Source organism: Vibrio sp. YT-17 (genome assembly GCF_033337375.1).
GTDB lineage: Bacteria > Pseudomonadota > Gammaproteobacteria > Enterobacterales > Vibrionaceae > Vibrio > Vibrio alginolyticus.
Map to the genome: position 1 here is coordinate 34368 of NZ_JAWOQP010000020.1, position 57671 is coordinate 92038.

Annotated in this window: 57 protein-coding genes (1 of these 57 only partly in view); 40 read left to right on the forward strand and 17 right to left on the reverse strand. The window is 45.0% G+C overall.

What is annotated here, in order from left to right:
* From R7F67_RS17855 to R7F67_RS17915, 13 genes are all read left to right on the forward strand, one after another.
* The coding region (locus R7F67_RS17855; protein WP_318057298.1) for a chemotaxis protein CheW at positions 1-948 on the forward strand (948 nt) is incomplete at its 5' end.
* A gap of 35 nt (positions 949-983) precedes the next feature.
* Complete coding sequence (locus tag R7F67_RS17860) at positions 984-1478, forward strand: chemotaxis protein CheW (RefSeq protein ID WP_005380507.1); 495 nt, start codon at positions 984-986, stop codon at positions 1476-1478.
* Positions 1479-1491: 13 nt separating this feature from the next.
* Complete coding sequence (locus tag R7F67_RS17865; protein ID WP_025767176.1) at positions 1492-1986, forward strand: DUF2802 domain-containing protein; 495 nt, start codon at positions 1492-1494, stop codon at positions 1984-1986.
* A 289-nt stretch (positions 1987-2275) separates the two neighbouring features.
* Positions 2276-2893: a cytochrome c biogenesis heme-transporting ATPase CcmA gene (gene ccmA / locus R7F67_RS17870; RefSeq protein WP_005380511.1), complete on the forward strand. Its 618-nt coding sequence runs from the start codon at positions 2276-2278 to the stop codon at positions 2891-2893.
* Position 2894: 1 nt separating this feature from the next.
* The gene (ccmB, locus tag R7F67_RS17875) at positions 2895-3563 is read left to right on the forward strand and encodes a heme exporter protein CcmB (protein ID WP_005380512.1); all 669 of its coding nucleotides are present in this window, start codon (positions 2895-2897) and stop codon (positions 3561-3563) included.
* A gap of 109 nt (positions 3564-3672) precedes the next feature.
* On the forward strand, positions 3673-4416 hold the full coding sequence (locus R7F67_RS17880; protein ID WP_005380513.1) for a heme ABC transporter permease: 744 nt from the start codon (positions 3673-3675) through the stop codon (positions 4414-4416).
* Positions 4417-4427: 11 nt separating this feature from the next.
* Positions 4428-4634, forward strand: coding sequence for a heme exporter protein CcmD (gene ccmD, locus R7F67_RS17885; RefSeq protein ID WP_318057299.1), 207 nt, complete (start codon positions 4428-4430; stop codon positions 4632-4634).
* A complete protein-coding gene (gene ccmE, locus R7F67_RS17890) occupies positions 4631-5116 on the forward strand; it encodes a cytochrome c maturation protein CcmE (protein WP_005380516.1) in 486 nt (161 codons plus the stop codon). Before ccmD ends, ccmE begins: the two co-directional genes overlap by 4 nt.
* Positions 5113-7089: a heme lyase CcmF/NrfE family subunit gene (locus tag R7F67_RS17895; protein ID WP_021034009.1), complete on the forward strand. Its 1977-nt coding sequence runs from the start codon at positions 5113-5115 to the stop codon at positions 7087-7089. The genes ccmE and R7F67_RS17895 overlap by 4 nt, the downstream gene beginning before the upstream one ends.
* 1 nt (position 7090) lies before the next feature.
* Positions 7091-7645 (forward strand): DsbE family thiol:disulfide interchange protein, encoded by a 555-nt coding sequence (locus R7F67_RS17900; protein ID WP_258475843.1) that lies wholly within the window; start codon positions 7091-7093, stop codon positions 7643-7645.
* Positions 7642-8127 carry a cytochrome c-type biogenesis protein gene (locus R7F67_RS17905; protein ID WP_005380519.1) on the forward strand — a complete coding sequence of 162 codons (486 nt, stop codon included), beginning with the start codon at positions 7642-7644 and terminating at the stop codon, positions 8125-8127. The genes R7F67_RS17900 and R7F67_RS17905 overlap by 4 nt, the downstream gene beginning before the upstream one ends.
* The gene (gene ccmI, locus R7F67_RS17910; RefSeq protein ID WP_258475841.1) at positions 8127-9341 is read left to right on the forward strand and encodes a c-type cytochrome biogenesis protein CcmI; all 1215 of its coding nucleotides are present in this window, start codon (positions 8127-8129) and stop codon (positions 9339-9341) included. The genes R7F67_RS17905 and ccmI overlap by 1 nt, the downstream gene beginning before the upstream one ends.
* Positions 9342-9557: 216 nt before the next feature.
* The gene (locus R7F67_RS17915) at positions 9558-10331 is read left to right on the forward strand and encodes a VacJ family lipoprotein (protein ID WP_005380523.1); all 774 of its coding nucleotides are present in this window, start codon (positions 9558-9560) and stop codon (positions 10329-10331) included.
* 74 nt (positions 10332-10405) lie between these two features.
* On the opposite strand, the gene R7F67_RS17920 is transcribed toward R7F67_RS17915, so the two are convergent.
* The 4 genes from R7F67_RS17920 to R7F67_RS17935 all read right to left on the reverse strand — a co-directional run bounded on the left by R7F67_RS17920 (position 10406) and on the right by R7F67_RS17935 (position 14906).
* A complete protein-coding gene (locus tag R7F67_RS17920) occupies positions 10406-11722 on the reverse strand; it encodes an outer membrane protein transport protein (RefSeq protein ID WP_318057300.1) in 1317 nt (438 codons plus the stop codon).
* Positions 11723-12031: 309 nt separating this feature from the next.
* Positions 12032-13309 carry an outer membrane protein transport protein gene (locus R7F67_RS17925; RefSeq protein ID WP_149192451.1) on the reverse strand — a complete coding sequence of 426 codons (1278 nt, stop codon included), beginning with the start codon at positions 13307-13309 and terminating at the stop codon, positions 12032-12034.
* A 297-nt stretch (positions 13310-13606) separates the two neighbouring features.
* Complete coding sequence (locus R7F67_RS17930; protein ID WP_005380527.1) at positions 13607-14338, reverse strand: DUF3379 domain-containing protein; 732 nt, start codon at positions 14336-14338, stop codon at positions 13607-13609.
* On the reverse strand, positions 14331-14906 hold the full coding sequence (locus R7F67_RS17935; protein WP_042522516.1) for a sigma-70 family RNA polymerase sigma factor: 576 nt from the start codon (positions 14904-14906) through the stop codon (positions 14331-14333). Before R7F67_RS17935 ends, R7F67_RS17930 begins: the two co-directional genes overlap by 8 nt.
* A 720-nt stretch (positions 14907-15626) precedes the next feature.
* On the opposite strand from R7F67_RS17935, the gene fadI reads away from it, so the two are divergent.
* Both fadI and fadJ read left to right on the forward strand, forming a co-directional pair.
* Complete coding sequence (gene fadI, locus R7F67_RS17940; RefSeq protein WP_005384447.1) at positions 15627-16934, forward strand: acetyl-CoA C-acyltransferase FadI; 1308 nt, start codon at positions 15627-15629, stop codon at positions 16932-16934.
* Positions 16934-19045 carry a fatty acid oxidation complex subunit alpha FadJ gene (gene fadJ / locus R7F67_RS17945; RefSeq protein ID WP_065274742.1) on the forward strand — a complete coding sequence of 704 codons (2112 nt, stop codon included), beginning with the start codon at positions 16934-16936 and terminating at the stop codon, positions 19043-19045. Before fadI ends, fadJ begins: the two co-directional genes overlap by 1 nt.
* A gap of 62 nt (positions 19046-19107) precedes the next feature.
* On the opposite strand, the gene R7F67_RS17950 is transcribed toward fadJ, so the two are convergent.
* Positions 19108-19362 carry a CG2 omega domain protein gene (locus R7F67_RS17950; RefSeq protein WP_065274741.1) on the reverse strand — a complete coding sequence of 85 codons (255 nt, stop codon included), beginning with the start codon at positions 19360-19362 and terminating at the stop codon, positions 19108-19110.
* A 166-nt stretch (positions 19363-19528) separates the two neighbouring features.
* Positions 19529-22306 (reverse strand): insulinase family protein, encoded by a 2778-nt coding sequence (locus R7F67_RS17955; RefSeq protein WP_053306685.1) that lies wholly within the window; start codon positions 22304-22306, stop codon positions 19529-19531.
* Between the two features lie 374 nt (positions 22307-22680).
* Between R7F67_RS17955 and sixA the strand changes: the two genes are divergently transcribed.
* Positions 22681-23145, forward strand: a complete 465-nt coding sequence (sixA, locus tag R7F67_RS17960; protein WP_005380537.1) for a phosphohistidine phosphatase SixA — start codon at positions 22681-22683, stop codon at positions 23143-23145.
* A 96-nt stretch (positions 23146-23241) separates the two neighbouring features.
* On the opposite strand, the gene smrB is transcribed toward sixA, so the two are convergent.
* The gene (smrB, locus tag R7F67_RS17965; RefSeq protein WP_005380539.1) at positions 23242-23772 is read right to left on the reverse strand and encodes an endonuclease SmrB; all 531 of its coding nucleotides are present in this window, start codon (positions 23770-23772) and stop codon (positions 23242-23244) included.
* A gap of 62 nt (positions 23773-23834) precedes the next feature.
* On the opposite strand from smrB, the gene prmB reads away from it, so the two are divergent.
* Positions 23835-24767, forward strand: a complete 933-nt coding sequence (gene prmB / locus R7F67_RS17970; RefSeq protein ID WP_005380541.1) for a 50S ribosomal protein L3 N(5)-glutamine methyltransferase — start codon at positions 23835-23837, stop codon at positions 24765-24767.
* Between the two features lie 179 nt (positions 24768-24946).
* Positions 24947-26032 carry a chorismate synthase gene (aroC, locus tag R7F67_RS17975; protein ID WP_033907375.1) on the forward strand — a complete coding sequence of 362 codons (1086 nt, stop codon included), beginning with the start codon at positions 24947-24949 and terminating at the stop codon, positions 26030-26032.
* Positions 26033-26255: 223 nt separating this feature from the next.
* Here the strand turns inward: aroC and R7F67_RS17980 are convergent, their stop codons facing one another.
* A complete protein-coding gene (locus R7F67_RS17980) occupies positions 26256-26879 on the reverse strand; it encodes a trimeric intracellular cation channel family protein (protein ID WP_005380544.1) in 624 nt (207 codons plus the stop codon).
* 332 nt (positions 26880-27211) lie between these two features.
* On the opposite strand from R7F67_RS17980, the gene R7F67_RS17985 reads away from it, so the two are divergent.
* From R7F67_RS17985 to R7F67_RS17995, 3 genes are all read left to right on the forward strand, one after another.
* Complete coding sequence (locus R7F67_RS17985) at positions 27212-27742, forward strand: elongation factor P hydroxylase (protein WP_005380546.1); 531 nt, start codon at positions 27212-27214, stop codon at positions 27740-27742.
* A gap of 25 nt (positions 27743-27767) precedes the next feature.
* Positions 27768-28031 (forward strand): YfcL family protein, encoded by a 264-nt coding sequence (locus tag R7F67_RS17990; RefSeq protein WP_033907374.1) that lies wholly within the window; start codon positions 27768-27770, stop codon positions 28029-28031.
* 146 nt (positions 28032-28177) lie between these two features.
* On the forward strand, positions 28178-28702 hold the full coding sequence (locus tag R7F67_RS17995) for an NADPH-dependent FMN reductase (RefSeq protein WP_005380552.1): 525 nt from the start codon (positions 28178-28180) through the stop codon (positions 28700-28702).
* 76 nt (positions 28703-28778) lie between these two features.
* Here R7F67_RS17995 and mnmC read toward each other — a convergent pair whose 3' ends face one another.
* Positions 28779-30797: a bifunctional tRNA (5-methylaminomethyl-2-thiouridine)(34)-methyltransferase MnmD/FAD-dependent 5-carboxymethylaminomethyl-2-thiouridine(34) oxidoreductase MnmC gene (mnmC, locus tag R7F67_RS18000; protein WP_213904884.1), complete on the reverse strand. Its 2019-nt coding sequence runs from the start codon at positions 30795-30797 to the stop codon at positions 28779-28781.
* 128 nt (positions 30798-30925) lie between these two features.
* Here mnmC and fabB point away from each other — a divergent pair, with 128 nt between their 5' ends.
* The 10 genes from fabB to purF all read left to right on the forward strand — a co-directional run bounded on the left by fabB (position 30926) and on the right by purF (position 45196).
* Positions 30926-32137 carry a beta-ketoacyl-ACP synthase I gene (gene fabB, locus R7F67_RS18005; RefSeq protein WP_005380557.1) on the forward strand — a complete coding sequence of 404 codons (1212 nt, stop codon included), beginning with the start codon at positions 30926-30928 and terminating at the stop codon, positions 32135-32137.
* 340 nt (positions 32138-32477) lie between these two features.
* A complete protein-coding gene (locus R7F67_RS18010) occupies positions 32478-33611 on the forward strand; it encodes a 4-phosphoerythronate dehydrogenase (protein WP_258475835.1) in 1134 nt (377 codons plus the stop codon).
* Positions 33608-34621, forward strand: coding sequence for an aspartate-semialdehyde dehydrogenase (locus tag R7F67_RS18015; RefSeq protein ID WP_005380562.1), 1014 nt, complete (start codon positions 33608-33610; stop codon positions 34619-34621). Before R7F67_RS18010 ends, R7F67_RS18015 begins: the two co-directional genes overlap by 4 nt.
* 197 nt (positions 34622-34818) lie before the next feature.
* Positions 34819-39114 carry a FimV/HubP family polar landmark protein gene (locus R7F67_RS18020; protein WP_318057301.1) on the forward strand — a complete coding sequence of 1432 codons (4296 nt, stop codon included), beginning with the start codon at positions 34819-34821 and terminating at the stop codon, positions 39112-39114.
* A 142-nt stretch (positions 39115-39256) separates the two neighbouring features.
* A complete protein-coding gene (gene truA, locus R7F67_RS18025) occupies positions 39257-40051 on the forward strand; it encodes a tRNA pseudouridine(38-40) synthase TruA (protein WP_033907367.1) in 795 nt (264 codons plus the stop codon).
* Positions 40052-40248: 197 nt separating this feature from the next.
* The gene (accD, locus tag R7F67_RS18030; RefSeq protein WP_005380583.1) at positions 40249-41175 is read left to right on the forward strand and encodes an acetyl-CoA carboxylase, carboxyltransferase subunit beta; all 927 of its coding nucleotides are present in this window, start codon (positions 40249-40251) and stop codon (positions 41173-41175) included.
* Between the two features lie 46 nt (positions 41176-41221).
* Positions 41222-42484 carry a bifunctional tetrahydrofolate synthase/dihydrofolate synthase gene (gene folC / locus R7F67_RS18035; protein ID WP_318057302.1) on the forward strand — a complete coding sequence of 421 codons (1263 nt, stop codon included), beginning with the start codon at positions 41222-41224 and terminating at the stop codon, positions 42482-42484.
* Positions 42485-42498: 14 nt separating this feature from the next.
* Positions 42499-43092 carry an SPOR domain-containing protein gene (locus R7F67_RS18040; RefSeq protein ID WP_005380588.1) on the forward strand — a complete coding sequence of 198 codons (594 nt, stop codon included), beginning with the start codon at positions 42499-42501 and terminating at the stop codon, positions 43090-43092.
* 61 nt (positions 43093-43153) lie between these two features.
* The gene (locus R7F67_RS18045) at positions 43154-43645 is read left to right on the forward strand and encodes a CvpA family protein (protein WP_005380590.1); all 492 of its coding nucleotides are present in this window, start codon (positions 43154-43156) and stop codon (positions 43643-43645) included.
* Between the two features lie 36 nt (positions 43646-43681).
* Positions 43682-45196, forward strand: a complete 1515-nt coding sequence (gene purF, locus R7F67_RS18050) for an amidophosphoribosyltransferase (RefSeq protein ID WP_005380592.1) — start codon at positions 43682-43684, stop codon at positions 45194-45196.
* Positions 45197-45262: 66 nt separating this feature from the next.
* Here the strand turns inward: purF and R7F67_RS18055 are convergent, their stop codons facing one another.
* Positions 45263-46138 carry a LysR family transcriptional regulator gene (locus R7F67_RS18055; RefSeq protein ID WP_005384959.1) on the reverse strand — a complete coding sequence of 292 codons (876 nt, stop codon included), beginning with the start codon at positions 46136-46138 and terminating at the stop codon, positions 45263-45265.
* Between the two features lie 289 nt (positions 46139-46427).
* Here R7F67_RS18055 and R7F67_RS18060 point away from each other — a divergent pair, with 289 nt between their 5' ends.
* From R7F67_RS18060 to recR, 7 genes are all read left to right on the forward strand, one after another.
* On the forward strand, positions 46428-47534 hold the full coding sequence (locus R7F67_RS18060) for a response regulator (RefSeq protein ID WP_005380606.1): 1107 nt from the start codon (positions 46428-46430) through the stop codon (positions 47532-47534).
* Between the two features lie 223 nt (positions 47535-47757).
* Complete coding sequence (locus tag R7F67_RS18065) at positions 47758-47889, forward strand: hypothetical protein (protein ID WP_005380608.1); 132 nt, start codon at positions 47758-47760, stop codon at positions 47887-47889.
* A 33-nt stretch (positions 47890-47922) separates the two neighbouring features.
* Positions 47923-48309: a YbaN family protein gene (locus tag R7F67_RS18070; RefSeq protein ID WP_373920817.1), complete on the forward strand. Its 387-nt coding sequence runs from the start codon at positions 47923-47925 to the stop codon at positions 48307-48309.
* A 162-nt stretch (positions 48310-48471) separates the two neighbouring features.
* Positions 48472-49017: an adenine phosphoribosyltransferase gene (gene apt, locus R7F67_RS18075; RefSeq protein WP_005380615.1), complete on the forward strand. Its 546-nt coding sequence runs from the start codon at positions 48472-48474 to the stop codon at positions 49015-49017.
* Positions 49018-49025: 8 nt separating this feature from the next.
* Positions 49026-51131: a DNA polymerase III subunit gamma/tau gene (gene dnaX / locus R7F67_RS18080; RefSeq protein WP_053304167.1), complete on the forward strand. Its 2106-nt coding sequence runs from the start codon at positions 49026-49028 to the stop codon at positions 51129-51131.
* An 82-nt stretch (positions 51132-51213) separates the two neighbouring features.
* Positions 51214-51543, forward strand: coding sequence for a YbaB/EbfC family nucleoid-associated protein (locus R7F67_RS18085; protein ID WP_005380618.1), 330 nt, complete (start codon positions 51214-51216; stop codon positions 51541-51543).
* Positions 51544-51573: 30 nt separating this feature from the next.
* A complete protein-coding gene (gene recR, locus R7F67_RS18090) occupies positions 51574-52173 on the forward strand; it encodes a recombination mediator RecR (RefSeq protein WP_005380619.1) in 600 nt (199 codons plus the stop codon).
* 51 nt (positions 52174-52224) lie between these two features.
* On the opposite strand, the gene aqpZ is transcribed toward recR, so the two are convergent.
* The 3 genes from aqpZ to R7F67_RS18105 form a co-directional block, all read right to left on the reverse strand.
* A complete protein-coding gene (gene aqpZ / locus R7F67_RS18095; protein ID WP_053306681.1) occupies positions 52225-52923 on the reverse strand; it encodes an aquaporin Z in 699 nt (232 codons plus the stop codon).
* Between the two features lie 229 nt (positions 52924-53152).
* Positions 53153-53401: a YkgJ family cysteine cluster protein gene (locus R7F67_RS18100; RefSeq protein ID WP_017820793.1), complete on the reverse strand. Its 249-nt coding sequence runs from the start codon at positions 53399-53401 to the stop codon at positions 53153-53155.
* A 138-nt stretch (positions 53402-53539) separates the two neighbouring features.
* Entirely contained in the window at positions 53540-53788 is a 249-nt protein-coding gene (locus tag R7F67_RS18105) for a GlsB/YeaQ/YmgE family stress response membrane protein (RefSeq protein WP_005380625.1), read from the reverse strand.
* A 188-nt stretch (positions 53789-53976) separates the two neighbouring features.
* On the opposite strand from R7F67_RS18105, the gene R7F67_RS18110 reads away from it, so the two are divergent.
* Positions 53977-54417: a YcgN family cysteine cluster protein gene (locus R7F67_RS18110; RefSeq protein ID WP_005384948.1), complete on the forward strand. Its 441-nt coding sequence runs from the start codon at positions 53977-53979 to the stop codon at positions 54415-54417.
* A gap of 191 nt (positions 54418-54608) precedes the next feature.
* The gene (locus R7F67_RS18115) at positions 54609-56288 is read left to right on the forward strand and encodes a mechanosensitive ion channel family protein (protein ID WP_005380681.1); all 1680 of its coding nucleotides are present in this window, start codon (positions 54609-54611) and stop codon (positions 56286-56288) included.
* Positions 56289-56357: 69 nt separating this feature from the next.
* Here the strand turns inward: R7F67_RS18115 and R7F67_RS18120 are convergent, their stop codons facing one another.
* The 4 genes from R7F67_RS18120 to R7F67_RS18135 all read right to left on the reverse strand — a co-directional run.
* Positions 56358-56642: a putative quinol monooxygenase gene (locus R7F67_RS18120; protein ID WP_005380684.1), complete on the reverse strand. Its 285-nt coding sequence runs from the start codon at positions 56640-56642 to the stop codon at positions 56358-56360.
* Positions 56643-56659: 17 nt separating this feature from the next.
* Positions 56660-57055: a VOC family protein gene (locus R7F67_RS18125; RefSeq protein WP_005380685.1), complete on the reverse strand. Its 396-nt coding sequence runs from the start codon at positions 57053-57055 to the stop codon at positions 56660-56662.
* 140 nt (positions 57056-57195) lie between these two features.
* Positions 57196-57495 carry a ribbon-helix-helix domain-containing protein gene (locus R7F67_RS18130; protein WP_005380686.1) on the reverse strand — a complete coding sequence of 100 codons (300 nt, stop codon included), beginning with the start codon at positions 57493-57495 and terminating at the stop codon, positions 57196-57198.
* 136 nt (positions 57496-57631) lie between these two features.
* Positions 57632-57671, reverse strand: partial view of an alkaline phosphatase gene (locus R7F67_RS18135; RefSeq protein ID WP_017635817.1) — the 3' portion only. 1538 nt of this gene lie beyond the right edge of the window; 40 of the gene's 1578 nt are visible here — the last part of the coding sequence; its start codon lies beyond the right edge, outside the window — the gene reads right to left on this strand; the stop codon is at positions 57632-57634.

Sequence of the window (57671 nt, forward strand, 5' to 3'; positions counted from 1 at the left end):
CCAGAGCCAGAGCCAGAGCCAGAGCCAGAGCCAGAGCCAGAGCCAGAGCCAGAGCCAGAGCCAGAGCCAGAGCCAGAGCCAGAATTGCAGCTACAATACTCGGAGCCAGAAACGTACCAGTTTCAAGAAACATATCCGCCAGAGTTGGAAGCTCCAAACCTGGAAGATGTTCAAAGGCTATTAAGTCAGCTTGAAGCAAGCAACCCAGTGGCTGAGTTGGATATTGATAGTATTCTTGAACAAAATACGATTGATATTGCAGCAGAGATAAAAGCGGCTGAGCCTGAGGTACAAACCTTTAGTGAGGTGCCTGAGCTTCAGGGTGTTGAGGAAATACAGGACTGGGTGATTGATGAGCCAGTTTTTGAGGAAGCTCAACCAGAGGTGGATGAACCTCACGCAGTGATCGAACAAAGTATCAATATAGAATCGAACGTCGATACTGAACTCGAAACACAAGCAGATTCCGATATACCAACGGCCTGGGAGAGTACGAAGCGAAGTGAGGACTTCCAAGTTCTTTACTTTGATGTGAATGGTGTCACGTTTGCTGTACCTCTTGATGAGTTAGGTGGTATTCATCGCATTAGCGAGCTTAACCATTTGATAGGAAAACCCGCCTGGTATTTGGGGCTACAAACAAATCGCGAGCAACAGTTTGATGTCGTCGATACCGCGAAATGGGTGATGGCAGATAAGCTTCGTGATGATAGCTATAAAGATAACTACCAATATGTCGTCATGCTTGGTGAGAGCATGTGGGGGTTGGCCAGTAACCAATTAATGGGGACTGAAACGCTTAATATCGGCAAGGTTCGCTGGCGTGAGCAGGCGGGTAAACGCCCTTGGCTAGCGGGCATGGTAAAAGAAAAAATGTGTGCCTTAATTCATGTCCAGGCGCTCATTGACATGCTAAACGCCGGTTTAGATGTCAAATCACTGAATTAGATTTAAGTCGGGAACGACATTAACGAGGATTAACTATGTCTCAAGCTTTTGAAGTAGAAGTGAAGAAAGATGCATCGAATGACGAAGTTCTTCAGTGGGTGACGTTCCAGCTAGAAGAAGAAACGTACGGCATCAACGTAATGCAAGTTCGTGAAGTACTTCGTTATACTGAAATTGCCCCTGTTCCAGGTGCACCAGATTATGTACTTGGTATCATCAACCTACGCGGTAATGTAGTTACTGTTATCGATACACGTTCACGTTTTGGCCTGATGGAAGGCGAAGTCACCGACAACACTCGTATTATTGTGATCGAGTCTGAGCGTCAAGTGATTGGTATCTTAGTAGATAGCGTGGCAGAAGTCGTTTATCTGCGTTCTTCTGAAATTGATACGACGCCTTCAGTTGGTACCGACGAGAGTGCGAAGTTCATCCAGGGTGTGAGCAACCGTGACGGCAAGCTTCTTATCCTTGTGGATTTGAACAAGCTGCTAACAGATGACGAGTGGGACGAGATGGCTCACCTTTAATGGCTGAATGATGATGGCTGAAGAGACTCTTTTATCTGCCCCATTCCTTGCGGGTGGCGTTGCTTTTATCGTGTTGGTATTGGTTGTTTTGCAACTGCGGATTCGCTCGGGGTTACAAAAGCAGTTAGATCAACAACGAGCTCAATCTCGACACGCAGATAAAGAAGTGCAAAAGTTGAGTAAGCAGTTACTCGAAGTGCGCTCGGTTGTTGTTGGTCTTGGACAAAAAGTGACCGAGCAACAAGACATTATTCAGCACTTAAACGAGAGAATTCGCGAACTCGAACACGCTGATACTGATGGTCGCTTGTACAGTCGCGCTTCTAAAATGGTACAGCTTGGCGCTGATATCAACGAGCTGATTGAAGAGTGCGAACTACCAAAAGCCGAAGCTGAGTTGATGCTTTCACTGCAGAAGAAACTGGCGGGGAAAGAGAAGATTCCACCATTAAGTGGTCAGCCATCAGATGACTCAGAATATCCAACGCGTGGACGTCGTCGACGCTAAAGGTTATCAAGCGAAAAAAAGAGGCGTTATTACGCCTCTTTTTTTGTTTTTAGCCTCTAATGCTCTTCTTAAATACAACCCTAGACAACCTTCAGTCGATCTTGCTCTTAGTTCTGGCCTCTCAAATTCAAAATGAGCGCTTATAACTACTTATAGTTAATTTTATTAAAGTGTGATGATTAATTAACAAAAATACATGAACTTACATGTAACCTAGCCCTCTTATCCTGTTTTGTCATAACTAAGCTGTGCTAATATAGCGGCTCGTTCATTTTTTAGTTGAAGCTCTATGTTAGAAGTGTCTAACCTGACAGCAATCCGTGATGAAAGGGTTCTGTTTGAAAACCTGCAGTTTGAAATTAAGCCTGGTGAATTGGTCCAGATCGAAGGGCGTAATGGTACTGGTAAAACTACATTGCTACGGATTGTGACAGGGTTAGGTGATAGAGAAGAAGGTGTCATTAAATGGAAAGGCGAAGAGGTTGAAAAATCTCGTGATGTTTTCCATCAAGATCTGCTTTTCTTAGGACATCAAACAGGAGTGAAACGAGAGCTTACCGCATTAGAAAACTTACGTTTTTATCAATCTATTCAAAATAATCGCTCTTCAGACGAAGAAATCTTTATCGCTTTGACTCAAGTAGGATTAGCTGGTCGAGAAGATGTGCCTGTAGCACAACTTTCCGCAGGTCAGCAACGACGAGTCGCATTGGCAAGGTTATGGCTCAGTAAGCAAATTTTATGGATCTTAGATGAGCCGTTGACTGCCATTGATAAGCAAGGTGTCAAGGTGCTTGAATCTTTGTTCGCAAGTCATGCTGATAATGGCGGTATTGTTGTGTTGACGACGCATCAAGATATGTTTGCGGACAGCCCGAAACTTAGAAAAATAAAGCTGGGTGACTGATATGATTTCCTCGATGACCACCATCATTCGTCGTGAGCTCCTAATCGCATTTCGCCGTCAGGCAGACATTCTGAACCCGCTGTGGTTCTTTATTATTGTCATTACTCTCTTTCCTCTGAGTATTGGACCAGAGCCTAATTTGTTAGCACGTATTGCAGCGGGCATCGTTTGGGTTGCCGCATTGCTGTCCGCCTTATTATCATTAGAGCGTCTATTTCGTGATGATTTTCAAGACGGTGCACTAGAACAAATGATGCTAATGCCGATTCCATTGCAACTTGTAGTGGTTTCAAAGGTCATAGCACATTGGTTGTTAACAGGGTTACCTCTGATTTTAATTAGCCCATTATTGGCGGTTTTACTTTCGCTCGACTTCAATACTTGGCTATCGGTTGTATTAACCTTGATGATCGGTACACCAACACTAAGTTTTATTGGCGCCATTGGTGTGGCGTTGACTGTTGGGTTGCAAAAGGGTGGCGTTCTTTTGAGTTTGCTTATTCTTCCGCTCTACATCCCAATTTTGATTTTCGCAACATCGGCAATTGATGCTGCGGCACTCGGTATGGCGTATAACGGTCAACTAGCGATTTTAGGTGCGATGCTAATGGGGGCGATGACATTAACGCCTTTTGCCATCAGTGCCGCATTGCGAGTTAGTGTTAACTAACTCAATAAAGTGCCAATGAAGCGGCGCTTGATCAAAGAATTATTATTAAAGCACTGCTACGGTCTCAACCCTTTAGACAGTGTCCCTGAAGTAAGAGTGAGAACAAAACATGTGGAAATGGCTACATCCTTATGCCAAGCCAGAAGCAGCTTATCGTTTGAGTGGTAAGTTTCTGCCTTGGTTTTCTGTATTGGCCCTCGTATGCTTATCGGTTGGTACGGTTTGGGGGCTTGCATTTGCGCCTTCAGATTACCAACAAGGTGACAGTTTCCGAATCATCTACATTCATGTCCCATCAGCTATTTGGTCTATGGGCGTTTATATGTCGATGGCGATCGCTGCATTTATTGGCCTAGTATGGCAAGTTCGCCTATCTGATATGGCGGCACTTGCGATGGCTCCGATTGGTGCAGTATTTACTTTTATTGCTCTACTTACAGGTGCTGTTTGGGGCAAGCCTATGTGGGGCACTTGGTGGGTATGGGATGCCCGTCTTACATCTGAATTGATTCTTCTATTTCTCTACCTTGGTGTGATTGCGCTTTACCATGCGTTTGACGATCAAAAAACCGCCGCAAAAGCTGCTGGTATTTTAGCGATCGTAGGCGTAGTAAACCTACCTATCATTCACTTTTCCGTGGAATGGTGGAACACGCTTCATCAAGGTGCGACGATCACGAAATTTGAACAACCTTCTATTTCATCCGACATGCTTTGGCCGTTATTGCTGAACATCTTTGGCTTTGCGTTCTTCTTTGGTGCCGTGACGATGGTCCGTTTTCGTAACGAAATCATCAGTAAAGAAAGTCACCGCCCTTGGGTGCGCAAACTCGCAACAGAACAAACTCAGTGAGGTAACTGATTATGCATTTTGAATCTCTGAGCGACTTTTTTGCCATGGGTGGCTACGCATCATACGTATGGAGTGCGTTTGGTATTACTTTCTTATCCATGCTGATTCTTCTGATCACTAGCCTTCGCCGCGGTGATGCATTATTGAAAGAAGTGAAAGCAAAAATTGACCGTCAAGCTCGTATCGACGCAGCGAAGAACATGGAGAACATCTTATGAACCCGAGACGTAAAAAGAGGCTAGGTATTGTACTAGCGATCTTTATCGGTATTAGTGCCACCATTGGTTTGATACTTTATGCGCTTAACCAAAATATGGACCTTTTCTACACTCCAACGGAATTGGTTAATGGTAAGCCAGATGGCACCAAGCCAGAAGTAGGCCAGCGTCTGCGTATCGGTGGAATGGTGGTTGTGGGCTCAGTTCGTCGAGATCCTAATTCTTTGAAAGTGAGTTTTGACCTGCACGATGTCGGTCCGAAAGTGACGATTACCTATGACGGTATTCTTCCTGACTTGTTCCGTGAAGGGCAGGGTATTGTTGCTCAAGGTGTACTGAAAGATGCCACGACAGTTGAGGCATTTGAGGTCCTAGCGAAGCACGATGAAGAATACATGCCACCAGAAATTGCAGAAGCGATGAAGAAAACGCATGAACCGCTTCAATACAGCACCGAACAGAAACAAGGAAGCGGCCAATGATTGCTGAAATCGGTCACTTTGCTCTCATTCTTTCGCTTGCAATGGCTGTGCTGTTGAGCGTATTGCCATTGTGGGGAGCATCGAATAATAACACCATGCTCATGAACACAGCGCGACCGCTATCTTGGTCTATGTTCCTGATGCTGTTGTTCTCTTTCGCCATTTTATGTTGGGGATTTTATACCAACGACTTCACGTTACAGTATGTAGCGAGCAACTCGAATAGTCAGCTTCCTTGGTACTACCGTTTAACCGCAGTATGGGGTGCGCACGAAGGTTCACTGTTGCTATGGGTTTTAATCCAAGCTGCTTGGACTGTCGCTGTAGCGACGTTTAGTCGTGGTATGCCGCAAGAGTCGGTTGCACGTGTACTTGCTGTTATGGGCATGATCTCAGTGGGTTTCCTACTGTTTATCATCCTAACGTCAAACCCATTCCTACGTACGTTACCGTTCTTCCCGGTTGACGGACGTGACTTGAACCCTCTGCTTCAAGATCCTGGTTTGATTGTTCACCCGCCAATGCTTTACATGGGCTATGTTGGTTTCTCGGTTGCGTTCTCTTTTGCGATCGCATCCCTAATGACCGGACGCCTTGATACGGCTTGGGCTCGTTGGTCTCGTCCTTGGACAACCGCAGCATGGGTATTTTTAACACTTGGTATCGCACTAGGTTCTTGGTGGGCTTACTACGAACTTGGCTGGGGTGGCTGGTGGTTCTGGGACCCAGTAGAAAACGCATCATTCATGCCTTGGTTAGCGGGTACCGCATTAATGCACTCTCTTGCCGTCACAGAAAAACGCGGCACATTTAAAGCGTGGACGGTACTATTGGCAATCTCTGCATTTTCGTTGAGTTTGTTGGGCACCTTCTTAGTCCGTTCCGGTATTTTAGTATCGGTGCACGCGTTCGCGTCTGACCCGTCGCGCGGTATGTTTATTCTAGGCTTCCTCGTTTTCGTTATCGGCGGCTCTTTATTGCTGTTTGCCGTAAAAGGGGCAGCAGTGCGTGTACGAGGTAACTTCGACTTAGTCTCACGTGAAAATGCGCTCTTAGCCAACAACGTATTACTTATCGCCGCTCTTGTTGTGGTGTTAGTGGGGACACTGTTGCCGCTCGTACACAAGCAGCTTGGTTTGGGGTCGGTCTCTATCGGTGCGCCATTCTTTGACATGCTATTTGCGTGGTTAATGATGCCATTTGCTTTTCTGCTTGGTATTGGTCCTCTTATTCGCTGGAAGCGAGACAGTTTATCTAAACTTGTGAAACCAATGCTCGTTTCAGGTGTGCTTGCTTTCGCTTTGGCCGCGCTATGCGTGTACCTGTTTGCCGATTTCTTCTCAACCATGGCTTACATTGGTTGGGTGATGGCGATTTGGATTATTGCGATGCATGGCTTTGAATTGTACGAGCGTGCAACGCACCGTCATAGCTTTAGTGAAGGTGTTCGCAAGCTGCAACGTAGCCACTGGGCAATGATGTTGGGTCATGTTGGTCTGGCGGTATCTGTTATCGGTATTGCGATGGTACAGAACTACAGCATCGAGCGAGATGTACGTTTAGCACCTGGCGAACACTTCCAAATTCAAGGTTATGATTTCTACTTCTCAGGCTTGCGTGATAAAGATGGTCCAAACTACGATGGCTACATCGCAGACTTTGAGATCACACATGATGGCAAATACGTGAATACGCTTCACGCAGAGAAGCGCTTCTACCGTACGGCTAAGTCTATGATGACTGAAGCAGCCATTGACCGTGGTATTAGCCGCGACCTATACATTGCAATGGGTGAACGTTTAGACGACAACCGATCTTGGGCTGTTCGTATTTACTATAAACCGTTCGTTCGTTGGATTTGGGCTGGCTCTTTGATTATGGCATTAGGCGGCGCACTAGCGATTTCTGATAAACGCTACCGCTTCCGTAAATCGCCGAAGAAAAATGCGAAGTCAAAAGAGCAGGAGGCATAACATGAATAAGAAAATCTTATTTATTCCGCTTGTCGCTTTCATGATTCTAGCGGGCATTTTCGCAACCCAATTAATGCGTAACCAAGAGGGCGATGATCCAACTAAATTGGAGTCGGTTTTGGTTGGCAAGCCAGTTCCTGAGTTTCATTTAGAAGACCTGGCTGAGCTTGGAAAACAGTACGACCAATCAATTTTTAAAGGTGAACCGTTGCTCTTGAACGTTTGGGCAACGTGGTGCCCAACGTGTTATGCAGAGCATAAATACCTAAACGAATTGGCGGGTAAGGGCGTTAAGATCATCGGTATGAATTACAAAGATGATCGTAATAAAGCAATAGGTTGGCTGAATGATCTCGGCAACCCGTACTTGATCAGCCTATTTGATGGCAGTGGTATGCTTGGCCTTGACCTTGGCGTTTATGGTGCTCCAGAAACATTCATTATTGATGCAAATGGTGTGATTCGCTATCGCCATGTAGGGGATGTAAACCCACGTAATTGGTCAGAAACACTGGAGCCGCTTTACAACAAATTGGTTGAGGAGGCGAAGCAATGAGAAAGCTAATTCTTGCCGTTTTTGCTGCGATGACATTATCTCTTGCTGCTCACGCTGCCATTGAAGTGTACGAGTTCGATAACTTGGAACAAGAACAGCAGTTCAAAGAGTTAAGCCATACGCTCCGTTGCCCTAAATGTCAGAACAACACGATCTCGGATTCTAACGCTGAACTTGCTCAGGACTTACGCCATAAGGTGTACGAAATGACCAAAGAAGGTAAGTCCAAAGATGAGATTGTTGATTACATGATCGCCCGTTACGGTAACTTCGTGACTTACAACCCACCATTTACGGTCGCGACTGCGATTTTGTGGCTAGGGCCACTCGCTGTAGTACTGGGTGGTTTTGGTTTGATCGTACTGCGTAGCCGTAAATCTAAAGTTAAGGCAAAAGCGAGCAGTGACGAGCAATGGGATGAGCAAAAAGAAGCTCGTTTAAAAGCATTGCTTGAAGAAGAGAACAACGGAGATAAGAAGTAATGACACTATTTTGGATTTCCACCGTTGTTCTCACGCTTATTGCTTGTGCGCTGGTGGCTTTGCCGCTGCTTAAACAAAAAGCGAACAATGATGATGTGTTACGCGATGAGCTCAACAAGGCATTTTATAAAGACCGACTATCTGAGCTTGCAGAAGAAACTGACGAAGGTCTGGTTGAAAGTGAAGACGAACTGATTTCTGATCTAAAGCAATCACTGCTTGACGATATCCCTGGTGATAGAGCGCAAAAAGAAACCAAGGTTTCTCCAATCGCAGTTTTAGTTCCATCGGTAATTCTGACGGTGGTGCTGAGCTATGGTTTGTATTATAAATTTGGCGCGTCAGACGATATTGTTCAATGGCAAGAAGTGTCTGCAAATCTACCTAAGTTATCGAAAAAGCTGATGTCGGCTTCTTCTGAGCCGCTGAGTGACGATGAAATGGCGGATTTGACCCTTGCCCTTCGAACTCGCTTACATTACCAGCCGGAAGACTCGACAGGTTGGTTACTGCTAGGTCGTATTGCGTTAGCAAATCGTGATGTCACCACAGCTATCGATGCGATGGAAAAATCGTACCGCCTAGAGCCAAAAGACCCAGATGTGATGTTGGGTTATGCACAAGCTCTGATGCTGTCTCAAGAGGAAATGGATCAAGCGACGGCTCGCTCATTACTCGGCAAGCTGATGCAGCAAGACTATGTCGATCTGCGTGTGTTTTCTTTGTTAGCGTTCGATGCGTTTGAGCGTCAAGACTTCCCGGCAGCCATCAAGTACTGGGGAATCATGCAGCAAATGATTGGTCCAGAAGATAGTCGCTACGAGATGTTGTCACGCAGTATTGAGAGTGCTCGTAAGCAAATGGGCGAAGCGGTTTCACCGGATAAGAGTGTAGCAGTGACAATTAATGTGGCACCAAATGCTCAGTTGGATCCAAACGCAGTTCTGATTGTGTCAGTACATCGTTCAGATGGCTCCCCGATGCCTGTGGCTGCTGCTCGTTATCCGCTAGGTACTTTCCCTCGCACAGTCGTATTAGATGATGGCAATGCCATGATGCAAGGGCAAAAGTTATCTTCACTCGATAAGCTAATCGTCCGTGTGCGTGTAGATTCTGACGGTAACGTAGCAACGCGTGATCAAGATTGGCACGGAGAAAGTGACGTCGTTGAATTTGGCGCACCAGTAGAAGTGACCATTGATCAGCAGTATTAATTGTTAACATCTGTCTCTGAAACATGACAACGAGGTAGAGTCAGTTGCCTTTAGTGGTATGACTCTAAACGATCGAGTAGAATACCGAAGGCCAGCGATTGCTGGCCTTTATTTATTCCCATATCTGAGTCATCTTTACTATGTATCCTGCTCAACATACGTACAATGGTTAATCGGGGTGACTTAGGTACATTAATAGTCGTTATGGAAAATAAAATGTATAACAAGGGTAAATCTACCTTCTTGTTGCTGTTAGCCGTTGGACTGGTTGGCTGTTCAAGTGCGCCTGATGAAGCAGTAACAGGACAAGAAACAAATCAAACGACTTCTGATGTGTATGACCCGTTGGAAGGCTTTAACCGAACCATGTGGGAACTCAACTACGAATATTTAGATCCGTATTTGGTTCGTCCTGTATCACTTGCGTATGTAGAATACACGCCAGTTCCTATTCGTTCTGGTATCGCTAACTTCTTATCGAACTTAGATGAGCCAGCAAGCATGGTTAATAACTTAATCATGGGTAATGGTACGAAAGCCGTGGACCACTTTAACCGTTTTTGGATTAACTCGACGTTCGGTATTTTCGGTTTATTCGATATTGCAAGTGCCGCGGGTATTACGAAGTACGACGAGAAAGCGTTCAGTGATGCGGTAGGCCACTATGGTGTTGGAAATGGTCCTTACTTCATGGTTCCAGGTTATGGTCCGTATACCTTACGTGAAGTGACAGATACCGTAGATAGTACGTATTTACCCCTCTCTTATCTCAACTTCTGGGCGAGTTTGGGTAAGTGGGCGTTTGAAGGAATGGAGAAGCGTGCTTTATTAGTACCGCAAGAAGCGCAGCTAGACTCGTCGCCGGATCCATATATTCTTACTCGCGATGTTTATATCCAGCGTCAAAACTTTAAAGCAGAAGTTGAAACGGTAGAAGAAGTTAACATCGAAGAAGAAGAGTATTTAGATGAATATCTAGAAGACTTTTAAGCGTTGTTCTTCATAATCGAGAAATGAAAAAAGGCTTAGCTGATACTAAGCCTTTTTTGTATTTTGCCGCTTGGTTAGAAACGGTAGTTTGCTTGAACACCGATTAGCCAAACATTACCCGTAGTTTCGCCTACAAATTGGCCGCCGACTTGTTCTGCAGTGTCGTCTGACTTGTAACCACGAGACTCAACGATTGGTGCGTCTTTCGCAAAAATATAGGTGAAGCCAGCGTCTAGGCTGAAGTCTTTCGTCCAATCGTACGTTGCGCCAATACTTAGCCAAGTACGGTCAGTTTCTGGAATAGTAATCGTGCGGTTTTTGTCGCTTACCGCTGAAGTATCGTATGCAATACCAGTGCGTAGCGCTAGCTTAGGATCAAGCTGGTAAGTAGCACCAACAGCAAAGCGATAGTTGTCTTCCCAGTTTTCTACTTTAACCATATGCGTGCCAGCAGTATTTAGACGTGCTTCCAATTTCTCGAAAGAGCTCCAATCCGTCCAGTTAACGCTTGCGTGTAACGCAAATTGGTCTGTTACTTGGTGGAAGCTTGCCAACTCAGCCGTTGCAGGCAGGTTTAGATACATGTAGCCGTTGTCGCGTTCAGAAGTACCGAAGCCAAAACCAAGACCTTCAGCATGGCCTTCAAGCTTCAGTTCAACTTCAGATTTGTACGCGAAGCCGATACGGTTATTTTCATTGATCTGCCATGCTGTACCAACTTGCCAGCCCCAAGCGGTATCGTCACCTTCCATGTATTTTAGAGCGGTACCTTGAGGAACACTGATTGGTTGATTAGTTTCAGGGTTTAACCCTACAACGTTATTCTTAGGAGCTGCTGCGCCAAAGCTGCCTTCGCCGATGATGTAACGGATACCACCACCAACGCTGATTGATTCATTGACTTTGTAAGCTGTGTTCAAGTTCGCTTCCATTGTCGTTACGCTTGCTTCGTTACCGAAGTGCGAGGCACCAAAGCCTTTACCTAAATCGGTTTCCATGCCGTAGTTGGTGCCAAATGCCAAACCAATTGCGAATTTCTCATTATATTGGTGTGATAGGTAGAAGTTTGGAATGATTGCATCATGTGCGAAGTCATCTGAAGATGCAGAAGAAGTGCTACCGTGGAAGTTTACATCACCTTCAATATCAATATTTGGGTTCACATAGATTGCACCAACGGACACTTGAGTGCCTTCCAAATAAGTTAGCATTGCTGGGTTACGCCATTGTGCACTTGCGTTGTCAGCCATTGCTGCTTCACCAGCATATGCTCGACCTAGGCCTGTTGCAGAATATTCAGCAAGTTGGAAACCTGCTGCGTTAGCCATGCCCGTTGTGCCAAGTAGGCTTAATGCCACTGCTGTTGATAGAAGAGTCTTGTTGGTTTTCATTCGAATGTTCGCTGATTTGTTTATAACGTGGGACGAAAGTTTAAAGGTAGAGTTTTTACTTTAGAAATGAAAATCCAGCATAAGTAGTCATTTGGAATATTATGCTCTCAAGTGTTGATTGGGTGGTTTAATTATCTAACTGTGAAAGGCTTGTAAACGGAATTCAGCGAACAGCTGTGCGTCCTAATTGTGAGATTTAGATACACGTGTTCACTCAAATTGAGTGAGCAATAAATCGCAGATATGAAAAAAGGCTGGAAATCCAGCCTTTTATATAAAGTATTTTTCTACTAACTAACAGCGAAGCGTTTAGAAGCTACGGCTGTATTGTAAGCCGAATAGAATTGCATCAGCGCGTGTTGTTGCTGACAAGCTCGAGATATTTTGAGGGCTTTGAGCGTCACTTGGGTTGTACATTGGGTTAGGTGTTGATTCATTTACCTCAACATCTTTACCCATTAGGTACGTAAAGCCAAAGTCGACATTTGATTTACTATCAATGTGATAAGTAAAGCCGGTAGAGAACCATTGGCGATCTGAGTCAGGAACGGAAACAGACGTTAAGTCAGCTTGGGCGCTCGTGTCGTACATGTAACCAGCACGAAGTGTCCAGTTATTACTTAGGTAATATGTACCACCAATCGAGTAGTGCCAACCATCTTGCCACTGGTACTGTTTATCGTACGATGAGCCAAGAGGAGAGCCTTTTAAGTTAGAGAATTCAATTTGATCGAAAGTTTCCCAGCCAATGTATTGGATGCTGTAGTGTACAGCAAACTTAGTGTCTTGAATTTTGTGGAAGCCGGAGAACTCGGCCATATCTGGTAAAGGTAGTGTGATTTTTTGACCTTTATCGTCTTTTGCTTCCATTTCTGGACTATGACGGTATGCAAGACCAAATCGATTGTTTTCATCTAGCTCGTACACAGTACCAACATTGAAACCTACAGCCCAACCATCAGCTTCGTCTACATCGACGAGTGTGCCTATTGCAGCATGTTCACGCTTCATTGTACCTTGGCCGTAGATTAAATCTAAACCAGCACCAAAGCTCCATTGTTCATTGAGACGGTAAGAACCTGCAAGGCCAAAGTTTACGCTCTTAACATCAGTTAAGCCGCCATATTCTTTTGCCGCAAAGCTATTGTCGAATTCTGTTTTAGTACCGAAATTAGAGTATGCGTTTACGCCCCATGCAAACTTGTCATTTACAGGAACGATTAGATGAATGTTCGGTGCAATAGAAGTATCGCCAGCGTCGTCATAGTTTGAGTCGACAGGCTTGAACAGTGTTGGTGCTACTTGGCACGTTGAACCACAATATTTCGCATCTTTCACTTCAATCATTGAAGTAATGCTTTCGAAACCTAGCGAAAGTTCCATTTTATCAAACAGAGCCATTGCTGCTGGGTTACGAGCCATTACTGCTGCATTATCTGCGATTACTGCATCACCAGCAAATGCACGGCCGATGCCAGTTGCTGATTGAGCGTTGATTTGGAAACCCGCTGCCATCGATTGACCTGAGGCAAAAGCTACCGTTACTGCTAGGAGAGTCTTTTTAAACAGACGCGTGTTCTGAGTCATTTGTTTTTCCTTATTAGATTCGTCTCTTTGGACGATAAATTGAGCTTTTGCTCAGTGGCGCAGATAGTAGTATCAATAATTGCTTGGACAAATCCGACCATTGGATAAAATTGAATAAAAATTGCAGAAATGATGTCTAAAAGACGGGAAATTGCACTTAAAATGCATAATTTAGAGTTTAAGCTCTAAATGGTATAGCGATGGTGAATGTTTTGCGTTCTATTTATACAAAAATGCCGCTAAATAAGATCATTTAGCGGCATTTAACCTTTTGAAGGCTGGAAATCGTCGAAGTTGTTACATCGGCTTAATCATTGATGCAAGAGTCGTAGCGATAGCATCAATATTTTCACCTTCTTCCCCGACTAAAATCAGGCTTGAACTCCCAACGGGCTGAACGATTCCGGTCATGCCATCCTTATTAAAGTCGGTACTTTGTTCGCTTGGAATACCAGTAATAAATAACGTTACTTTACCTTTTGGACCTTGGAACACCATATGCACCGCATTGGATTCACCAAAACCGCAGTGGTTTAGGTAGTAAACGTGATATGGAAAGTTTTCACTAAACTGGTAATGAAATGGCGACATTTTCGCATTAATTTGCGAGCTCGGTACATCCTCATCAAGATGACGAACAAACGGTTCTTCATGAATTACGTGTTTCATCGCGGTATCCGCTAAACTGGCTTGTGCTGGAGACACCAAAACATTTCCCCAGTTTACTTGACCAACTAATAACCCTGCGGTGAACGCAATAGAAGCGGCAAGTGCCATTGCTTTGCGGACAAAGTTTGGTCTGACGACCTTCTCTTCATCAAGTGCACTCGACGTCTGGCTAAATAAAATCTTATCTGCGAGATCTTCGGGTACATCCACATTCATGGCTTGTTTAATTTTTACATCGAGATCCAAAACGTCATCAACAAACTTATTGTTGGCGTCGCTACCAGCTAAAGCTTGCAGAATCTCTTCATCCTTTTGTTTTGGATCCGACAAAATACGACGACGAAATTCTAAATCATCCATTCTTTTGTCCTCTCTTGGTATCTTGAGAATCCAACATCTCTTTAAGTTGATTACGAGCGCGAAATAGTCGAGTCATCACTGTGTTTTTATTTAAATCAAGAATGTCGCCAATTTCTTCTCCACTGAAACCACCGACAACTTGGAGAAATAAAGGCTCACGGTATTCAACATCGAGCTTCATGATCTGTGCCTGCAGCCATTCTTGCTGATGATGTGGGTCATCGCTGACTTTAGCATCATTGCCGTAATCATCGATATCAACTAAATCAAATTGTTTACGTTCGAAGCGGCGCGCATTTTCTCGTCTCAATATTGTGATGAGCCAAGACTTGGCAGCTTTTTCGTCTTGGAGGCTATCGAGTGACTTCCAAGCTCTAAGACAGGTTTCCTGAACTAGATCTTCCGCGACCGCTTTATCTTTGCACAACCAATATGCGTAGCGGTACAAGTCACGATGATACCCTCGGACGAGCGCTTCGTATTTTCTTTGCTTGTCCATATCAGAGTTGACCGGACTGTTGGAATTTTTCTTTCCAAACATTTTTAATATGGCCACAGGAGCCTCCATCCTCGCTCTGTGAGTTTCTTACTTGTTCTGAGCATGACTTTACTTGTTTCATCGCTTAGCGGTTTTGGTTGCAGGATTTGTCATGCAACCCCTTAGACACAATAAGCCATGTGGTTACCTAAAAGTGTATACGCAAATGTCAGATATCATCGAACACGAATTGATATATATTGTTAACAATATCATCATTAGTAATCAATGGCTTGGATAAGTTCACTCGATGGAGCATTAAAAGGGACTTCTGATGGTGGATTCTTGAATTGTTTTGAATCAATAATCGCTCTAGGTGAGCTTAAAACTCGTAAAATCACTATAAAATTGATCTATTTCAAAATATCAAGCAGTGAAGGGGTTATAGTACACCTTGTCATCTCGTTAGTCATTGCGACTAACATGTTGAGCAAGATGACACTTCCTTTTGAAGGCTGACTTTACTTTCTCCTAATCAGGAAACTGATTACTTTTCAATTGGCGTAAGTTAATTGTTTTATAGATATTCCGACCACACAGTTATGTGTGGTTTTTTTTTGCTTCGATTTTACTTTCCGTATACCTCTTACCGTTTTAACTCTCTATAGTTAACCATTAGTAATCGCATAATAATCAAAGAAGTAGAGTAATTGAACTACTTGCTTCACGTTTATTTAAACGCACGTTTGATAAATTTAACAAATTCATTACAATGCATCAGGTCAGACCTCTTGTATTTAAGGAGAAACAATGGGCAAGCAGGAAGTAAAAACACGCAATGGTGAGCGTGTCGCTATTGTCGCGGGGCTTCGAACTCCCTTTGCTCGTCAAAGCACGGAATTTAGCCAAGTGCCAGCGGTCGATTTAGGGAAAATGGTAGTAAGCGAAATGCTTGCTCGAACAGATATTGATCCGAAGCTAATCGAACAAGTGGTATTTGGACAAGTAGTACAAATGCCTGAAGCGCCAAACATCGCACGAGAAATCGTGTTAGGCACCGGTATGAACATCCATACTGATGCTTACAGTGTGACTCGAGCGTGTGCGACGAGTTTTCAAGCGGCGGTTAATGTCGCAGAAAGCATCATGGCGGGAACCATCGATATTGGTATTGCTGGCGGTGCAGACTCTTCTTCCGTCCTGCCTATTGGCGTATCAAAGAAACTGGCCGCTAATCTGCTTGCTCTTAGTAAGACAAAAACAATGGGTCAGAAGCTTAGTATCCTCAAAAACTTGAGCTTTAAAGACCTGATGCCAGTGCCACCAGCAGTAGCAGAGTACTCTACGGGTTTATCCATGGGACAAACTGCAGAGCAAATGGCTAAAACACATGGTATTTCTCGCGCAGAACAGGATGCGCTTGCACATCGTTCTCATACGCTGGCTTCTCAAGCTTGGAAAGAAGGAAAAATCCAAGATGAAGTGATGACGGCTTTCCCTGAACCATACAAAAAGTGGATTTCGGAAGATAACAATATTCGTCATGACTCAACGGTTGAGGGATACGCGAAATTGCGACCTGCGTTTGATCGTCAGTATGGCAGTGTTACGGCTGCGAACAGTACGCCATTGACTGATGGTGGTGCGGCAGTGATGTTGATGCGAGAAGGTAAAGCGAAAGAGCTCGGAATGGAGATTCTTGGTTACATCCGAGGTTATGCATTCTCTGCTATCGGCGTGGAAAAGGACATGCTGATGGGGCCGACTTATGCTACAGCGAAAGTGCTTGAAAATACAGGCTTGGAATTGTCAGACCTGACGTTGATCGACATGCACGAGGCCTTTGCTGCTCAAGCATTGGCGAATGTGAAGATGTTTGCTTCCGATAAGTTTGCTCAAGAAAACCTTGGTCGCTCAAAAGCGATTGGTGAAATTGACATGGATAAGTTCAACGTGCTTGGCGGATCAATTGCTTATGGTCACCCATTTGCTGCGACTGGTGCGCGTATGATGACGCAAACCCTACGAGAGCTAAAACGCCGTGGCGGTGGTATTGCATTGAATACCGCATGTGCTGCTGGTGGTCTTGGTGCGGCAATGATTCTGGAGGTTGAGTAATGAGCGAGCAAAAAGCATTTAGTCTAAAGGTTGATGAGCAAAATATTGCTTGGTTAGCAATTGATGTTCCTAATGAAAAAATGAATACGCTGCAGGCGGCTTTTGCTGACGAAATGAAAGAAATTTTTGCTCAGCTAAAAGACTCCAGTGGTATTAAAGGGATGATCATCCACTCCCTCAAACCGGACAATTTTGTTGCGGGTGCTGATGTTCGAATGCTAGAAGCATGCACCACAGCAAGTGAAGCGGAAGCCTTAGCAAGGCAAGGTCAGGAGTTGTTCCAGCAGCTATCGGACTTACCTTATCCTGTCGTTGCGGCTATTCATGGCCCATGTTTGGGCGGTGGTTTAGAACTGGCTCTTGCATGTGATTATCGTGTTTGTACGGATTCTGACAAAACGCGTTTAGGTCTGCCAGAAGTACAACTTGGTTTATTGCCAGGTTCTGGTGGTACTCAGCGTCTGCCACGTTTGATTGGCCTGTTACCGTCGTTGGACTTGATCCTGACGGGTAAACAACTTCGTGCGAAGAAAGCTAAAAAATTGGGCGTTGTGGACGCCTGTGTGCCTGACACCATTTTGCTCGACGTAGCAAAACAGTTTATCGACAAAGGTAAAAACAAGGGCACGAAAAAGCTATCGACGAAAGAAAAGGTGATGTCTGGTAGCGGGCTAGGGCGCAAGTTTGTATTTGAGCAAGCTGCGAAGAAAACGAATCAAAAAACTCGCGGTAACTATCCAGCAACGGTTGCAATTCTAGAAGTTATTCAACATGGCTTAGAGAAAGGCTTCGCTAAAGGTCAAGAACTTGAAGCGAAGCGCTTCGGTGAGCTTGTGATGAGCTCAGAGTCAAAAGCGCTCCGTTCGATCTTCTTTGCCACAACAGAAATGAAGAAAGAAAATGGCACGGATGCGAAACCAGCACCAGTTCATAAAGTTGGTGTGCTTGGTGGTGGTCTGATGGGCGCCGGAATCAGCCATGTGTCTGTTGCAAAAGCAAAAGTACCTGTTCGCATCAAAGACGTTAGCAACGATGGCGTTTTAAATGCGCTCAACTACAACTACAAGTTATTTGAGAAACAGCGCAAACGTCGCATTCTATCCAAGGCCGATCTGCAAGCGAAAATGCTGCAACTGTCTGGTGGTGTCGATTTTACCAGTTTTAATCATATTGATGTCGTAATTGAAGCCGTTTTTGAAGACTTAGATCTTAAGCAAAAAATGGTGGCGGACATTGAAGCAAACGCTAAGACAGAAACTATCTTTGCGACCAATACTTCTTCGTTGCCTATCCACAAAATTGCAGAAAAAGCAGAGCGTCCAGAAAACGTAGTTGGTTTGCATTACTTCAGCCCAGTAGAAAAAATGCCTTTGGTGGAAGTGATTCCGCATGAAACGACGTCAGATGAAACCGTTTCAACAGTTGTTGCACTTGCTAAGAAGCAAGGTAAAACCCCGATCGTAGTGAAAGACAAAGCGGGCTTTTACGTGAACCGCATTCTTGCTCCATACATGAACGAAGCGGCGCATATTTTGTTGGCTAACGAACCGATCGAAAAGATTGATACGGCGTTGCTTGACTTTGGTTTCCCTGTCGGCCCGATTACCTTACTGGATGAAGTCGGTGTCGACATTGGCGCGAAAATTATGCCGATTCTGGTTAATGAGTTAGGTGACCGATTCAAAGGCCCGGATGTGTTTGATATCTTGTTAAATGATGGACGTAAAGGACGCAAGAGTGGTAAGGGCTTTTACACTTACAAGGGCAAGAAGAAAGATGTCGACAAATCGATTTACAAACTGCTTAAGCTCGACCCTGAATCTAAGCTAAGCGATAACGATATTGCGTTGCGCTGTGTGCTGCCAATGCTGAATGAAGCGGTACGTTGTTTGGATGATGGCATCATTCGCTCGCCACGTGACGGTGATATTGGCGCGATATTTGGTATTGGTTTCCCACCGTTCTTGGGTGGTCCGTTCCGTTACATGGACCAATTTGGCATTAAAGAGCTCGTAGAGAAAATGAATGAGTTTGCATCGAAGTATGGCGATCGTTACGCGCCATGTGATGGTTTGCTTACTCGAGCTGGTGAAGGGACAACGTTCTATTAAACGTTGCTTCGGTAGAGAAAAAGGCTTGCCAGTGGCAAGCCTTTTTCATAAAGAAGAAATGGTTACTTCTTCTTGTCTTTCTTATCTTTATTGTGGCCTTTACCTGGGTTGTCGTCCCCGTGAACGCTGCTGTTACCTTTTTTGTCTTTATCATTCCACTGCTTTGAAGAGCAATCATCTGATTTGATGGATACATTGTCTCCGCTAAGGCGCACACAGTCGTCACTTAATTCGAAGCCATCGCCTTTGACTGAGATTTCAGCGTAAGCAGATGCCAATGGCAGTATAAGAGCCACTAGTAAAAGTGCTTTTTTCATGATTACCTCATTAAGTTATTTTTAGTGCGGTAATTAGAGATAAGCCGCAATGGCGTAATTTCAATTTTCTGCCAATTATGGTGCCGATTCAATCTATGAGACCGACAACCTCATGGGTTTGTAGGTACATTCTAGTAATCGACAATTTTATTTCTGAGCAACTAGATCACCCCAAGCCGCAATCTTTTGGCCGAAGTTGGAACTCTTCAATCGATCCTATTTCTTGTCCTAGATGGATGCGCGGAGCCTCCGAATGCGCTTGACCTTGAGAGTGCATGATCAAACGATTTGCAGTACGAGGTTTCAATTCGTTCACAACGAAGCGAATCATGTCTGCGCGCGTCAGCTTCTTCAACTCCGTAAGTACCTTGTCACGTTGGTTAAACTCAGTGTCTTTGTTTCCTATTGCAACCCAAAGACGTTGAGCTCGTCCTCGAAGAGTGGTGTCAGGCGTTGCTATTTGGTTCCACAAGCCGCGCTTACTGCTGTGCCATTGGTAATCGTTTAGCTCTAACAGCACCATATAAAAGGCATTTAAAAACTCGTCGATTGAGGTAACCAGCTCGGCAGGTGCTGCATTAGGTGACTGCACATACAGTACAATACCAGGGTGACGATTTAGCGGCATATTGCCAGTGCCTACCATGTAACCTAATTGCTGCTTGGTACGGATTTCGTGGAAAAACGTTGCCGACATAAGGTGATTGGCCAATGAGTATAGCGCGATACTGCGAGGCTCAATATCCTCGCACTGGTGGTAAATAACGACTGCGGAATCTTGCTGATTACAATGCACCTCACGTTGAAAACTGCCATTTTTACCTAGCATAATGAGCGGACGAAGTGCTTCTTCATAACGTTGCTCGTTCACTCTTAGAGCATCCTTTAAGGTCGTTGCCATGTCATGGGCTTGCTGGCGTTGCCAGTCTCCGTAGACAAACATTTCGACGTGCAGTTCTGCAAGAATGGATTCTACGAATACCGAGAGTTCATCGACTTCGATTTCTTCTAGCGCTTCGACTAAGGTTGCGAAAGGCGGGTTATTGGGTTGAAGTAACCCAGTAAGTGCGTTAAACAGCTGAGAAATAGGGCGATCTTGTGAAGCATTTCTCCAGTTTCGTAACAGTTGTTGTTTGATGGTTTCAAAGCGAGCAGGGCTGAAATCTCGAGAAGCAAAACGGTGCAGAATCATTTCCAGCAACTGAGGCAGCTTTTGACTGAACCCAGAGAGGGTTAAGGTCACGCCACCTTGGTGAGCGTACATGTTGTAACCCATCCCTGCGATTTCTGCTTGATAGGTTTCTTTTGCTAGCGAATCGAGGAACATCTCTACACATAAGCGCGTTTTGACGATGTTCTTTGGTGATGCAACGGCATGAGAGCTGTCGATAGCGACATAAACGACACCTTTAGGCACGCGAAATTCGTCATCTTGCAAATGCCACAGCCGAAACCCTTCGAGATCCTCAATCAACTCTGGCAGCGAATCACCATTTTCGAGTGGCATGGGGTCGAGGTCGTAGCAAATATAAGGGTTCTTTTTCGGTAAGACGAATTGCCAGCTTGGGTCGATTTGTTGATAGAAACGACGTTGGTCCTCACTAAAAGGTGTGACGGAGTACGGGGTAAAGTACCATTCGGCAGTACGGTTGTATTCCAGGCCTTTAGCAATCAAAGTGACGCGTACATTATCGATGGTTAAGTATCGCAGCAATGAACGCTGTAACTCCTCATCGTAGCCCGCCATTTTGTAGTCACCATAAACCGTGTCTTCCGGTTGATAGTGCTGCATGTTGATCACCAGATGGCTGACGAGATCCATTGGGCGCGATGGCTCTTGGAAGCGGAAAGCCGATTCTAATACCGCTTGTTTTTCGAGATAGCGCCATTCATCTAACCCGTCTTGTTTGATCATCGAGAGGTATTGAAAAACAGCTTGAACGATATCATCAACATGATCTAAGCCGTTTGGCGTCAGGGTGCAGCTTACGGTAAAGTCTCGGTAGTTACTGCCACTCGCGCCGCCGCCCGCTGAGAGAGAGGTAATCCAGCCTTTTTCTTTGAGTTGAAGCATCAAACTGCCTTCTCCTTCATAACCCAACAGGTGAGCAAAGTAGGAGAGTGGCTTCACGCTATAATGCGCATCCATTCCCGGCATGGGGAATGTGAGAATCAGTTTACGGAACTCTTTGAGCGGCTCGACTTGAACCAAAATGCCCGTGCTTTCCTCAGTGCCTATCGGTACATCAATCGATTTTCCACGAAGGTGGTGATTTGGGATGTCGGCAAACATGGTTTCTACCCAAGCTTGCTGTTCATCGAGCGACTGTGGCCCAAATAGAGTCAGTGTCATCAAATCGGCGGAATACTGAGAGTGGTGAAACTCCACAATTTCGTCGCGGATGGATTTACCATCTCGGTCGCCAAGAGTATCTAAGTTTCCGACAGAGAATTTTGAAAACGGGTGCTCTGGATTGATGACTTCTTTGTTAACTTGATACAGGCGACGAGAATCATCATTGAGTTTGAGCTTGTATTCGGAGTCGACAGCCTGGCGTTCTTTGTCTAATGCTTCTTCGTTAAACAAAGGTGCGGTAAAAAATTGGCTAAATCGATCTAAGGCACTTTCAAAGGCATTTGGAGCAATATTGAAAAAGAAACAAGTGTGCTCTGTACCAGTCCAAGCGTTGTTTGTTCCACCGTGTTGGCTAATATAGCTTTGAAACTCGCCCACTTTAGGGTATTTTTCCGTACCCAAAAAAAGCATGTGTTCTAAATAGTGTGCCAGACCTTGGCGATCGTTTGGGTCGTCGAAGTGTCCAACGTTCACTGCCAGAGCAGCTGCCGACTGTTGAGCTGTATCGGAATGAATCAGCAGTACACGCAGTTCATTGCTCAAGGTAATGTAGCGGTATTGATTTGAATCGTTAGGACTTAGATGCACGATGCGTCTCCAGATTTCGCATTACAGTAATTTAGGCTCCCCTCGCGGGGGGCGCAAAGTTTGCGTTTCGACAAATACTGCTTGCCGTATTTTTGTTATTCGTAGACTTCTGCACAGGCCCATCGCGTTTGCGTATGGGGAAGAACTGTTTGAGTGAATGCTCTGAACTCATTGCACAGTTAAATAGTGTGATGAACTGAGTACATTCTTTTAATAGATTGTTAAGAAAGTCGCTATCTTTAACAAGCGAATTGGTATAATGAACAGATAATTATATCAGTATTTTTGTTTCGTCATTGTTAAAGTTAGCCCCGTCTATCTAATAAAGATAGCAGTCAACCTTTTGGTAGCGTTAGCTATCCCTAGGAAATAACATGAAAATATTCATCATGCGTCACGGTGAAGCCGAGCATTTTGCAGATTCAGACGCAGCACGACAATTGACCCCAAGAGGCAGAGTCGAATCAGAAGCGGTTGCGAGAGCCTGTAAAGAACAGGGTTTTGCGCAATTCGATAAAGTGTTGGTGAGTCCGTACATTAGAGCTCAACAAACTTGGCAAGAGATCAGTGCGTATTTCTCTGCAAAAAGCATTGAAACTTGTGAAGATATTACACCTTATGGCCAGTCCGAGCATGTCTTCGATTTCGCAAGTGCATTAATCGAAGTCGAACAATTGGACTCGCTTTTGTTCGTATCGCATTTGCCTTTGGTCGGTTATCTGACTTCAGAGTTTGTAAAAGACATGACACCACCGATGTTTCCTACATCAGGGCTAGTGTGCATTGAATATGATTTACAAACACAAAATGGTGAAGTGCTTTGGCATATTACGCCATAAGTGTCTAAACCAAAATAAGCGTTTGCAAATTAGAGACAGAATAAGAAAGGCAGGAGATCCCTGCCTTTTCGTTTCGTCGTGTCTACAGCAAGCCTGTTACTTTTCAGGAATAGAAAGCAACACTAACAACGCACCATCACCACCAAATTCTAGTGGCGCTTGGTGAAAAGCCATAACGTCAGGATGCTGTGCTAACCAAAGTGGGGCTTTCTGTTTCAGGATGTGTTTCCCAATACCATGTTGCACACACGCACAATGAATCTCGTTTTTGATGCAATAGGCTATCATCGCACCAAGCTCGCGTTTTGCTTCTTGCTGTGTCATGCCGTGCATATCGAGGAACACGTCCGGTACATACACGCCACGACGTAGACGTTTGACTTCATAAGTGGAGACGTCGTCACGTGCATAACGAGTTGGACCTTCATCGTTTAATAGAGGGACAAACTCGTCTGAAAAGTAAAATTCAGAGTCACTCGCTTCACGGTTGGAGCGCTTGATTTCTTTTTGCTTAGTATTTTTTTTTGGTTGCTGGATTATGGTATCCTGTCGCAACTTTTTTACGCCCTGTACTGCTTCCTGAAACAAGGCGAAATCGTCATCGTTCTCGGTGTCTTTTTTGCTCATTAGGTAAACAATTTCATTAATAAACTTTATTGGCAGTATTGTAGCGCTTTTCGGAGGCAATTTTGGATAAGATTTTTGTAGAAGAAGCGGTATCGGAACTGCATACCCTTCAAGATATGATTCGTTGGACGGTAAGCCGCTTTAATGCAGCGAACCTGTTTTACGGTCATGGTACTGATAATGCGTGGGATGAAGCTGTTCAGCTTATCCTGCCAACCTTATACTTGCCGATTGATGTGCCTCCGCACGTATTGAACTCTCGCCTAACGACAAGCGAGCGTCTGCGTATTGTTGAGCGCGTAGTAAAACGCATCAACGAGCGTACGCCAACAGCATACCTAACAAACAAAGCATGGTTCTGCGGTCTTGAGTTCTTCGTTGATGAGCGTGTACTTGTGCCACGCTCTCCTATCGGCGAATTGATTCAAGCGGAATTCCAACCTTGGTTGGTGGAAGAACCTACGCGCATCATGGACCTATGTACGGGTTCTGGTTGTATTGCGATTGCTTGTGCGCACGCTTTCCCTGAAGCAGAAGTGGATGCGATCGACATCTCTACAGATGCTCTACAAGTGGCTGAGCAAAACGTACAAGATCACGGTATGGAGCAGCAAGTGTTCCCAATTCGCTCTGATTTGTTCCGTGATCTTCCAAAAGAGAAATACAATCTAATCGTGTCCAACCCACCATATGTGGATGAAGAAGACATGAACAGCCTGCCAGATGAGTTCACGCATGAGCCTGAGCTTGGTTTAGCCGCGGGTACGGATGGTCTAAAACTAGTGCGTCGTATTCTTGCTAACGCGCCAGATTATCTAACAGATAACGGCATTCTTATTTGTGAAGTCGGAAACTCAATGATTCATATGATGGAACAGTATCCAGAGATTCCATTTACTTGGATTGAGTTCGAGAACGGCGGTCATGGCGTATTTATGCTAACGCGTGACCAGCTGGTTGAGTGTGCAGAAGAGTTTAAACTGTACAAAGACTAATAGAGTCTTGCACTAAACATCAAAACACCGAGCTTTATGCTCGGTGTTTTTTTATGCATACCTCGCCGATATTAACTCTTTACATCAAAACGTAATAAAGCCACTATGAATCCACGAAGAATTGGAAAGCAGCTATGCTCTGTTTTGAGAGAGCGTGGCGATAAAAACTTGAGGAAGTAATGGCAGGAAACAGTATCGGACAACATTTCCGAGTGACGACATTCGGGGAAAGTCACGGTATCGCACTGGGATGTATCGTAGACGGATGTCCTCCGGGGTTGGAAATTACAGAAGCAGATCTACAAATCGATCTCGACCGCCGTCGTCCAGGCACATCACGTTACACCACACAACGTCGTGAACCGGATGAAGTTAAAATTCTTTCTGGCGTTTTTGAAGGCAAAACCACGGGCACATCGATCGGTTTGCTAATTGAAAACACCGATCAGCGCTCAAAAGACTACTCTGACATCAAAGATAAGTTCAGACCGGGTCATGCTGATTACACTTACCACCAAAAATACGGCATCCGCGACTATCGCGGTGGCGGCCGTTCTTCAGCTCGTGAAACCGCAATGCGTGTGGCGGCTGGTGCAATCGCGAAGAAATACTTAAAAGATGAGTTTGGTGTTGAGATTCGTGCTTACTTGTCACAAATGGGTGATGTATCTATCGACAAGGTAGATTGGAGCGAAATCGAGAACAATGCATTCTTCTGCCCTGATGCTGACAAAGTAGAAGCGTTTGACCAACTTATCCGTGACCTGAAAAAAGAAGGCGACTCTATTGGCGCAAAAATCCAGGTTGTGGCAACTAACGTGCCTGTTGGTCTCGGGGAACCCGTATTTGACCGTCTGGATGCAGACATCGCGCACGCACTAATGAGCATCAACGCGGTGAAAGGCGTAGAAATCGGAGACGGTTTCGAGGTGGTAAACCAAAAAGGCAGTCAGCACCGTGATACGCTTGCTCCTGAAGGTTTTGGTAGTAATCATGCGGGTGGCATTCTTGGTGGTATCTCGACTGGTCAAGACATTGTCGCAAACATTGCGCTTAAGCCAACATCAAGTATCACTGTGCCGGGTGAGACCATCACAAAAGAAGGTGAACCAACTCAGTTGATCACCAAAGGTCGTCATGACCCATGTGTGGGTATTCGTGCTGTGCCTATCGCAGAAGCGATGCTGGCTATTGTGGTGATGGATCATTTACTACGCCACCGTGGTCAAAACCATGGCGTAACAACTGAAACACCGAAGATTTAAGAGCTTTGTGTCATTCCAGCGAGCTATAGCGAGACTAGGAATCTAATTTCAGCACGATGAAAAGAGAAAGAAACATCTCTGACAACAGAGTGCTCGGATAATAGATCCTGAATCATGCTCCTTCGTCGCTGTTCAGGATGACTGAATATAAAATTATGCCACTCACTGAATCGCGGGTGGCACAATTTTATCAGGCAACCTTTTTTGTTTAAGTAGTTTTTGCTTAATGAATCGAGCCTTCGGTTTCCAAATGGAAAGAAGGCAGACGCCACTTAAAGCGTACCGCAGCCATACGCAACATGTAACCAGTAACCAGTGTAATAATAGTGGCAGTGACATCGGGAACATTGAATTCTAATAGCGCTAAGTACATTCCTGATGCGATAAGAGCGACAGAAGCGTAAAGCTCTTCATGCAGTACCAATGGTGTTTGGCGACAGATTAAGTCGCGAAGTAGCCCACCGAATACACCAGTTACTAACGCTGAAACCATACAAATACCAGGGTGCAAGCCCATGCCCATCGCAATTTTTGTTCCGATGATACTAAACACGATTAAACCTAATGCATCGAGGCGAATGAACAGACCTTTCAGCTTAATCACCCATTTCGCTAAACCTGTTGTTAGCACACCTGCAACACACGTAATTGCAAGGAACTCTGGGTTTTTTACCCAACCAAGAGGGTAGTGGCCTAATAGAATGTCACGTACGGTGCCACCACCAATGGCCGTTGCGCTGGCCACCAACATAACACCAAACCAGTCCATCTTTCTTCTACCAGCACTTAACGCACCTGTCATGGCTTCTGCCGTGATACCAATGATATACAACACACTTAGCAACATAGGGAAACACTCAACGTAAAAAGTCACTACGTTCTACGAGAATCAGCGTAGGCGAAGTAACAACACTTACAAACGGTTCTATCTCTCTTAAAAAGTGATTAAAACCAGCAACATGCTTGTAATCAAACGGCTTAAAAATAGCGGTTTGAACGGCATCAAAATAAGGCGAGAGTGTAGTGGTAAATAAGTACGCTGACGAATGAGAAATTGTATGGAGAAAGCGACCTTCAGATAAATTCAACTAATAACCAAAAATGTGGGGGTGCCTTTACCTCATAACTAAAAACAGCGACAATATGCAGCGCATGTCAAACTGAAGTACAAACTCGACGATGACCCACGAATACCAAGACTTAATCACCATTTTTAATGACACCTTTTTAGAACAATTTAATACGAAATTAGAGTTAGGTGGTGATGAGCCTATTTATCTTCCTGCTGATGATGAACACCCTCATCATCGGATTATTTTTGCTCGGGGTTTTTACGCCTCTGCTTTACACGAGATCTCGCATTGGTGTGTGGCTGGTCCAGAGCGTCGTTTGCTGGAAGATTTTGGCTATTGGTATGAACCCGATGGGCGAACAGCAGAAGTTCAAGCGGAGTTTGAGAAAGTTGAAGTGCGACCTCAAGCTTATGAATGGATTCTGGCACAAAGCGCTGGCTTCCCTTTTACGGTGAGTTGTGACAATCTACACGGCGATTTTGAACCAGATAGGCTCGGCTTTATGAAAAAAGTGCATAAAGAAGTGCTAGGTATTTTGGACGTTGGCTTGCCTTTGCGAGTGAAAATGCTTTCTGATGCCCTGCGCGCATTTTATCAAACTAAGCCACTGGAAGCGTCGGACTTTTGCGTTAAATAACCACTAATAACCTCAGAGATACACCATGATTATTGAATTTGAAGAAAAATTACTGGAACTGATTGATGCTCGAATTGAAACAGCATCTGACGATGAATTGTTTGCTGGTGGTTATTTACGTGGTCACATCTCTTTATCCGCGGCGTCTTGTGAAGAAGAAGGGATTAGCGATATTGCTGAGCTGAAGTCACGCATTGAGAGCAGCTTAGAAGATTCGCGTACCGAGTTAAGCCCGGCCGATCGCGTGATTGTCAGTGATTTGTGGCAAGAGCTCCAGGCTCAGGCTTAATCCCTAAGCAGCGTTCTCCCTTTATTTAATCCTAGTCATTTACTACTTCGAAAAATTCGAACCTCTCAATAAAATTTTTGTGGTTGTAGCGAAACTGTTCAACTTTTATTCTGATCAGCATAAAACGTGAACAAAGGATTACAACCATGAAAATTGTCGCATTTGGTGCATCTACCAGCTCTACCTCAATCAACAAACTACTTGCTACATACGCAGCAAATCAAGTCGAAGGCGCTCAAGTGAATGTTCTAGACTTAAACGATTATCAAGCGCCAATGTTTAGCGAGGACAAAGAGAAAGAAATAGGTCAAGCTGAAGGGGCTGTCGCGTTTTTACGTGACTTGGCGGAGGCTGACGCTCTCGTTGTTTCCTTCGCAGAGCATAACGGTTCGTACCCAGCGGCTTATAAAAACTTGTTCGATTGGGCGACGCGCATTGAGCGTAATGTATTTCAAAACAAACCTGTCGTTTATTTAGCAACTTCCCCAGGTCCCGGTGGTGCACAAAGTGTTCTTGCGGCGGCGACAGGTTCTGCTCAATTTTTTGGCGCGGATGTAAAGGCATCGTTATCTGTGCCGAGCTTCTACGAAAATTTTGACGTGGAATCGGGTAAGGTTGTAAACCCAGAAGTGGCAGAGCAAGTGAAACAGGCAGTTGCACTGCTGAAGTAATCTCAGTACGAGCAACTTAGTGAGTTAGCGATTCCCGACACGTATCTGTGTCGGGAATTAAAACGAGAGAATACTCTTACAGCTCGGTAATGGCTTTGCCTTTTCTTAGTTTACGAACCCACATTCGACTTGGGTGAAGTTCGGTCAATACATCAACCGGTAATGGCAGCGGGTCCCCACAGATCTGGGAGGCCAACACTTCAGCTAATAATGGTGCAGAGCTCAGTCCACGAGATCCTAAACCTAAGAAGCAGAATAGGTTAGGGTACTGATGAATGGTTTCTACCTCTTCTGCTTTTTGATTTTGTAAGTTGGCGTATTGCGTTTTGATCGTCTCAAAGTCACCCACATTCCCGACAAATGGTAAGTGATCTCGGCTAACACAACGAATACCTTGGCGAGATTGATTATCAGTGATATCTACCTCTTTTGCCCATGTTTGATTTGGTACACATTTCACTAGCTTTTCCGCATTATCTTTTTGGGCGTTTTCATCAAATTCGTAGTCAAGGTGACTGCGGTCGTAGCTTGCACCGATACACAAGTGTTGATTACTTGGGTTAACAGGAGTCATGTAACCGTCGTAACACAACACCGTTTTCAGCTGACTCAGCGTTTCGGTTGCTGGCGCATGACTGACTTGTCCTTTCACCTGCCCCATTGGGAGGGAAGCGGTTTGACTCAATGTCTGGAACTCATGGCCGTTCGCAATCACAACCGTTGAGTGCTCAAATGTTTGACCACTCGCCGTTAGTAGCCAGAGCAGACGCTTTTCATCCCAATCTAATGCCTCAACATGGTGTTCAAACTTCGTTGAGAGTAACGACGTCTGCTCCAATTGTTTAATTAACCCACGAGTTAACTCGGCAGGGCACAGCCACCCTCCCATTGGGTAGTGCACAGATGCCATATCAATAGGTAACCCGATAGTGTTCGCAGTCTCCTCGGCGGACAGCTTGTGAATGAGCTCTGGTGTGAAGTTACCCGTAAGTATTTTCTCCAGTTTGTCTGTGGATTTGTCGTCCCACATCAACTGAGTCACGCCACACCAGTCATGATCAAAATCGATCTCTTGTGCTGCTTGTTCAACAAACTGACGTGCGAACAAAAATGCAGGAGCAAACACTCGTGAAACACCCGTGTGCGGGCCATTAAGCAGTGGATAAACGGCTCCTTGTCGATTGCCTGAAGCTCCTTCGGCTGGTTGAGTGTCTTTGCAGTAAAGCGTGACGTTTTGGCCACGACGAACCAACGTTTTCGCTAACGCCGCGCTGGCTATACCACCACCAATGATGGCAATCGAATCAAGATTGCTAGATGCTGTGCGATTGAACCAAGGGAGATGGTTCGACTGCTTTTCACGTTGCTCCATAGAGCCGGCGATCATTTCTCGCTTAGTGCCGAAACCTTTCACCTTTTTCATTGTAAAGCCAGCTTCGTTCAAACCACGACGTACAAAGCCTGCTGCGGTAAACGTGGCAACTGTACAATCTTGCTTGGCTAGCTTTGCCATGTTGTTGAACAGGCCTTGGTTCCACATCTCTGGGTTTTTGCTTGGCGCGAATCCATCTAAGAACCAAGCATCAATCAAACCTTGTTCGTTGTATGGGACTTGCGGCATGCAGTCTTTAATGTCACCAAACCAAAGGTCGAGTGTGATTGCGCCGTCTTCTAAAACAATGCGATGACACTCCGGCACAGCGGCAGGGTAGTGCTTTTGTAACTTTTCCGCGTATTCAGCTAGCTCAGGCCAAGCTTCATGCGCCTTCTTTAAATCGGCTTTGCTTAATGGGTATTTTTCAAAGCTAATAAAATGCAGCTCTTTCAATGTTGCGTCCGGATGCTGACGACGAAACTCACGAAACCACTGGCATACTGCTAAGAAGTTTAATCCCGTGCCAAATCCTGTTTCACCAATGACAAAACGTCTTTGGTCAAATTCCTGCCATCTTTCTGGGAGATGATTTTGTTTTAAGAAAACGTAGCGTGTCTCTTCAAGACCGTTTACGTTAGAGAAGTAAACATCATCAAATTGGTCTGAAACCGGAGTACCAGCTTCGTTCCAACCAAGTTCTGCGTTTTTTATTGAAGTCATAATGGTGCAAATTTGTGATTTGGCGCGGTAAGAATGGGGCGATTGTACGAATTTATGGGAAAGCTGACCACTTTTGTTGACTATCTTAGTTATCATCTAGCGGATTTTTGAATTATAGGAATGTCATAATGAAACGAGTCGTAATCACCGGTATGGGTATTGTTTCAAGTATCGGTAACAACGTCGAAGAAGTTCTAGCGTCTCTTAAAGCGGGCAAATCTGGCATCACTGCATCTGAGCAGTTCAAAGAACACGGTCTTCGTTCGCAAGTATGGGGTGACCTAAAAATCAACCCGGCGGAACACATCGACCGTAAGCAGATGCGCTTTATGGGTGATGCGGCTGCTTATGCATACCTATCAATGGAGCAGGCAATCGCAGACGCTGGTCTTACAGAAGAGCAGGTTTCAAACGATCGTACCGGTATCGTTGCAGGTTCTGGCGGTGCTTCTGCATACAATCAAACGGTAGCGACAGACACGATGCGCGCCAAAGGCGTAAAGCGAGTTGGTCCTTACATGGTTCCTCGTACTATGTCTTCTACTGTTTCTGCTTGTCTTGCTACGCCATTTAAGATTCGTGGCGTGAACTACTCAATGAGCTCTGCATGTGCAACATCTGCACACTGTATCGGCCATGCTATGGAGCTTATTCAACTAGGCAAACAAGATATTGTTTTTGCTGGTGGCGGCGAAGAGCTAGATTGGTCTCAAACTATGATGTTTGATGCGATGGGCGCACTGTCAACCAAATACAATGACACGCCAGACAAAGCATCTCGTACATACGATGCAGACCGTGACGGTTTTGTTATCTCGGGCGGCGGCGGCATGCTGGTTATTGAAGAACTAGAGCACGCACTGGCACGTGGTGCGAAAATCTACGGTGAAATCGTAGGTTACGGTGCGACATCAGATGGCTACGACATGGTAGCGCCATCAGGTGAAGGCGCAATTCGTTGTATGAAGATGGCGATGCAAGACGTTGATGGTGTGGATTACATCAACACGCACGGCACATCGACACCCGTTGGTGACGTGAAAGAGCTTGGTGCTATCCAACAATTGTTTGGTGAGAACAGCCCTGCAATCTCTGCAACAAAAGCAATGACTGGCCACGCACTCGGCGCAGCGGGCGTGCACGAAGCAATTTACTCAACACTTATGCTAGACAAAAACTTCATTGCTCCAAGCATCAATATTTCAAACTTGGACGAAGCAGCACAAGGTCTGGACATCGTGACAGAAGCACGTGATGCAGAGCTAACGACCGTAATGTCAAACAGCTTTGGCTTTGGCGGCACAAACGCAACTTTGGTTATTAAAAAGTACCAAGGTTAACTGAATTTGTTGGCGCCTTGCGAGAGTACTGTAAACGCCAACAATCCAGTTTCCAGAGCTTGATCAGTCACACTGATCGAACAGACGCAGACTCTATCCCATGGAGAGCGGGATAGGATCCTTTTGTTCTGGAACTTTGCCCGGCTATTTAGCCGGGCTTTTTCTTTTCTCTGTTTCTGCTTTTCTTTAGGCTTCCCGTCAATTGATTCTATAGGAGTTACCTCCTTGAGGTTTATTGGTGTTATATCTTGAGATTTTTCGGGAAAAGGGCACAATCGCTTTAGTTTCGCATCTTGCGAATAAACGAACTCATACAAATGGATGTTAGAACGCTGGCGCTATGAAAATTATTGTTGATGAAAATATGCCGTATGCTGAAGAGCTATTTAGCCAACTCGGTAACGTAATTCTAAAACCAGGTCGTACACTGACCGCCGATGATTTAGTGGATGTTGATGCCCTAATGATTCGCTCAGTCACCAAAGTGAATGCTGACCTGATCAGCAAAGCAAACAAGCTGAAGTTTGTTGGTACGGCCACGGCAGGCATGGATCATGTTGACCAAGCACTCTTAAAAGAGAAAGGCATTTTCTTCACTGCGGCGCCAGGGTGTAACAAAGTGGGTGTGGCGGAATACGCGTTCAGCGTGATGATGGTGCTCGCTCAGCAACAAGGTTTCTCGGTATTTGACAAGACGGTAGGTATTATTGGTGCAGGCCAAGTAGGTAGCTACCTAGAGAAATGTTTGAAAGGCATGGGTATTAAAGTTCTCATCAATGACCCATTCAAACAAGAGGCTGGTGATCCTCGTAGCTTTACTCCGTTGACAGAACTGATTGAAAGCTCAGACATCATTACACTACATACGCCAATCACCAAAGATGGCCCATACCCAACGCATCATTTGATTGATGAGAAGGTATTAAATGGTCTCCGCAGCGATCAAATTTTGATTAACGCGGCTCGAGGTCCCATCGTTGACAACGCTGCTTTGAAGCAACGTCTTTTGAAAAATGATGGCTTTACAGCGGCACTCGACGTATTTGAATTTGAACCAGAGGTTGATATGGAGCTTCTGCCTCTGCTAGCATTCGCAACCCCTCACGTTGCAGGCTACGGCTTGGAAGGGAAAGCTCGCGGTACAACGATGATTTTCAACAGCTACTGTGAGTTCTTAAATAACGAATTACGTGCGCATGCCAGTGATTTACTGCCAACCGCGCCTGTTCCTACTTTGGTATTGGACAGAGCTTGGGACGAAGCAACACTGCATAACATCACGCAGTTAATCTATGATGTGCGTAGAGATGACGCTCTTTTCCGCCGTGAAATCAGTAAGCCAGGCGCTTTTGACCTGATGCGTAAAAACTACTGGGATCGCCGTGAATACAGCGCTGTCACGCTAGTGGGTAACAAAACATGTAACCTTGCTCCATTAGCAGAACTAGGTTTTCAGATTGAGGTAAGTCAATGAGCCAGCAATATAATGTTGCCATTTTAGGTGCGACCGGTGCGGTCGGTGAAACAATTTTGGATGTGCTTCAAGAGCGCAAATTCCCAGTAGGCGAAATCTTCCTACTCGCGAGTGAGCGCAGCGAAGGCAAGACTTACCGCTTCAATGGTAAAACGGTACGCGTTCAAAACGTAGAAGAGTTTGATTGGTCTCAAGCGCATATAGCACTGTTTTCTGCTGGTGGTGAGCTATCAGCCAAGTGGGCTCCAATTGCCGCTGATGAAGGCGTGATTGTTATCGACAATACATCACACTTCCGTTACGAGTACGACATTCCTCTTGTTGTGCCAGAAGTAAACCCAGAAGCGATTGCAGAGTTTCGTAACCGTAACATCATTGCGAACCCGAACTGTTCAACCATCCAAATGCTGGTGGCACTAAAACCAATTCACGATGCGGTGGGTATTGAGCGTATTAACGTATCAACTTACCAATCGGTATCTGGTGCAGGCAAAGCGGGTATCGATGAGCTAGCAGGTCAAACGGCGAAGCTGCTAAACGGTCTGCCTGCAGACAAGAAGCAATTCTCTCAACAGATCGCGTTTAACTGTATTCCACAAATCGATCAAATGATGGAAAACGGCTACACCAAAGAAGAAATGAAAATGGTGTGGGAAACACAGAAGATCTTTAACGATCCATCAATCACAGTCAATCCAACGTGTGTACGTGTTCCTGTATTCTACGGTCACGCAGAAGCACTTCACATTGAGACTCGTTCACCTATCGATGCACAAGAAGTCGTTAACTTGCTTGAGCAAACTGACGGTATCGAAGTGTTCCACGGTGAAGACTTCCCTACACAAGTTCGCGATGCGGGCGGTAAAGACCATGTAATGGTTGGCCGTATCCGTAACGATATCAGCCATCATAGCGGCGTAAACCTGTGGGTTGTTGCTGATAACGTGCGTAAAGGCGCGGCAACTAACGCGGTGCAAATCGCAGAAGTTCTGATCCGCGATTACTACTAAGTCGCTTACAGTTCATTTCAAAGCCTCGCACAGTGCGAGGCTTTTTTGTACGAACGAAACAAAATAGTGTGAGATTAGTACGAATATGGCGAGAGCCACACATTTTTTATTCTCAACGCTATAGTTTTGCATGCGATATCCGATATATTTAACCGATCACCATTTCAAATTGTATTTAGCACAAAACTGAGCCTTCTATGCGTCAAAATTATAAGCGTTTGTTAGCAGCCCTTGTGTTGATGAGCGCGACTCAGACATCATCAGTGGTTCAAGCCGAAGGAATTCGTCTTGTTGGACCGTCTGGTGAAGTGCAATCATCTCCGAGCTATGCTGAAGATATTGAGCGAGCATTACCTGCTCCTCCTGCGAATACTCAACCGTCACGTTTCTTTGGTCCGACTGGTGAAAATCAAACACTATGGTCGATCGCTTCAGAATTACGACCTTCACGCGGTGTTACCGTTCAACAAACGCTTCTTGCCATTTACCGAATTAACCCTCAAGCGTTTGAGAACCAAAACATTCATGAATTGATCCCAGGGAGTCGGCTACGAGTACCTTCTCTAGAGCAAGTGCAAAGCGCGACCACAGCGCAAGCTGTTGCGATTATGAAGGCGCATGAAGCTAAGTTAAAACAGCCGAAGCCGACAAATAGAGCGACGCCAGCACAACGAGTCACCGAGCAACCAAAGCCACAAATTAAAGTAGAACCCAAGCCTGCGGCTAAGCCAGAGACAGTGGCAGCAACGGAGCCAAAACCAACTCCGAAAACAATACCCGTCATCCCTGCGCCACCAGTAACTACCTCTCCGCAGGGTGAAAAGCAGGTCAGTGCGCTAAAGGACAAACTTCAAGGCTCACAAAGTGAATTAGACTCATTAGAAGAGAAGAACCATCGTCTTCGATTGATGCTGTCAGAAGTGCAAAGCGAAGTCGAAACTTTGAAAAGCGAGCTGAATGACGAAGAACGCATTCGCTCAGAAGTCGAGAAGCTGCTTGCTGAAGAACGCCAGCGCCTTGCTGAACAACAACGCATGCAACCAAGCACCATGGACAAAATTTTGTCGAATGGTTGGCTTGTTGGTCTTGCGGCATTAATTCCTGGTGCTTTGATTGCGTTGCTAGTTGTTATGCTTCTTGGTCGACGCTCTAAAGCGAAAGAGGAAGATGTGGCTGCACAGGAACAGCAAAACGTTGATCCTCTTGCGGCGCCAATCGGTTTAGCGGCGGCGGATGAGCTGGATGAAGAGCTCACGCTTGATGATGAATTGTTTGCAGATGAAGATATCAACACACAGTCTTTACAAGAAGAGAAGTCAGATTTAAAAGAAGACGTCTTTGCTAACCTCGACGATGAAGAACTTGATTTCAATCTGGAAGGGGACGATGACCCATTTGCAGATATTGGCGATGACGGTGACCTAGATGTTGGTCTGGATGAGTTTGAGTCATCGAACAATGGTATCCAAGTCAACGGCGAAGAAAAAGCGCTTGGTTTAGAAGAAATGGAGCGAGCCTTAGATGAGGTTGCTCCAGAACTAGAAGTGCTCGATGACGATGAGTCTGGCTTCGATCTTTCGGATGATGCGAATGAGAAATCAGACTCGCTTTCAGACGACGCATTTGCCGAGTTACTTGCAGCCGATGAGCCGTCAGAAGAGTTACCAAGTGACACTGTCGACCAGGATATGCTTGATGACTTGTTTGCTGAACTTGGCAACGATGACTTCGATTTAGATACTGATGAGCCTGAGTTAAAACAGCCCGTTTCGGATGATGACTTTAGTGTAGGAGAGGCATCTGACGACGATATCGATAAGCTATTGGCCCAGTATGAACAACCGGCTAGTGAATCGGAAGTTCGAGAAGCTGACGCCAATGAAGGTCCTGTTCTAGATGAAAACAGTACAGAGCTACTCGATGAACTCATTGATTTTGATGAAGATGACACAGACGAGTTTGATCCACTAAACGAGCTAGAAGCAATCTCTGGTTTTGAAGGTGATGACTCGATCGAAGAGTTAGACGCAGATAGCACAGACTTACTGGACGAACTCATTGATGATGTTACCTCTGAACTTGATGAAGAGACTGAAGCTGATTTAGATCCGTTTGATGATCTGATTCGAGAGGACGAGAGCCCAGAGCAGAATAAATCGGAAGAGGAAGAGTTACTGAAATCACTTGGTTTTGGTGAGCCAGACGCCGACGAAAAGCCATCTCCCGTAGTTGGGTCAGAACAAACTCATGAAGATCAGGACATTGAGTCTGGATTGGACATCGACGCTTTATTAAGTGAAAGCCAGCCAGACACGCAACAAGCTGTAGAAGATCAACCATTAACCGAGCCAGAGGCTGCCTCAGAGCCATTTAGCAGCGATGAATTTCTTGGTGATTTAGAGGACCTCTCACCAGAGAATGATCCTTTAATGAGCGAGCTAGACGACCTATTTGAGTCAGACAGTGAAGAACTTCTGCCAACAGAACAAGAAAAAGCGGATTTTTCTGCTGAACTTGACGCTCTATTTGATAGTGAAGACGATTTACCGCAGCAAGTTGAAAAAACACAAACGGAGATAGAGGAAGCTTCATCACTACAACAAGAGGCTACCGATACTGATTCAACACAAGAACCATACGTGGAGTCCGATGCTGAGGTACAGCCTCACGTTGAGCAAGAGGAAGACATTCCAGCCTTCACACCGACACCAAATACAATAGAAAATGAATTCGGTGTTCCACAAGAAGAAGATTGGCTACTGGATGAACCTGAATTGGAGCCGGAAACTGAGTCGACCAACGATTCAGAAGATGAACTCAATTTTGATGAGCTGGATCTTCCTGAGTTTAGTGAAGAAGACGCATTGGCGTCTATGGCGGATGAGCCGGAGTTAGAAACGTCCGAGTCCGTTGAACCAGAACAAATTGAAGCCGACTTGCCAGCTGAGTCCGAAGAAGAGTTCAATTTTGACGAGCTGGATCTTCCAGAATTCAGTGAAGAAGATGCCCTGGCGTCCATGGCTGGCGAACCTGCGTTAGAAACGTCCGAGTCCGTTAAACCAGATCAAGTCGAAGCTGACTTACCAACCGAGTCCGAAAAAGAGTTCAATTTTGATGAGCTCGATTTGCCAGAGTTCAGTGAAGAAGATGCACTGGCGTCTATGGCTGGCGAACCTACGTTAGAAACGTCCGAGTCCGTTAAGCCAGAACAAGTTGAAGCCGACTTGTCAGCTGAGTCCGAAGAAGAGTTCAATTTTGACGAGCTGGATCTTCCTGAGTTTAGTGAAGACGACGCATTGGCGTCTATGGCTGGCGAACCTGCGTTAGAAACGTCCGAGTCCGTTGAGCCAGAACAAGTTGAAGCCGACTTGCCAACTGAGTCCGAAGAAGAGTTCAATTTTGATGAGCTCGATTTGCCAGAGTTCAGTGAAGAAGATGCACTGGCGTCTATGGCTGGCGAACCTGCGTTAGAAACGTCCGAGTCCGTTGAGCCAGAACAGGTTGAAGCCGACTTGCCAGCTGAGTCCGAAGAAGAGTTCAATTTTGATGAGCTCGATTTGCCAGAGTTCAGCGAAGAAGATGCCTTGGCGTCGATGGAAGAAGAGCCAGAATTACCGAGCTCTGAGACTGCAGATATAGAACCAATCTCCGGTGAGGATGAAGAGTTAAGTTTTGACGACCAAGATCTTCCAGAGTTCAATGAGGAAGATGTTCTCGCGTCAATGAACGAGGGTGCGCCAGAGAGCCCTAAGGTTGAAGCAGAGACATCGAGACCAGCTATTCAAGCCGATAACGATCATGATGCTTTGTTTGAAGTATTTGCGCAGCAAAACGGCTTTGATACTGACCCAAAAGTGCAGCCAACAGCGACAGAGGGTGAGCCGCTCAGTAATTTGGATGATGAATCATCAATGGCTAACCTTCTTGCGGAAGACGCAAACTCAGAAGTATTTGAAGGTAAACTAGACAGTGACACCATCGCAAGTGCAGGTATGGATTTTGAAACCATGCTTGATGTTGGAGATGATTGGGATGGCTTTAAACCCGCTGCTGATAACGTAAGTTCTACTGAAGAAGTGCCTGAGGACCAGCGTGATGTTTGGAATTCGAGTGATGCACTAAGTCAGCCAGAGATCGCGCAAGAAAACTGGGCAGAGCAAAGCGACTTGGATGACTTCGACCCGAAGAAAAATCAATTTATGACGATTGATGAATTGATGGCTCAGGTCGACAGAGAAGGTGGTGAGTTCGAAGAAGAAGACCTTAAGCTCGATGTCGGATTGAACGAGTTTCCAGATGTTATCGGTGAGATCGGCGATATTGACGTAGATAGCAATGCTGAAGCGGCTGGGAAACTGGATTTGGCTAAAATCTATCTCGAGATGAACGATTCTCAAGGGGCGATTAAACTACTAGAAGAGGCGATTGTTTACGGTGAGGATGATATTCGCCGCGAAGCAAAAAGCCTGATTGACGCCATTAATGGCCGATAAACCGAAACAAAAGGGTAGCGTTTGCTACCCTTTTTGTGTCCCGTTAGTATGATGCTACCTTTATGTCACCCTTGGTGAAGCTGGCAACTTGAGGTGACTTGAGTATATACTTCCCGCCCCATTTTAGAGTTCGAAGGTTAAGATGAGAATCGCATTAGGTATCGAGTACAACGGTACAAACTACTTTGGTTGGCAGCGCCAAAGAGAAGTGAAAAGTGTCCAAGAAGAGCTAGAGAAAGCATTGTCCGTCGTCGCTAATCACCCAGTTGAAGTTCAGTGCGCTGGTCGGACAGACGCAGGCGTGCATGGCACGGGACAAGTTGTGCACTTTGATACCAACGTTACTCGAAAAATGGTAGCTTGGACCATGGGCGCAAACGCGAACATGCCGAGCGATATAGCGGTTCGTTGGGCTCAAGAAGTTTCAGATGATTTCCATGCAAGATTCTCAGCGACAGCGCGCCGTTATCGTTACATTATTTTCAATCATGCTTTACGTCCAGGCATCTTAAACTCGGGGGTTAGTCACTATCATGGTGAGCTCGACGAGAAAAAAATGCATGAAGCAGGGCAGTTCCTACTCGGCGAAAATGATTTTACGTCGTTTCGCGCGGCGCATTGTCAGTCTCGCAGTCCATTTCGAAACTTGATGCATCTGAACGTTACGCGCCATGGAAACTATGTGGTTATTGATATTAAAGCCAATGCGTTCGTGCATCATATGGTTCGTAATATCACGGGTAGCTTGATAAAAGTTGGACGTGGCGAAGAGAGTCCAGAATGGATCAAGTGGTTATTAGACGCCAAAGATCGCAAACTAGCGGGTGCGACAGCGAAAGCGGAAGGTCTGTACCTGGTAGATGTAGACTACCCAGAAGAGTTTGGGTTACCTGAAGTGCCGATCGGTCCACTGTTTTTACCAGATAATTTGAACTAATTTTACAAACTTATTTCAAAATATCGGTAGTGTTTACATTGAATGTGAACGGAAAACATACGCTATTTACGATATCAAAAATAGGTACAACCAGTTTTTTATCTACAGTAGCTGCAAGATATGGTTTAATCCGTCGGTATTATGTCGAATTTATATCTTTCGCAATGAAGCGGAAGAGTTGAGAGAAAAGGTCTTCCATGAGTTGGCTTGAAAAGATTTTAGAGAAAAGCAATCTAGTAAGTTCACGCAAAGCTTCTATCCCAGAAGGTGTGTGGACTAAATGTACCTCTTGTGAACAGGTTTTATACCATGCAGAGCTAGAGCGTAACTTAGAAGTTTGTCCAAAGTGTAACCATCACATGCGTATGAAAGCGCGTCGTCGTTTGGAAACATTTTTAGATGAAGGTAATCGAGTTGAATTAGGTTCTGAACTTGAGCCACAGGATAAACTGAAATTTAAAGATTCTAAGCGATACAAAGAGCGTATCTCTGCTGCACAAAAAAACAGCGGTGAGAAAGATGCGCTAGTTGTGATGCAGGGTGAATTGCTTGGTCTGCCGCTTGTGGCGTGTGCGTTTGAATTCTCCTTCATGGGTGGTTCAATGGGTTCAGTCGTTGGTGCTCGCTTTGTGAAAGCAGTGGATGCAGCCATTGAAAATAACTGTGCGCTTGTTTGTTTCTCAGCAAGTGGTGGTGCTCGTATGCAAGAGGCTTTAATGTCTCTTATGCAAATGGCAAAAACCAGTGCTGCGCTTGAGCGTTTATCAGAAAAAGGTCTGCCGTTTATTTCTGTTCTAACTGACCCTACAATGGGTGGTGTATCAGCAAGTTTGGCTATGTTGGGTGATATCAACATCGGTGAACCTAAGGCCCTCATTGGCTTTGCTGGTCGTCGTGTAATCGAGCAAACTGTACGTGAAGATCTTCCTGAAGGTTTCCAGCGTAGTGAGTTCCTACTTGATCACGGTGCTATTGATATGATCGTTGACCGTCGTGAAATGCGTCAGCGTGTGGGTGGTCTTATCGCTAAGATGACTAACCACAAGTCTCCTTTGGTGGTTTCGGTTAACGAATCTCCAAATGAAGAGCCATATTCTGTACCAGAAGCGGACGAAAAAGGGTAAAGTATCAACTAACATAAAAACCAAAGAATTTAATGGTTAAAGTTAGATGACCCAAAACCCAACTCCTCAAGCCACATCTTCATTAGAGATGTGGCTTGATTATTTAGCAAATATTCATTCCTCAGCAATTGATCTAGGCTTAGACCGTGTCCAAGCGGTAGCAAACAAAGCCAATCTTACCAAACCAGCTCCAACCGTAATCACCGTTGCCGGAACCAATGGCAAAGGCTCAACGTGTGCGTTAATGGAAGCCATTTTACTTGATGCTGGCTATTCAGTCGGTGTTTACAGTTCTCCGCACCTGATTCGTTACAACGAGCGTGTACGCATTAATGGCGTTGACGTTGTAGATGAAAAGCACTGTAAAGCATTCGATTATGTAGAAAAGCAGCGTGGTGATGTTAGCCTTAGCCTCTTTGAATTCGGTACGCTTGCTGCGCTACGTATTTTCCAAGTAGAGAAAGTTGATGTTGTCTTACTTGAAGTAGGACTTGGCGGCCGTCTAGACGCCACTAACGTTGTTGACCATGATGTTTCTGTTATTACGAGCTTAGCGATCGATCATGTGGATTGGCTTGGTGATGACATCAATGTTATTGGTTTTGAAAAAGCGGGCATTTACCGTTCAGGGAAGCCAGCAATTTGTGGTCAACCGACGCCACCAGCGACCGTGGCGGCTCATGCTGACGATATTGGTTCTGAGTTCTTCCAAGTAGGTATTCAGTACGATTACCAACTAACTGATAATGGTTGGAAATGGAGCAGTGGGGCATTTGAGTTAGAGGATTTACCAATCCCATCGCTACCATTACAAAATGCAGCCACTGCACTGATGGCACTAGGGGCTTCGGAATTGCAAATCACTGACATAAATATTGTCAATGGCTTGAATAATGCGCGTTTGGCGGGGCGTATGCAAGTACTGCATCACGAACCTGAAATAGTCCTTGATGTCGCTCATAACCCGCACTCTGCTGAGTATTTGGTAGAGAGAGTGAAGCAACAATATCTGGGTAAGAATATCCATATTGTGGTTGCAATGCTGCATGACAAGGACATTAAAGCAACCATTGAAGCTCTAACTCCAGTTGCAACACAATGGTATCCAGCGTCGCTTACTGGACCGAGAGCGGCGACCGCTGATGAATTGTGCCAATACTTACCTGATGGGCAAGTTCATTTTGAAAACCCTGTTGACGCCTTCGAGAGTGCGAGAAGCCACGCAAAGACAGGAGACGTTATTCTGGTGGTTGGCTCATTCCATACCGTCGGAGAGGTATTGGAACATTGGCAATCAAATAATAAATAAGTAAAGGTATTTTGATGGCAAGTAAATTCCAAAGTCGTTTAGTCGGCACCATCATTCTAGTCGCAGTCGGAGTCATTGTTCTTCCCGATGTGCTAGATGGTAAGAAACTGCACTACAAAGAAGAATTTGCCAGTATTCCTATCAAACCAGAACTTGATAGTGATGTGGAAAACTTCGAAATACTAGAGCCAGTGGAAGACGACATTACGTTACCGGATTCTCCGGTTGAAGCTGTAGTGCAAGAACGTGAGGATGCTCAAGTAGCCGTTTCTGAGCCCGAGCCAGTGCCAACATCTAAACCTGAGGTCATCAAACAACCAGAGCAAGTTGAGGTCGTCACTCGTCCTGTTCAAGAGAAAAATCAATATGAAGATTCAGCTTGGATCATTCAGTTGATGGCACTTAAGAATCACGAAAATGCTGTCGCGCTTGTCGCGGATTTGCAAAAGCGTGGTTATCAAGCTCACACAAAGAAAGAAAACGAGTTTACGAGAGTGATTGTTGGCCCTGATGTGTCAAAAAGTAAACTTGAACGACAAGTTCAAGAATTACAAAAAATTACAGGTTCAAAAGGTCAATTGCTTAAATTTAAGCCATTAAATCCATAAGAAAACGTTTGCGTCAGCATTTTTTCTGTTAAAATGCGCGCCAACTTAAGATGAAGAAAAGATGAATTGGATAGATTTTATCATTTTAGGTGTGATCGGATTTTCAGCTCTGATCAGTTTAGTTCGCGGTTTTGCTAAAGAAGCTTTGTCTTTGGTGATTTGGTTCGGAGCGTTTTTTATCTCCAGTAATTACTATGCCAAATTGGCGGTGTACTTCACCAACATCGAAGATGATATGTTTCGTAACGGAGCGGCGATCGCGGCGTTATTTGTCGCAACCTTGGTAGTTGGTGCAGTGGTGAATTACGTCATTGGTCAACTGGTACAAAAAACAGGGCTATCAGGTACGGACCGAATTCTCGGGATTGTATTTGGTGGTCTACGCGGAGTCTTAATTGTTTCTGCGGTGCTGTTTTTTATGGATGCGTTTACTGCATTCCCAAGCTCGGATTGGTGGAAAGATTCACAGTTGATCCCTGAGTTCAGCCGTATCATCGCCCCATTCTTCGAGCATTTACAAGCAACATCAAGTTTTCTGTCTGGCACTATCTAGTAGTGCCAGCTACTGTCGCAAATCGAGGATTAGGACATGTGTGGTATTGTTGGAATCGTGGGCACAACGCCTGTAAACCAGTCTATTTATGACGCGTTAACGGTGTTACAGCATCGTGGCCAAGATGCCGCTGGTATTTGTACCATAGAAAGCAATCGTTTTCGTCTGCGTAAGGCGAACGGTTTAGTCAAGGATGTATTTGAAGCAAGACACATGCAACGCCTGCAAGGCGAGGTCGGAATTGGTCATGTTCGTTACCCTACAGCAGGCAGTTCAAGCGCTTCAGAAGCTCAACCTTTCTACGTAAACTCTCCTTTCGGTATTACACTTGCCCACAACGGTAACTTGACTAACGCTAACGAAGTTCGTCAGAAGCTGTTTGAAAAAGATCGCCGTCATATCAATACCACTTCAGACTCTGAAGTATTACTAAATGTACTGGCGCACGAAATTGACTCAGTAAAAGGAAATGTCACGACCGAAGACGTATTCCGCGCAGTTACCAATGTTCATCGCACAATTCGCGGTGCTTATGCTGTGACCGCCATGATCATTGGTCATGGTATGATTGCATTTCGTGACCCACACGGTATTCGCCCGCTCTGTTTAGGTAAGCGTGAAGTTAACGGCAGAGCAGAGTACATGGTTGCGTCTGAATCGGTGGCATTGGATGCGGTCGGTTTTGATTTCGTCCGTGATGTTGCACCTGGTGAAGCGATTTACGCAACGTTTGACGGTGAGCTTTACACGAAGCAGTGTGCAGATAATCCTAAGCTGAACCCTTGTATTTTCGAGTTCGTGTACTTTGCTCGTCCAGATTCGTTCATCGATAAAATTTCGGTATACAGTGCTCGCGTTGAAATGGGTAAAAAGCTGGGCGAACGTATTCGTGAAGATTACGCAAACCTTGATATCGATGTTGTCATTCCTATCCCTGAAACGTCTTGCGACATTGCACTGCAAATCGCTCAAGCGATCGATATCCCTTATCGCCAGGGTTTCGTGAAAAACCGTTATGTTGGACGTACGTTTATCATGCCTGGCCAGCAACAACGTAAGAAATCAGTACGTCGCAAGTTGAATGCTATTCGTTCGGAATTCAAAGGTAAGAATGTGTTGCTGGTGGATGACTCTATTGTTCGAGGTACAACGTCAGAGCAGATTATTGAGATGGCTCGTGATTCTGGTGCCAAGAAAGTGTACATGGTCTCAGCGGCTCCTGAAGTTCGTTTCCCGAACGTATACGGCATTGATATGCCAAGTGCTACAGAGCTTATTGCCCATGGCCGTGACAACGATACAATTTGTAAGCAGATTGGTGCCGATGCGCTTATTTATCAACGTCTAGAAGATTTGGTAGAGGCGGTCGGTCTTGGAAACCAAGATATTACTCAGTTCGATACATCCGTGTTTAACGGCGAATACGTAACGGGTGATATTGACCAACAATACCTAGACTTTTTGGATGGTCTTCGTAATGATGATGCGAAAACACAACTTGAAATCCAACAGGATTTAGCAAACCTAGAGCTTCATAACGAAGGCGCATAGGGTGCGTTTTCTTAAGTCGTAAAAAAACCAGAGCTTCGGCTCTGGTTTTTTGTTTTCGCTACTTAATTAGTGAATGTTATAAGCGATCACAAAGTCAATAAAGAGGCGAACTTTCTCTGGCAGGTGGTCTTTGTGGTTGTAAAGCATATAAATGTCGCGCGGGTTTGCACTCCAATCTGGCAGTACGCGTACCAAATCGCCGCTCTCGATGTACTCTTTGATCATGACATCTGGCATTAGTGTGATGCCTAAACCTTCGGAACAAGCGCTGCGCACCACATTGAGCGCGTTTGCTTGAAAACGACCACGATCAACATTCACCACAGACTCGCCTTTGCTATTAATCAAGGTCCACTTAATAAGTGGGTACCCTTTTAGCAATGAATGGTTAGAGAGCTCTTCTGCATGATGTGGCGCAGGATTCGAGGTTAGATAGTCAGGGCTTGCAACGAGAATATCCTTCACTTCGCCAATCTTACGCGCGATGAGGCTAGAGTCGCGTTGCGGTCCCACTCGAAAAATTACATCCCATTCAGTAGGGTCAAGCTTGTCCGCATTATTCTCTGTCGTTAGCTCAATGTTGATGTCCGGGTACTGCTTCATAAAGCTGTTGAACATCGGCATCATCATTCGTTTAGTTAAGTTATAAGGCGCGGATATCTTAATCTTGCCGGATGCTCCTCGGCAGTCGTCAGTGATTTCCTCTGCTGCGGTTGTTAGCCTTTGTAGTAAAGGAGAGCACTCATGGTAAAAACGTTCCCCTGCTTCAGTGAGCGAGAGTTTGCGAGCATGACGGTTCAATAGTCGAAGATTGACAGAGTCTTCTAGCGCTTGAATGCGTCGGGTGATGGTCGCAACCGGGATCATGGTTTTTCGCGAAGTTGCGGTGTAGCTCCCATTTTCGACAACCAGTCGAAACAGGTTTAAGTCATCTAATTTCATATTTCCAGACACATTAAATTACCGATTACGGTTAATTTATAATTAACTTTGTGATCAAAGCTTGCTTTAAGTCAACATGTTGCATCATTTGAACACAGCAACCCTGTTTGAGTAAATACTGTTATACGCCGTAATATTTGTATTAATGCAGTTTCCGAGCTAAGTTTTATAACAAGGCAAAGCGGCCTCAGGTCTTGCTGTGACACGTTTTGCTGGAAGTAAACACAACAAAAATAATGACTTAATAATAAATCTGTTTTTTTGACTGAGCTTTGTGAGGGATAAAGGTATGTTTAAGACTCACAGTCAAACGGCAATGGTCTCGGCACAGGAAGTGATTAATCAAAAACTAATAATGTTGGTGGACGATGATCCAATATTTCGTAAAGTAACCAATGCCTATTTAGAAAGTCAGGGTTTTAAAGTAGTAGAAGCAGAAAACGGCCTAGAAGCGCTTCAACAACTCAGGGAATGCCAACCCGATCTTATCTTATGTGATTTATCGATGCCGGTCTTAGATGGTATCGAGTTCGTCGAAGAAGTTAGTCTCGAATACCCATATATGCCGCTTATCGTGGTATCAGGCACGGATGAAATGTCCGATGTCGCGAAAGCGTTGCGATTTGGTATTAAAGATTTTCTTCCTAAACCGATAGGTAATTATGAGCACCTATCTCAGGCGATAGAGAATACGCTAGAAGATACCGATAGCCACTTCTCAGAACAACGTGACTTTTCAAGTCAGTGGTTCAGGGTTGATGATGGTGGTGAAATCCCAGATGAACAAGAGCTGTATTGGCATCTGGAATATTTACAACAGAATCCGAGTGCGGCAAGAGATTTACTGCAAGCTCTATTGCCAGAAAAGGATGCTGCTCAGGGAGATTGGCGCTGCTCGTACCGTTTATTGCAATCGACGGATGTGATGCCCTTGGTTTTCGATTATCGTTGGTTAATGAATGGTCAATTTGCGTTTTATCTAGTTGATTCTGCTTCCCAAGCTAATGATGGAGTTGCGACGACATTGCTCGTTAGGGCATTGTTTGACGACTATCTCCGTAACTTGAAAAGTTTCAGTGCTGATCTCAAGGACATGGTAGGGATCATTGAAAAAGGAATTGAGTGTTCGGAGTGTGCGGGTGCAGTCAATGCTGTGTTTGGTGTCGCCGACCTCGCTTCATCCTCGGTCTCTATATTGCCTGCGGGTTTAGATAGCCATTGGTCTGACGGAAATACGAATCAACACATCGCAGCAGGTAACCGTTTAGGGGGAGGAAGTATGAAAAACTTCATCACCCGCGATTTACCGCTTAGTGTTGCAGGACAGTTATCTATCGGGTGTTTAGGTTCTTCAAGTTTTAGTTTAAGTATTACCCGGAAATCCCGACTAGTATAATTATGACTTGCAAACCAATAAGCAGCGTCCTTACGCTGCTTATTATCTTTTTAGAACCACCAAAACAACATACGTTTAGTTTAATAACCTTACTTTTTACTGGTGTTTAGATTTGGCTGTTTAATGTATAGTCAGCGCTTAAAACAATAATGACCCATTTGTGCAACGATAATTTAACGCTGTGCCTTGGGAGAAGCAAAGTCAACTAGTGAGAAGACACATCATGGCAGACAAAGATTTTAAAGAGCCTTATAATATTTTTTACTTTTTAGGTTTTATTGCAGTTCTTTTGATCCCAACACTTCCTGCAACGCTAACCTGGCTTCGTGTAATGAATGGTTACGCAGGCTTTTAATCTAGCTATTTTGTACCGGAGTTCACCATTCGTATTAAGCGTTACTTTTTCAATACTGTTGGTGGACTCTGTATTGTGCTCGGCATAGCCGGCATAGCCCTTCCACTTTTACCCACCACACCTTTTATTTTGCTTGCTAGCGCATGTTTTATGCGTGGTAGCCCCGCATTTCATCAATGGTTACATAACCACAAAACGTTTGGACCCATTCTCGGCAATTGGCATAAGCATCGGGCTGTTACTTCAAAAGTAAAAAAGCGTGGTGCGATTTTTATTGCGCTTAGTTTCATGGTTTCAATCGTTGTTGTCCCCCTCGTTTGGGTAAAAATTGGTCTTTTAGTGATGCTAATCGTTTTACTCAGCTGGTTTATGCGTCTGCCTGTGATTGAGTTGGTTGCTGACCGAGAAGAAAATCACTAAGATTGTAGAGAATAGTGTGCCCGCTCTTCGAGTGGGCGTTTGTATTTTCAGCGCCTGTGACTTTTACGAAAATAAGCACATAGTGGTGAAAACCTATTGTTCGTTGCCCTCGTGATACTGCGATTAGAGAGGGCGATGAGCCAATCTAAGTAAATCGGTATTATGACTACAGAAACAATTTCACTGATCAAATCTAGCATCAAAAGCATCCAAGACTACCCAAAGCCAGGCATTCTATTTCGTGATGTGACGAGCCTTCTTGAAGACGCAAAAGCATACCAAGCGACGATCAACTTACTTGTTGAACGTTACAAAGATATGGGCTTTACCAAGGTTGTGGGTACGGAAGCTCGTGGCTTTTTATTTGGTGCGCCTTTAGCGCTTGAGCTAGGTGTTGGTTTTGTACCAGTGCGTAAACCAGGCAAGCTACCACGCCCTACTGTTGCTCAATCTTATGAGCTTGAATACGGCGTTGATACACTAGAAATCCATACAGATGCCATCGTTGAAGGTGACAAAGTACTGGTTGTCGACGATTTATTGGCAACGGGCGGTACTATTGAAGCGACGACTAAACTGATTCGCCAACTGGGCGGTGAAGTTGAGCACGCTGCGTTCGTTATCAACCTACCAGAAATCGGTGGTGATAAACGTTTAGAAGCACTAGGTCTAAACGTGTACAGCATTTGCGATTTTGAAGGACATTAATACATTCAATGAGTTATTTAGCTTTAGCGCGAAAATGGCGTCCTAATCGGTTTGACCAAGTTGTCGGACAAAAACATGTCCTGACGGCGTTGGAAAACGCACTGGCGCAAAACCGTTTACACCATGCTTATCTGTTCAGCGGGACTCGTGGTGTGGGTAAAACGAGTATCGGTAGGCTGTTTGCCAAAGGCTTGAACTGCGAAACCGGCATTACCGCGACACCTTGTGGTAAGTGTGATACTTGTCGTGAAATTGATGAAGGTCGCTTTGTCGATCTTCTTGAAATCGACGCAGCATCACGTACTAAAGTTGAAGACACTCGTGAACTGTTAGACAACGTTCAATACAAACCTGCTCGTGGACGTTTTAAAGTGTACCTCATCGATGAGGTGCACATGCTATCGCGTCACTCTTTCAATGCGTTGTTGAAAACCCTGGAAGAGCCGCCAGAGTATGTGAAGTTCTTACTCGCAACAACTGATCCACAAAAGCTGCCTGTCACTATATTGTCGCGTTGTCTTCAGTTTCATCTGAAACCAATCAGCGTTGATGATATTCACCAGCAACTTGATTACATCCTAGGTCAAGAGCAAGTTTCAGCAGAGCCAAAAGCGTTGGGTATGATCTCACATGCTGCAGATGGCAGTATGCGTGATGCTCTTAGCTTGACTGATCAAGCAATTGCATTAGGTAACGGTGCGGTGCAAGCCGATATTGTCAGCCACATGTTGGGGACGATTGATACCGACCAAGCGATTCACTTACTAGAGTCAATCAGCAGCAAGAAACCTCAACAAGCCATGGATAAAATCCAACAATTAGCGGCAAATGGTGTTGAGTGGGATGGTTTGTTGCAGCAAGTCGCAACACAGTTACACCGAATTGCGATGTATCAAGCGTTGCCCGCGTCGTTAGACCGAGCACAACCAGATGCAGAGAAAATTGAGCTGTTGAGTAAAGCTCTAAGCCCGCAAGACGTTCAGCTTTACTATCAAATTGCATTGAAAGGTCGTGAAGATTTGACCCTCTCGCCAAATGGGCGAATCGGTTTGGAAATGATTGTGCTGCGCATGATGGCGTTCCGCCCATCAAATAACAGTGGGGCAAATGTTGTTTCTAGTAACAGCGAGCCAGCGTCATCTCCGGCTCAAAGTACCAGTCAACCAAAGACTGCGCCAGCTCAGACAGCCGCTGCTCCTCGAGCTCAGCAGCCGAGTCCAGCACAAAGCACACCACAAGTGGCGCCTCAACCTTCATCCAGTTCGCAACCTGAGTATCAAGCGAGTGGATATGAGACGGTTCCACCACAGTATGATATGGCGCCGCCGATGAGTGAAAACCCAGCGCCGCAGCATGAAACGCCACCTCAACAAATGCAAGAGAGCGTTTCAACACCAGCGCGCGGTGGTCTAAGCGGTTTACGTCACCAATTACGTTCTCAGCGTCAAGGCCTACAACAGAACACTCCTCAAAATGGTGGCTCAAAAAAGCCTAAAGCGGCATCTGCACAACCAGAATCGGTTATCGACCGAGTAGCGCAATTGCATGGCAATTCCGCGCAGGTGTCGCCAAACTCAGCTCCGAAGTCGACGGAGCCACAAGTTGAAGAAGCGTATCGCTGGCGTCCAAGCAAGCCTGTTGAGACAAAAGTAAATACAAAACTGACACCTACGCAGCTCAAGCAGGCACTTGAGCATGAGAAAACGCCTGAAATGGCACAAAAGCTCATCGATGAATCGTTAGAACATAATGAATGGGCGAAGCTCATCAGCTTAATGGAGATCCCTAAGCTGGTAGAGCAACTTGCGCTAAACTCTCATTATAGTAAGGAAGGAACAACCGTTTCGTTACTATTGAGAAGCAGCCAAGCTCATTTGAATACTGATAGAGCTCAAGCCGAGTTGCTTAAAGCACTTAATACCGTGTTAGGTGAAGAGTGCCACATGAGCATCGAAATAGGGGAGAGTGGAGAAACACCACTTGAACTGAGAGATAGGCTCTACCAAGAGAAATTACAGCAAGCGCTGAACAGTTTAGAAAACGATCCAAATGTTCAATTTATTGAACGTCGTTTTGCTGCAGAGCTTGATAAAGATAGTGTGCGCCCTATCTAATAATCGAATGGAATGGGGTTGAAAACCCAAAGGTATAACCCCATTAATTGATGCAACACCTCATTAAACCAGAGAGATAAACATGTTTGGTAAAGGCGGTATGGGCAACCTAATGAAGCAAGCCCAGCAAATGCAAGATCGCATGCAAAAGCTTCAAGAAGAAATCGCGAATATGGAAGTAACTGGCGAGTCTGGTGCTGGCCTAGTTAAAGTTACTATCACTGGTAGCCACAGCGTACGTCGTGTTGACATCGATGAAAGTTTGATGGAAGACGACAAAGAAATGCTTGAAGATCTGATCGCTGCGGCGTTCAATGATGCAGCCCGTCGTGTTGAAGAAACTCAAAAAGAGAAAATGGCTTCTGTAACTGGCGGTATGCAACTACCACCAGGTATGAAAATGCCATTCTAATCTGCTGATATTTAATTAAGCGGACTTTTAATGCGTACCAGTCATATGCTGGAACAATTGATGGAGGCCTTACGTTGTCTACCTGGGGTTGGCCCCAAGTCAGCGCAGCGTATGGCCTTTCATTTGTTACAGCGCGATAGAAAAGGCGGTTTGCAGCTTGCAGATGCGCTTAGTCAGGCAATGACAGAAATAGGTCATTGTACTGAGTGTCGAACCTTCACCGAAGAAGAAGTCTGTCACATTTGTACCAACCCAAAACGCCAAGAAAATGGTCAAATTTGTGTGGTAGAAAGCCCGGCAGACATCGCAGCCGTTGAAGCAACAGGCCAATATTCTGGTCGGTATTTTGTTCTTATGGGGCATTTGTCGCCATTAGATGGTATTGGTCCAAGTGATATTGGGTTGGATGTCCTTGATTACCGCTTACGTCGCGGTGATATTACCGAAGTGATTTTGGCGACAAACCCAACAGTTGAAGGTGAAGCCACTGCCCACTACATCGCAGAGCTATGTAAAGAGCACCAAGTTGATGCCAGCCGCATCGCGCATGGTGTGCCTGTCGGTGGGGAGCTAGAGCTTGTTGATGGCACGACGTTGTCACATTCGCTATTAGGTCGACACAGAATTTAATAAAAAGCCGCTGAATTCAGCGGCTTTTTTGATTTTGGGAGTTGGGAACGATTAATCGTTCGATTCTTTACCAAGAAGGTTTTTGTAGATAACCGCACCAAGCACGCCACCCACAATAGGCGCAACCCAGAACAGCCATAGCTGAGAAACCGCCCAGTCACCCACATATACTGCGACTGCCGTGCTACGAGCAGGGTTTACTGACGTATTGGTGACAGGAATGCTGATCAGGTGAATGAGAGTCAAACACAGGCCAATTGCGATAGGTGCAAAGCCTTGTGGCGCACGTTTGTCTGTTGCACCCATAATGACAATCAGGAACATCATCGTCATGACAACTTCAGTCACAAGTGCAGCGATCATCGAGTATTGGCCTGGAGAGTGTTCACCATAACCATTGGCGGCAAAGCCAGAACCCACAACATCGAATCCTGCTTGTCCAGATGTAATAACGTAAAGCACGCCACCTGCGATAAGCCCGCCGATCACCTGTGAGATGATGTAGGGAGCAACGTCTTTTGTCTCAAAACGACCGCCAGCCCAAAGGCCAACTGTCACTGCAGGGTTCAAGTGACAACCTGAAATATGACCGATAGCAAATGCCATCGTCAGAACGGTTAAACCGAATGCCAAAGAAACGCCCAACAGACCAATACCCACTTCAGGGAAACCCGCAGCCAACACCGCGCTACCACAGCCGCCTAACACTAGCCAGAACGTGCCAAAAGCCTCAGCCAAATACTTATTCATGTTCTTTCCTGATCTTTAATTAAATGACCCGCTGAACATAGTCGAGAATTGTCAATAAATTGTGAGGGAGATCGCGCGAAAACTGCAAATGGAACGCTATGTCGCAAGAGTTCTCAAGGGTGAGATAAAAGGCTGAGGGGGGGAGTGCTAAATCTTGAGTTTGCTTTGATTACTGCCTCGGAGAGAAACAACCGAGGTACTAACTTTAAACGTGTGGTCTAGAGTCGCGTTACGTCAATTGTTCTAATTCGGTGATGTTGTCGAGTGCTTCTTGATTGGTGTTGCCGCATACAATCGGACACGGTTTAAAATCGTGACAGACTTTAGGGCGTTCAGGCTTACCAAATAGCTTGCACAAATTGTCGTCGTTGAGTTGCACACAACGAACACCTGCAGGTTTGCCCTTGGGCATTCCAGGTATTGGTGAAGAGATACTTGGCGCAATACAGCACGCTCCACATCCTAATCGACAATCCATAATGTAAACCTCTTAAAAAATTAAGGGGGCAATTATGGTCATTTTGACGTGGATTGGAAGAGTGAAGAAAGAAAAAAATAAAAGGGCGCGCTTAACATTACGCTCCCTTTTTGGTTTTTTGCTTTTAAATCATCGTGCTTATTTTAAGAAACGGTTATAAACAAACAACAGAATAAATGCGCCTAGTGTTGCGGTAATGATACTACCAATGTTGACGCCAGTTGCTCCGCCGAAACCGAGAATGCCGCCAAGGAAGCCACCTACAAATGCCCCTGCAATACCAAGTAACATTGTTGCAATCCAACCGCCCCCATCTTTTCCTGGCATGAGCCATTTAGCAAGTGCGCCGGCGATTAAGCCCAAAATAATCCAAGAAATAATACCCATGAAAACTCCTTAATGCCTTCTTGATCAATTGAGTAATGGAAACTTGTTTAAGGATAGAACAGTAAAACGAAAGTAGTTGAATATCTCCACCGTTATGTGGGAAGGATGCAAGATCTTCTCAAAACTTGAACTTTTGCGTTGAGAAGAGTATAAATCGCCCCCTAAATTCCCTTGGTGAGACCTGAAGTATGAGCACTCCATTTTGGCAAAGTAAATCGTTAGAGCAGATGACAGAAGAGGAATGGGAATCTCTCTGTGATGGTTGTGGCAAATGTTGTTTGCATAAGCTGATGGATGAAGATACTGATGAAATCTACTATACCAATGTGGCCTGTAGCTGGCTGAACAGTAAAACGTGTTCGTGTAAGGATTACCCAAACCGTTTCACTTCGGGTGAAGAGTGCACCAAGCTGACCCGAGAAGACATCGACGATTTTACTTGGCTGCCACACACGTGCGCTTACCGTCTGTTGGCTGAAAAGCAGCCTTTACCAGAATGGCATCCGTTGATTACAGGCTCTAAGTCCGCAATGCATGCGGCAGGGGAAAGTGTCCGTAACAAAGTTGTTTACGAGATTGATGTGGTGGATTGGGAAGACCATATTTTAAATCATCCTAACCGTCCTTAGTCGAATACAAACAAGCCTTTCATTGATTAAATGAAAGGCTTGTTTACTATTGGGGCTCCCAACTTTGACGTCTCGCTAACGAAATGCTGCTCAGTTTATTATTTAGTGTTGTAAACTTAGGAGTATGATTTCAACGCTTTACACTTCTATTCCTGATTGTTTTGATCAGGACTGTTCCCTATGAGGTAAACATGACGTTTCATTTCCCCCAGAAACTACGCCTGACATCTTGGGTGACATTATTCGCACTTGCCGTCATTATGTTCTCCCCAATGGCTGTTCATGCGACTGCTACTGACGATATCCAAGAGCCTTCTGCTGCCGAAATCTCGATTGACAACTTGAACCGAGAGATTGTGGATTTATCCCAAAGCCTCTCGCAAGCGAGTGGCGACGAGCGTGATGCCCTTCAACTGCAACTATTCCAAAAGAATGAAGAATTAAGAAGCCAGTTAGCGTCAGCGATTGAACGTGAAACTATCTCTCGCGACAAGCTGATCTTGCTAGTTAAAAAACAAGAACAATACTCTGAGGACGCGACGAACTATCTATCGGAAAAAATAAAGAAAGTCGTCGAGGATTTAAATAAGGCTAAGGATGAAGAGAAGCTTGCTCTTGTTAATGATTATCGAGAGCTACAGCGTTATCTTGATGTTAGCTTCGATTCGAGCTGGCAAAATCTCGCTTGGTTGAAGGAGCTAGGGGCCCAAAACGAGCGCGCAGAAGCGGAACTAAAAGATAAAATTGATAAACGTATGCGCTTACTGTCTGCTTCAATTGAGTACTTGAGTCAGCAAAGTGAGATCATTGGCTCCCAACTTTCGTCTAGCCCAGAGTCGGAAAAAGCGTCGTTGCAACTTAGTCAGCTCATTACTAAACAAAGGCTAAATATTGCGACAGAAAGCTTACGCAACCTGATTTCAATTGGTGATAAAGTCGGTTTAGAAACGTCTGAATACAAACGCCAAATTTTTGAAGTGACGGGTAATATCACCCATGATTTACTGAATACCAAAGTTGTGTGGTCAATACTGAGTCACTGGTCCAACTCGGCACTGGATTGGTTTGCCGAGAATGCACCGCAGCATATCTTCCAGTTGTTTGTTTTTGCGCTGATTTTATTGATCGCTCGCGGACTGGCTAAGTTAACTCGCAAAGTCGTCCGTAAAGCAGTTGCATCGAAAAACTTAAAACTTTCCCACTTGATGCAGGACTTCTTTATCTCGATGTCCGGCAAATTCGTGTGGGTGATCGGTATCATGGTGGGCTTATCTCAGCTTGGTTTGAACCTAGCGCCAATCCTAACCGGTTTCGGTATTGCTGGTGTGATTATTGGTTTCGCGTTGCAAGACACGTTATCCAACTTCGCGGCGGGTATGATGCTGCTTATTTATCGCCCATTTGATGTTGGTGATTTTGTGTATGCTGGCGGTGTGGATGGCAAGGTAAGCCATATGAGTTTGGTGAACACCACAATCCGTACGTTTGATAACCAAATTATTATTGTGCCTAACAGCAAAATCTGGGGAGATGTTATTAAGAACGTCACGCATGAACGCATTCGCCGCGTGGATATGGTGTTTGGCATTGGCTATGCGGATGACCTCTTAAAAGCGGAGTCAGTATTGTCTGATATCATTACCTCTCACCCTTCGGTACTTCGCACTCCAGAGCCAATGATCAAAGTTCATACATTAAATACGTCTTCTGTAGATTTTATTGTGCGTCCTTGGGTAAAAACGGATGATTACTGGGATGTATACTGGGATGTGACAAAAGAGGTTAAACTACGCTTCGACCGAGAAGGTATTTCGATTCCTTTCCCACAACAAGATGTGCATTTGCATATGGTGGAGAAGCAAGACGCTTAATCACAGGTCCCAACTAGTGAAAGGCACTCTAGATAGAGTGCCTTTTTTGATCTTCGGTTAGCGCTATAGTTACAGTTCGTCGAAGAACACCAGTTTCGGCTCGCATTCTAACAAGTTGTCGATCTGGCTAATCAAAAGAGCAAAGTGTTCTGTTTTACCATGAAGCTCAAATGCTTGTTGGTTTTTAAATTGCTCCTGAAAAACGAAGTGGCATGTATTGTCTTTATCTTGGAACAATTGATAACGAACGCAACCTTCTTCATTGCGAGTAGGTTCAAGCGCTCGGGTAAGTACCTCTTTCAACTCTTGTTCTTTTCCCGGTTGTGCATGAAAGGTAGCCGTCAAGTGAATCATAATGTTTACTCTTTTTGTTATAGGTAACGCCCTTGGCGTTGCAGGAACTCAATTTTGTAACCATCAGGGTCGGTTACAAAAAAGAACGTTGCTAAATGCTTTTGTTGATGGTCAAAGGCTTTGATGTCACCAGTTTCAATGCCGAGAGATTTAATGCGTTTGTGGGCTTGTTCAATGTCCTCCACGCTGACGGCAAGGTGGCCGTAACCTGAGCCGTGAGTGTAGGGCTCACTTTGGTCGTGATTGTGCGTCAGTTCCAATTCAAAGCCAGTTTCTTGGTTGGCTAGATAGGTTAGAGAAAAGCCATCAAAGATGTATTGATCAGCGACTTCTAGTTCAAGTACGTCACAGTAAAATTGTAGAGAGCGGTCCAGATCACTTACTCGGATCATGGTGTGAATCATTTTTGTCATAGGTACTCCTTGATAGTCCGCACAGGTTAGCGATTTCAAAAGGAGTCTGGGTAGTACTCTAGTACGACAAATTAGAAGATGCTCAAGGGTTTATAATACGGATGCATAGCCTAGGATGGTTATTGCTCGGTTGGTTGCTATTAACTGTTAAGTTGCGCAAGTGCTTGACGAGTGGTCTCTTGAGGTTGGCGGGCGTAAGTGAGGCAAGCGCATCGAAGTAAGGAGGCAAAGTTGTTCACTTTACCATTGTATTCGAGTGCTTCTTGATAAACAGTGCTTATGAATTTAGGAACCGTCATGTTTTGAGCACTAGCGATTTCCTCAAGAATTGTCCAAAAGCTCGCTTCAAGTTTTACACTGGTCGCGTGACCATCAATACGGATAGAGCGGGTGATGAACTGATAGTTGTCTTGGGGTTGCTTAGCAAAGATTTCGCACATTTTCTTTATTCATATAATTAAAGACCCATAATTATTGTGGTGTACGATTTAAAACGTCAACTGTTTTCATGCATAAAAAAACGCTCCCTTGCGAGAGCGTTGAAACATCACGAGTTGTGAAGTAAGTGCAAGTTGATTATTTAATTTGTTGCTTCAAGTACTCGCCTAGTTGCGAG

Excerpts from the sequence above, each read along its gene's own strand:
- R7F67_RS17860 (WP_005380507.1), top strand. The coding sequence starts at position 984 with ATGTCTCAAGCTTTTGAAGTAGAAGTGAAGAAAGATGCATCGAATGAC.
- R7F67_RS17865 (WP_025767176.1), top strand. The coding sequence starts at position 1,492 with ATGGCTGAAGAGACTCTTTTATCTGCCCCATTCCTTGCGGGTGGCGTT.
- ccmA (WP_005380511.1), top strand. The coding sequence starts at position 2,276 with ATGTTAGAAGTGTCTAACCTGACAGCAATCCGTGATGAAAGGGTTCTG.
- ccmB (WP_005380512.1), top strand. The coding sequence starts at position 2,895 with ATGATTTCCTCGATGACCACCATCATTCGTCGTGAGCTCCTAATCGCA.
- R7F67_RS17880 (WP_005380513.1), top strand. The coding sequence starts at position 3,673 with ATGTGGAAATGGCTACATCCTTATGCCAAGCCAGAAGCAGCTTATCGT.
- ccmD (WP_318057299.1), top strand. The coding sequence starts at position 4,428 with ATGCATTTTGAATCTCTGAGCGACTTTTTTGCCATGGGTGGCTACGCA.
- ccmE (WP_005380516.1), top strand. The coding sequence starts at position 4,631 with ATGAACCCGAGACGTAAAAAGAGGCTAGGTATTGTACTAGCGATCTTT.
- R7F67_RS17895 (WP_021034009.1), top strand. The coding sequence starts at position 5,113 with ATGATTGCTGAAATCGGTCACTTTGCTCTCATTCTTTCGCTTGCAATG.
- R7F67_RS17900 (WP_258475843.1), top strand. The coding sequence starts at position 7,091 with ATGAATAAGAAAATCTTATTTATTCCGCTTGTCGCTTTCATGATTCTA.
- R7F67_RS17905 (WP_005380519.1), top strand. The coding sequence starts at position 7,642 with ATGAGAAAGCTAATTCTTGCCGTTTTTGCTGCGATGACATTATCTCTT.
- ccmI (WP_258475841.1), top strand. The coding sequence starts at position 8,127 with ATGACACTATTTTGGATTTCCACCGTTGTTCTCACGCTTATTGCTTGT.
- R7F67_RS17915 (WP_005380523.1), top strand. The coding sequence starts at position 9,558 with ATGTATAACAAGGGTAAATCTACCTTCTTGTTGCTGTTAGCCGTTGGA.
- R7F67_RS17920 (WP_318057300.1), bottom strand. The coding sequence starts at position 11,722 with ATGAAAACCAACAAGACTCTTCTATCAACAGCAGTGGCATTAAGCCTA.
- R7F67_RS17925 (WP_149192451.1), bottom strand. The coding sequence starts at position 13,309 with ATGACTCAGAACACGCGTCTGTTTAAAAAGACTCTCCTAGCAGTAACG.
- R7F67_RS17930 (WP_005380527.1), bottom strand. The coding sequence starts at position 14,338 with ATGGATGATTTAGAATTTCGTCGTCGTATTTTGTCGGATCCAAAACAA.
- R7F67_RS17935 (WP_042522516.1), bottom strand. The coding sequence starts at position 14,906 with ATGGAGGCTCCTGTGGCCATATTAAAAATGTTTGGAAAGAAAAATTCC.
- fadI (WP_005384447.1), top strand. The coding sequence starts at position 15,627 with ATGGGCAAGCAGGAAGTAAAAACACGCAATGGTGAGCGTGTCGCTATT.
- fadJ (WP_065274742.1), top strand. The coding sequence starts at position 16,934 with ATGAGCGAGCAAAAAGCATTTAGTCTAAAGGTTGATGAGCAAAATATT.
- R7F67_RS17950 (WP_065274741.1), bottom strand. The coding sequence starts at position 19,362 with ATGAAAAAAGCACTTTTACTAGTGGCTCTTATACTGCCATTGGCATCT.
- sixA (WP_005380537.1), top strand. The coding sequence starts at position 22,681 with ATGAAAATATTCATCATGCGTCACGGTGAAGCCGAGCATTTTGCAGAT.
- smrB (WP_005380539.1), bottom strand. The coding sequence starts at position 23,772 with ATGAGCAAAAAAGACACCGAGAACGATGACGATTTCGCCTTGTTTCAG.
- aroC (WP_033907375.1), top strand. The coding sequence starts at position 24,947 with ATGGCAGGAAACAGTATCGGACAACATTTCCGAGTGACGACATTCGGG.
- R7F67_RS17980 (WP_005380544.1), bottom strand. The coding sequence starts at position 26,879 with ATGTTGCTAAGTGTGTTGTATATCATTGGTATCACGGCAGAAGCCATG.
- R7F67_RS17985 (WP_005380546.1), top strand. The coding sequence starts at position 27,212 with ATGACCCACGAATACCAAGACTTAATCACCATTTTTAATGACACCTTT.
- R7F67_RS17990 (WP_033907374.1), top strand. The coding sequence starts at position 27,768 with ATGATTATTGAATTTGAAGAAAAATTACTGGAACTGATTGATGCTCGA.
- R7F67_RS17995 (WP_005380552.1), top strand. The coding sequence starts at position 28,178 with ATGAAAATTGTCGCATTTGGTGCATCTACCAGCTCTACCTCAATCAAC.
- mnmC (WP_213904884.1), bottom strand. The coding sequence starts at position 30,797 with ATGACTTCAATAAAAAACGCAGAACTTGGTTGGAACGAAGCTGGTACT.
- fabB (WP_005380557.1), top strand. The coding sequence starts at position 30,926 with ATGAAACGAGTCGTAATCACCGGTATGGGTATTGTTTCAAGTATCGGT.
- R7F67_RS18010 (WP_258475835.1), top strand. The coding sequence starts at position 32,478 with ATGAAAATTATTGTTGATGAAAATATGCCGTATGCTGAAGAGCTATTT.
- R7F67_RS18015 (WP_005380562.1), top strand. The coding sequence starts at position 33,608 with ATGAGCCAGCAATATAATGTTGCCATTTTAGGTGCGACCGGTGCGGTC.
- R7F67_RS18020 (WP_318057301.1), top strand. The coding sequence starts at position 34,819 with ATGCGTCAAAATTATAAGCGTTTGTTAGCAGCCCTTGTGTTGATGAGC.
- truA (WP_033907367.1), top strand. The coding sequence starts at position 39,257 with ATGAGAATCGCATTAGGTATCGAGTACAACGGTACAAACTACTTTGGT.
- accD (WP_005380583.1), top strand. The coding sequence starts at position 40,249 with ATGAGTTGGCTTGAAAAGATTTTAGAGAAAAGCAATCTAGTAAGTTCA.
- folC (WP_318057302.1), top strand. The coding sequence starts at position 41,222 with ATGACCCAAAACCCAACTCCTCAAGCCACATCTTCATTAGAGATGTGG.
- R7F67_RS18040 (WP_005380588.1), top strand. The coding sequence starts at position 42,499 with ATGGCAAGTAAATTCCAAAGTCGTTTAGTCGGCACCATCATTCTAGTC.
- R7F67_RS18045 (WP_005380590.1), top strand. The coding sequence starts at position 43,154 with ATGAATTGGATAGATTTTATCATTTTAGGTGTGATCGGATTTTCAGCT.
- purF (WP_005380592.1), top strand. The coding sequence starts at position 43,682 with ATGTGTGGTATTGTTGGAATCGTGGGCACAACGCCTGTAAACCAGTCT.
- R7F67_RS18055 (WP_005384959.1), bottom strand. The coding sequence starts at position 46,138 with ATGAAATTAGATGACTTAAACCTGTTTCGACTGGTTGTCGAAAATGGG.
- R7F67_RS18060 (WP_005380606.1), top strand. The coding sequence starts at position 46,428 with ATGTTTAAGACTCACAGTCAAACGGCAATGGTCTCGGCACAGGAAGTG.
- R7F67_RS18065 (WP_005380608.1), top strand. The coding sequence starts at position 47,758 with ATGGCAGACAAAGATTTTAAAGAGCCTTATAATATTTTTTACTTTTTA.
- apt (WP_005380615.1), top strand. The coding sequence starts at position 48,472 with ATGACTACAGAAACAATTTCACTGATCAAATCTAGCATCAAAAGCATC.
- dnaX (WP_053304167.1), top strand. The coding sequence starts at position 49,026 with ATGAGTTATTTAGCTTTAGCGCGAAAATGGCGTCCTAATCGGTTTGAC.
- R7F67_RS18085 (WP_005380618.1), top strand. The coding sequence starts at position 51,214 with ATGTTTGGTAAAGGCGGTATGGGCAACCTAATGAAGCAAGCCCAGCAA.
- recR (WP_005380619.1), top strand. The coding sequence starts at position 51,574 with ATGCGTACCAGTCATATGCTGGAACAATTGATGGAGGCCTTACGTTGT.
- aqpZ (WP_053306681.1), bottom strand. The coding sequence starts at position 52,923 with ATGAATAAGTATTTGGCTGAGGCTTTTGGCACGTTCTGGCTAGTGTTA.
- R7F67_RS18100 (WP_017820793.1), bottom strand. The coding sequence starts at position 53,401 with ATGGATTGTCGATTAGGATGTGGAGCGTGCTGTATTGCGCCAAGTATC.
- R7F67_RS18105 (WP_005380625.1), bottom strand. The coding sequence starts at position 53,788 with ATGGGTATTATTTCTTGGATTATTTTGGGCTTAATCGCCGGCGCACTT.
- R7F67_RS18110 (WP_005384948.1), top strand. The coding sequence starts at position 53,977 with ATGAGCACTCCATTTTGGCAAAGTAAATCGTTAGAGCAGATGACAGAA.
- R7F67_RS18115 (WP_005380681.1), top strand. The coding sequence starts at position 54,609 with ATGACGTTTCATTTCCCCCAGAAACTACGCCTGACATCTTGGGTGACA.
- R7F67_RS18120 (WP_005380684.1), bottom strand. The coding sequence starts at position 56,642 with ATGATTCACTTGACGGCTACCTTTCATGCACAACCGGGAAAAGAACAA.
- R7F67_RS18125 (WP_005380685.1), bottom strand. The coding sequence starts at position 57,055 with ATGACAAAAATGATTCACACCATGATCCGAGTAAGTGATCTGGACCGC.
- R7F67_RS18130 (WP_005380686.1), bottom strand. The coding sequence starts at position 57,495 with ATGTGCGAAATCTTTGCTAAGCAACCCCAAGACAACTATCAGTTCATC.